Genomic DNA, 57,023 nt, shown 5'->3' with positions numbered 1-57,023 from the left:
GCGAGCAGACGTTCTGCCTGACCTGCATCGCGAATGCTTTGCGCATGCATGATCGGCAGCTTCACCACCGACTTGATGCCCGCCGCGAGATGCACGAACGGCTCGGGCGGCAGCGCCATCGGCGGCATGCAGTTGGCGAGCGTGTTGTGCGTGTCGGCGCCCGAACCGATCACGCCGACGTAATCGATAAGGCCGCTTTCGGACATCGCCTGCGCGATCTCTTTCAGGTTTTCGTGCGAGAGACCGTCTTCATGGAACTCGTCGCCGCACATGCGCAGGCCGACGCAGAAATCCGCGCCCACTGCTTCTCGCACGGCCTTCAGCACTTCCGTACCGAAGCGCAGACGATTTTCGAGCGAGCCGCCCCATTCGTCCGTGCGGAAGTTGGTGCGCGGGCTCCAGAACTGATCGATCAGATGCTGATGCGCCGCCGAGATCTCGATGCCGTCCATGCCCGCATCCTTCACGCGCTTCGCAGCGGCGGCGAAGTCCTGGATGATGCGCTTGATTTCTTCCACTTCGATGATCTTCGCATTGCCGCGATGCACCGGCTCGCGCACGCCCGACGGCGACATCAGATGCGGCCAGTGCTCGCCGTGCCATGCGGAACGGCGGCCCATGTGCGTCGCCTGGATCATGATGAACGCGCCATGACGATGCATCGCTTCGGCGAGACGCGAGAGCGGATCGATGACCTTGTCGGTTGCGAGATTCACCGACTTCCACCAGCCTTGCGGGCTGTCGATCGAAACGGGACTCGAACCGCCGCACACGGCAAGGCCGACGCCGCCCTTCGCCTTCTCCTCGTAATAGCGGATATAGCGGTCGCCGGGCAGGCCGCCCGGTTCGGCATAGACCTCCGCGTGCGCGGTGCTGACGATGCGGTTGCGCAACGTGAGCTTGTTCAGCTGAAGAGGCTTGAAAAGGTTCGGGTAACGCATTGCGGTCGACCTCGGAGTTGAGCTTTGCTTACAGCGGCGACACTTCGAATACGCAATGCGCATGGCCTTCCGCCGCACATTGCGTTTCGATCGATTTCGAGCGCGGGCCCTTCTTCGCGCTGTCGGGAGCGGTGTCGTTCACCCAGTCCATCGCACCGGCGAACCATCCCGCGAACATGTAGCAGAGCTTGCCCTCTTTGCCCGGCTGCGCGAGCACGAACGACGAGTTATGCAGATGGATGCGCGCATGCGATGTCGCCGGATCGGCTTCGACGATGGTGAACAAACCCCAGCCGCGCTGCGACAGACGCTTCAGGTAGTGCTCGAAGCACGCCATGCCGCTGATGCCGTGCTTCTCGGCTTCCTTGTCGCACCAGTGATACGCGGACTTGTAGCCGGCCTTGTAGAGAATCTCGGCATACGTGTCGCGTCCGAGCGCTTCTTCCACGGCGACGTGATTGTTCGTGAAGAAGTGACGCGGCACGTAGAGCATCGGCAGCGCGTCGGTGGTCCAGACGCCGGTTTGCGGATCGACATCGATAGGCAGTTGCGGTTGCATCGCGGGGTTCCTGTGTAGGTGTCGTTATGTCGTTGATGGTCAGACGTTCCAGACTTCGCCGAAGAAGCGCATCCAGTTTTCGCCCATCACTTTCTTGATGCGCGATTCGCTCCAGTTGGCTTTTTCCATCGCGGCGGTGAGGTTCGGGAATTCGCCGATCGTGCGAATGCCTTCCGGATTCACGACCTTGCCGAAGTTCGTCAGACGGCGATAACGGCCCTTGTCGTGCGTGATCCAGTCGAAGAATTCGGTGCTATAGCCTTGCGTGAAGTCCGTGCCGATACCGACGTTGTCTTCGCCGATCACATCGATCGTGTATTCGATTGCTTCGAGGTAATCGTCGACGGTCGCATCCGGACCCTTCTTGAGGAACGGCGAGAACATCGTGACGCCAACGAAGCCGCCCGCATCGACGATCTCGCGCAGTTGATCGTCGCTCTTGTTGCGCGGATGATCCTTGAGACCCGACGGGCAGCAGTGCGAATACGTCACCGGCTTCTTCGAGCAGGCGATGGCATCGGAAGACGTCTTCGCGCCGACGTGCGACAGATCGACCATGATGCCGACGCGGTTCATCTCGTGAATCACTTCCTTGCCATAACCCGACAGACCGCCGTCCGGTTCATAGCAACCCGTGCCGACCAGGTTCTGCGTGTTGTAGCAAAGCTGGACCACGTTCACGCCCAGCTCCTTGAACACTTCGATATACCCGAGGTTATCCTCGAACGCGTACGAGTTCTGAAAGCCGAAGATGATGCCGGTCTTGTTTTCCTTCTTCGCGCGCAGGATGTCGCCGGTCGTGCGCACGAGCGTGAGGATCTCGCTGTATTCGCGGATCTGCTGCTTCATTTCCGCGATGTTGTCGATGGTTTTCTGGAAGTCTTCCCATACCGAGACGGTGCAGTTCACGGCGGTGACGCCGCCCTTTCTCATGTCTTCGAACACGGAGCGCTCGAACTTCGAGATGTTCAGTCCGTCGATGATGATGCTGTCGTTGTGAAGGGTGCTCATCTTCATGTGCTCCGTGTTGCGGGTAGTGGGGTCGAGCGACTCAGTGCTCTCGGCGCTTTCGTCGTTGCGTCTATTCTTGACTTTCGCCCTCCCGGTCAATTTACGAATTTAGACGTGTTCTTTGCCTTTTCCGACATGCGCGTCTGTTTTCGACAAGTGGCGAATTCCGTTTCGGTGTAGCGCGATTTTTTATGTGTTCTGCTGCACTGCGCCGGAACGATCGTGCGCTAGCGCAGTGCGCGCCTTGTCGCGCATGGCCCCGCGTCGGTGCGCGCGTGCAGCGGAGCATGCGCGGTGCCCCTCATCGCTCAGGGTTTAGCCTGATGGCATGGTAGTTGCACTCGAAACCAAAATTAGAAAAGTGGCAAAGCGCCGCGCAATGACGGCGCCAATCAATAGATTCCAAGGAATCAGTTCTCACATGTCCTCCGATCGCACGGCGTCGCTGTCGCACTTCGCGTTCATGCCGCTCCCCAACTTCACGATGATCGCGTTCACCAATGCGATCGAAGTCCTGCGCATGGCGAATTACCTGACGGGGCAGCCGTTGTATCGCTGGTCGATCGTGAGTCCGGACGGCGGGCCGGTGACGGCGAGCAACGGACTGGCCGTCGATACGGGTCCGGTGGACTGCGTGGGACAGCCCGACATCGTGTTCGTGGTCGGCGGCATCGACGTGCAGCGCGCAACCACGCCCGCGCATCTTTCCGCCTTGCGCCGCTTCGCGCGCACGGGCAGCGTGCTCGGCTCGCTTTGCACCGGCACCTACGCGCTGGCGCGCGCGGGCCTGCTCGCCGGCTATGCGTGCGCGATTCACTGGGAGAACATGTCGGCGCTCAAGGAGGAGTTTCCCGACACGCGCTTTCTGAAAGAGCTATTCGTGATCGATCGCGATCGCGTGACGTGCACGGGCGGCGTCGCGCCGCTCGACATGATGCTGAATCTGATCGCGGCGCGCGTGGGCACGGCGCGGGTCACGCAGATCGCGGAGCAGTTCATCGTCGAACATGTGCGCGATACGAGCGCGCAGCAGCGTATGCCACTGGTCGCGCGTCTCGGGTCGGCGAACAAGTCGCTCTTCGAAGTGATCTCGCTGATGGAGAACAACATCGAAGAGCCTTTGTCGCGCGAGGAACTGGCGCGGCTCGCGGGCATGTCGCAACGGCAGTTGCAGCGCCTGTTCCGCGAACATCTCGGCATGACGCCGACGCATTACTACCTGACATTACGCCTGCGCCGCGCGCGGGAATTGCTGCTGCAAACCGATATGTCGATCATGCATATCACGATGGCGTGCGGCTTTCAGTCCGCGTGTCATTTCTCGAAGAGCTATCGCGATGCGTTCGGCACGGCGCCGACGCGCGAACGGCGCAAGCAGGTGCCGCCGTTGTCTGCCGTTCCCGCGATGGTGGCCTGAGGGTTCGGTTCAGATCGACATGTGAAGCCGCGTTTCGCAGACTTCGCATCCGCCGACTCGTTCGGTGCGGAACACGCCGTCCAGTGCGAAGCCGAGCGCCTTGTAAAAGCGCAGGCCGTGCGCGTTTTCTTCGAGCGCCCAGAGCGTCATTTCCCGGTAGCCTTCGCTCGCCGCGGCGTTGATCGCTTCGTCGATCAGCATTCGGCCCGCGCCTTGCCGCCAGTGTGCCGGGTCGATGTAGATGGCTTCGATTTCGGCATCGGTGGCGCCTTTGTCGTTGTCGCGTGAGACGCCCCATGCGATCCAGCCGAGGATGACGTCGTCGCGTTGCGCGAGCATCACGCGTGGCATACCGCGAGCGATCAGTTCCGACCATAGGGCGCGACGCTTCGGAATGGAAAGCGAATCGAGGTACGCGGCGGGAAAGATGGAACGATAGGCGGCCTGCCAGGCGCGGACGTGGATGCGCGCGATCTCCGCAGCATCGGGAGGGGCCGCCAGGCGGACGGAAAGCGCGGTTCGGAGATAATCGGCCTTCATGCGTCAAGTATGACGCGGTTTTTTGGTTTTTGGGTTTTTTGGTTTGCTTCCCTTTGTGTGCTTTCTGGTTTGTTGCCGGATCCCGGTTTCGTGTTGGTCTATTGGCACTGCCCCTGTGCGGGGCGGCAGTCACTTTCTTTGCTGCTGCAAAGAAAGTAACCAAAGAAAGCAGCTCCACACGCCCGCGGTCACACGCACGTTGGGTAGTTCTCTCGTCCACCGTGGCTCTCGCCTAAAGAGTGCCCTCATAGGCCCAACCGGGCTTGGATCGCGCACGGTCTGTCACATCGCGCCGCTCAACACACTGGTTCAGCACGAAATGGCTTCGGCCCGCTTCGCGGCCGATGGGTAATCGCAAGGCCAGCAAACCGACGGTTTCCCTAGCAGACCCCACGGCAGCGCGTAGCGCTGGGCCGGAACTCTTTCGCGCTGAACCAGCGCCTTAAATCGACTAGCTTGTCAGACCGTGCGCGATCCAAGCCCGATTAGTCCTTCGAGGGCACTCTTTAGGCGAGTGCCACGGTGGACGAGAGAACTACCCAAACTACGTGTGACCGCGGGCCTGAACGAGCTGCTTTCTTTGGTTACTTTCTTTGCAGCAGCAAAGAAAGTGACTGCCGCCCCGCACAGGGGCAGTGCTAATAGACCAAAACGAATACGGGATCCAGCAACAAAAAACCAAACCGCCCCCGCAGCAAGCACAACCCGCAGGGGCAAGCACAAAAAGCCCTTAAGCAGCCTTCAACAACCCATGCGGATCGATAACAAACTTCCTCGGCGCACCGCCATCAAACTTCCGATACCCCTCCGGCGCTTCATCGAGCGAAACGACGGTCACATTGACGATATCGGCAATCGGCAACCGATCCCACAAAATCGCCTGCATCAGATTGCGGTTGTACTTCATGACCGGCGTCTGCCCCGTGTGGAACGAGTGCGACTTCGCCCAACCCAGTCCGAACCGAATACTTAAACTGCCCTTCCGCGCCGCAGCATCGACCGCACCCGGATCGTCGGTCACGTAAAGGCCCGGAATCCCGATCGCGCCCGCAGCCTTCGTGATCTCCATCAGCGAATTCAGCACCGTCGCGGGCGCTTCGTGGCCCGCATCGCTGCCATGCCCATGCGCTTCGAAACCCACGCAATCGACCGCGCAATCCACTTCCGGCTTGCCGAGAATCTGCTCGATCTGCTCGCCGAGCGTCGCGTCATTCGACAGATTGATCGTCTCGAAGCCCATCGCACGCGCGTGCGCAAGCCGCTCCTCGTTCATGTCGCCGACGATCGTGCACGCCGCGCCCAGCAAACGCGCCGACGCCGCCGCCGCCATCCCCACCGGCCCCGCGCCCGCGATATACACCGTCGAGCCCGGCCCAACGCCCGCCATCACCGCGCCGTGATAACCCGTCGGAAGAATGTCGGATAGACAGGTGAGATCGCGGATCTTCGACATCGCCTGCGCCTTGTCGGGAAACTTCAGCAGATTGAAGTCGGCATACGGAACCAGCACGTATTCCGCCTGCCCGCCGATCCAGCCGCCCATGTCGACATAGCCATACGCGCCGCCCGCGCGCGACGGATTCACGTTCAGACACACGCCCGTGTGCTGCGCCTTGCAGGTCGGGCAGCGGCCGCACGCGACATTGAACGGCACCGAAACCAGATCGCCGATGGCAAGCGTCTCGACATCGCGCCCCACTTCGATCACTTCGCCCGTGATTTCGTGGCCGAGCACGAGGCCGACTTCGGCAGTCGTGCGGCCGCGCACCATGTGCTGGTCCGAGCCGCAGATGTTCGTGCTCACGACTCTCAGAATGACGCCGTGGCCGATGTCGCGCCCGCGTGGATCGACCATCTTCGGATAGTCGATGGATTGCACTTCGACCTTGCCCTGCCCCAGATACACGACGCCGCGATTGCTGCTCATTGATCGTCTCCTTGTTTCGTGGACGGCACGCGCGATACATCCGACCGATGACCGCGCCCGTGCAACGAGGGTAGCGCTGTCGCGAAGCCGCGACTGACACTCAATGCGACGCACGTTTGACTGAAACCGACATCGCGTTCATGCGCCGTTTTTATTGATTGACCGTTCAATATAAAAAAACTAGCATTCACGGACGTTCTTCCTCGCCCGACATCATGCCCAAGCTCGGAATGCGCGATATCCGCCGCGCGCAACTCATCGACGCCACGCTGCACACCATCGACCAGTCGGGGCTCGCGGGCGCGACGCTCGCCTCGGTCGCGCAGCGCGCGAGCACGTCGACGGGCATCGTCAGTCATTACTTCGGCGACAAGGACGGCCTGCTCGAAGCCACGATGCGCCATGTGCTGCGCTCGCTGTGGCAAGGCACGTCGCGCCGCCGCAAAGCCGCGAAGCCCGATCCGCGCTCGAAACTGCGCGCGGTCGTCGCGGCGAATTTCGATGTCGAACAGGTGAACGGGCCGGTCATGAAAACCTGGCTCGCGTTCTGGTCGGAAAGCATGCACAAGCCGGAATTGCGGCGTTTGCAGCGCGTCAACACGCGACGTCTGCATTCGAATCTGTGCGCGGATTTCGCGCGGGCGCTCACAAAGACCGCCGCGCGCCGCGCCGCGAGCGGTCTCGCCGCGTTAATCGACGGCCTGTGGCTGCGCGGCGCGCTCGCCGGCGAACCATTCGACACGAAAGGCGCGCTGCGGCTCGCTTACGAATACATCGACCTCGTGCTGGAAGCGCGCGGCTGATCACCCACATTCAAGGAAAGGAGCGCGACATGTCCGCATTCGGCGAGCAACGGCTTTACATCGGCGGCGAATACGTCGATGCAACCAGCGGCGAAACTTTCGACACGCTCGATCCCGCGACCGGCGAAACCCTCGCGCGCGTACAGCAGGCATCGCAGGCGGATATCGATCGCGCGGTGCGATCGGCGCGCGAAGGCCAGCGCGAATGGGCCGCAATGACCGCGATGCAACGCTCGCGCATCCTGCGGCGCGCCGTCGATCTGCTGCGCGCGCGCAACGACGAACTCGCCGCGATGGAAACGCGCGACACCGGCAAGCCGATCGCGGAGACGCGCGCCGTCGATATCGTCACGGGCGCGGACGTCATCGAGTATTACGCGGGGCTCGCGACGGCCATCGAAGGCGAGCAGATTCCGCTGCGCGAATCGTCGTTCGTTTATACGCGGCGCGAACCGCTCGGCGTGTGCGCGGGCATCGGCGCATGGAATTACCCGATTCAGATCGCCTGCTGGAAGTCGGCGCCCGCGCTCGCGGCCGGCAACGCGATGATCTTCAAGCCGAGCGAAATCACGCCGCTGACGGCATCGAAGCTCGCGGAAATCTATGTCGAAGCGGGCGTGCCCGCGGGCGTCTTCAACGTCGTGCAAGGCGACGGACGCGTCGGCGCGATGCTCGCGGAACACGCGGGCATCGAAAAGATATCGTTCACGGGCGGCGTCGAAACCGGCAAGAAAGTGATGGCGCGCGCGGGCGGATCGACGCTCAAGGAAGTGACGATGGAACTCGGCGGCAAGTCGCCGCTCATCGTCTTCGACGACGCCAACCTCGAACGCGCCGCCGATATCGCCATGAGCGCGAACTTCTTCAGCTCCGGCCAGGTGTGCACGAACGGCACGCGCGTGTTCGTGGAACGCGGCGTGATCGACAAGTTCGAAGCGCTCGTGCTGGAACGTGTGAAGCGCATTCGCATCGGCGCGCCCGATGATCCGCGCACCAACTTCGGCCCGCTCGCGAGCGCGGCGCAGTTGCAGAAAGTGCTCGGCTATATCGAGAGCGGCAAGCGCGAAGGCGCGCGGCTCGTCGCGGGCGGCGCGCGCATGACCGATGGCGCGTTCGCGCGCGGCCAGTATGTCGAGCCGACCGTGTTCGCCGATTGCCGCGACGACATGCGCATCGTGCGCGAGGAAATCTTCGGGCCGGTCATGAGCATCCTCGCGTTCGATGTCGAAGACGAAGTCATCGCGCGCGCCAACGATACGGACTACGGCCTCGCGGCGGGCGTCGTGACGGAGAACCTGTCGCGCGCGCATCGCGTGATTCATCGGCTCGAAGCGGGCATCTGCTGGATCAATACGTGGGGCGAGTCGCCGGCAGAAATGCCCGTGGGCGGCTACAAGCAATCGGGCGTCGGGCGCGAGAACGGCATCGTCACGTTGAACGCCTATACGCGCATCAAGTCCGTGCAGGTCGAGCTCGGTCCCTATCAGCCCGTGTTTTAAGGAGTCTGTCGATGAGCGCGAACGAATACGATTACATCATCGTCGGCGCGGGATCGGCGGGCAACGTGCTCGCGTCGCGTCTCACGGAAGACGAGGATGTGACGGTGTTGCTGCTCGAAGCGGGCGGGCCGGATTATCGCTTCGACTTTCGCACGCAGATGCCGGCGGCGCTGGCTTATCCGCTGCAAGGCCGCCGATACAACTGGGCGTATGAAACCGAGCCCGAGCCGCATATGAACAACCGTCGCATGGAGTGCGGGCGCGGCAAGGGGCTGGGCGGATCGTCGCTGATCAATGGCATGTGCTATATCCGCGGCAATGCGCTCGATTACGACAACTGGGCGTCGATGCCCGGTCTCGAGAACTGGAGCTATCTCGACTGTCTGCCGTATTTCCGCAAGGCCGAGACGCGCGATATCGGGCCGAACGCGTATCACGGCGGCGATGGTCCCGTGCACGTGACGACCAGCAAGCCCGGCAACAATCCGCTCTTCGCCGCGATGGTCGAAGCGGGCGTGCAGGCGGGTTATCCGCGCACGGAAGATCTCAACGGTTATCAGCAGGAAGGCTTCGGTCCGATGGATCGCACCGTGACCGCGAAGGGACGTCGCGCGAGCACGGCGCGCGGGTATCTGGATCGCGCGAAGCATCGTGCCGGGTTGACCATCGTGACGCATGCGATGACGGATCGCGTGTTGTTCTCGGGCAAGCGTGCTATCGGCGTCGCTTATCTGCATGGCGGGGAGCGCGTGACGGCGCATGTGCGGCGCGAGGTGCTCGTGTGCAGCGGCGCGATTGCATCGCCTCAGTTGTTGCAGCGCTCGGGCGTGGGGCGGTCTGACTGGCTGAAGGCGTTGGAGATTCCTGTCGTTCACGATCTGCCGGGCGTCGGTGAGAACTTGCAGGATCATCTCGAGATGTACATGCAGTACGAATGCAAGGAGCCGGTGTCCTTGTATCCGGCGTTGCAGTGGTGGAATCAGCCGGCGATCGGGCTGGAATGGATGCTGAACGGAACCGGTGTCGGCGCGAGCAATCAGTTCGAAGCGGGCGGCTTCATCCGCACGCGCGACGATGATCTGTGGCCGAACATCCAGTATCACTTTTTGCCGGTCGCGATCAATTACAACGGATCGAATCCGATCACGATGCACGGGTTTCAGGCGCATGTCGGATCGATGCGCTCGCCGAGCCGCGGGCGCGTGAAGCTCACGTCGCGCGATCCGAATGCGCATCCCGGCATTCTTTTCAATTACATGGCCGATCCGCTCGACTGGCGCGAATTCCGCGATGCGATCCGGATCACGCGGGAGATCATGCGGCAGCCTGCACTGGAACGGTATCGCGGGCGCGAGCTTCATCCATCCGATGATCTGCAAAGCGATGCCGAACTCGATGCATTCGTGAAAGCGAAGGCGGAGACGGCTTTTCATCCTTCGTGTTCGTGCAAGATGGGATTTGACGATATGGCCGTCGTCGATGGTGAAGGACGCGTGCACGGGATGGAAGGATTGCGCGTCGTGGATGCGTCGATCATGCCGCAGATCACCACGGGGAATCTCAATGCGCCGACGATCATGCTGGCCGAGAAGATCGCGGATCGGATTCGGGGGCGGGACGCGTTGGAGCGGGTGATGACGCCTTATTTTGTGGCGAAGGGGAAACGGGCGCGGGATGTTGGGGTGGTGCAGAGGGGCTTCGCGCGGGTTTAAGGGGGAAGCTCCGCGGGGGCGGAGGGAACGATCTGATCGTGCAGCAGCTGGGAATCGGCGAGGGGCTATCTCCGTGGGGGCGGAGGAAGCATGTCGCCCCAGTACGGCGGCGGCATGCCCGCGGGTCTATCTCCGCGCACGCGGAGGAACCCGTTTGCTTGGGCGATCGTGCGGCGTTGCGCAAGGTCTATCTCCGCGCACGCGGAGGAACCCGAGTGATCGACCCCGCCGCGTTCATTCGCGAGGGTCTATCTCCGCGCACGCGGAGGAACCTTGCGCCGCTCGGAGCGCACCGTGCGCGACTGGGGTCTATCTCCGCGCACGCGGAGGAACCTCTATTACCGTGCGCTCACGGGCCAGACGAAAGGGTCTATCTCCGCGCACGCGGAGGAACCGGCACGAACGGCGTGCCCCTGAAGCGGCTCAGAGGTCTATCTCCGCGCACGCGGAGGAACCTATCAGCGGGCCGTAGCAGCACAGTCGGACGAGGGTCTATCTCCGCGCACGCGGAGGAACCCCTTCGTCCGTGCCCATGTACTTCGAGAACTGGGGTCTATCTCCGCGCACGCGGAGGAACCTCGCCGATTGCGCGCACGGCTTTTTCGACATGGGGTCTATCTCCGCGCACGCGGAGGAACCTGATCGATCGCCTGCGCCATCATGAGCGCCGTGGGTCTATCTCCGCGCACTCGGAGGAACCGAGATCGATCAGCAGCCCCGCATCGGCGACGCGGGTCTATCTCCGCGCACGCGGAGGAACCCTTTTGAGAGATCGTCATATCTGCGGCCGCGGCGGTCTATCTCCGCGCACGCGGAGGAACCATCCCAAAGGAAAAACCCCCATCCCGATCCCATCCAAAAAAACAGATCTTCAAAGAACGAAACACCCCTACCCCGCCAACATCCGCCGCACGACATACATCCCATCCACCTCGACGAGCGCTCTCGGCGGCGCACCAAGATGCGCGATGCCGATGCCACCCACCGCATCGAGATCGCGCCACACCATCACGACGCTGCCGCGCGGCTCATGTCCATGCCAATCGGCAAGCACCGACCACGTTCGCTCGCGCACGCCCTTGCCCATACGCGGCGCCACATACACGCCCGCCGACACCTCCAGCATCACCGACGCCAGAAATCCCCGAAACCGGTCCGCGACGTCAGACGTCACCACCACGACCAGCGCCATCGTTGTCCTCCAGCTTTTCATCGAGACGCAGCACCTGCTTCACGCGATCGATCATCGCGGGAATGACCGCCTTCTTGCGAAACACGCGCGCCGCCTCGCGCCGCACCAGCCGGTCGATGCTCTGATCGCTCCGCCCGGCCTCCTTCGCCGCGGCGAACGCGATCGAAAGCGTGATGTCATCGCGAAAAAGATCGGCGATATCGAGAACGAACGCCTGCCCCGAATCCTCGTGGATGAACCCGAGCTGCGGTATCGCCGCGACCGCCTGCACAGCGATGGCGGCCGCCGCCTGCACGGCCGTCGCCGCATGGTTGATCGCCTGATTGGGCACATCGGCGGCCTCGGGATTCGCGCGGTCATAACGACGCCCGTCCCAGTCGATGCCGAACTGCTGCGCCCGCAGCCGATAGATCGTCTTGACGCGCGCGCCCTCAATGCCGCGCAGCGTGTCGAGATCGCGATGCGGCAGCACCTCGCCCAAACGCAACGCATACATGTGCCGCGCGACGCTCAAGCGCCTTCGCGGATTGCCCCACAACTCAGCCTGCCGGCGCGCGACGCTCGAACGGTCCGGCATCAGCGGCGGCGCAGTGTAGGTGCGCACGCCATCGACGCCCACTGCCGCGAGCAGCGTCCCGTGACGCGCAAGCAGACGCAGCGCGTCGTGCGTCACGCTGCTGCCGGGGCCGAGCAGAATCATCGATACCGATTGATGCGGAATCTGATCGACGTGCTGTCCGCTCGTGAAATGCAGACATCCGTCGATGACGTTCAACTCGCCGCGTTCGAGCCACACAAGTCCATGCCGATGCGCATGCGGAACGCGCGACGTGTCGAGCCCGAGCCGGCCCTTCAGCACGGCCTTCTCGCGCGACTCACGCCGCGCTCGATGCCGGCCTGAGCAGCAGCATTCCGAACCCGAACGCGCGATGACGCCCCACGCCGCGCATCAGCAATCGCGCGAACGCCGCCGTGTCCTCGACACGCACATGCCCGCTAAAAATGGCATCCGGACCGATGATCGTGCGCGGTTCGCGGCCTCCGCCACCTGGGCTTGCCGCCTGTGTCAGCCGCATGACGGGCGTGAGCTGAAAGCGCGTCATGCGCGCATCGATCAGTGTCGCGGCGCCGCTCGTCTCGAACTGCTCGGCGAGCCAGCGCGCATAGACGTCCTCGCGCGCGAGGTCTTTTTCATCGTCCCTGCGCGCTCCGGGTTCACGAAACGCATCCCGCTCGCTTCCGTGCTTGCGATCCTCCACTTTGAAACGACGCATGGGCCGCACGCGCACTTCAAAGCCGAGCACGCGGCCCGCGTCCCATTGCAGCGGAAACGCGCGCACGCCGAGGCCGGGACTTCGCGGCCCCGCGTCGAGGCCGAGCGCATCGGCGAGATCGGGCGCCGCGCACAGCGCAGCCGCCTCGCGCAATTCATCGGCCGAACTGCGCGTGTAGGCGAGCAGACCGGCGCGCGCATCGCGATAGTAGAAAGGCTTGGGCACACGCGCACCGAACACGCGATGAAGCGCCGCATGCAATGCATAGCCGAGATCGCCGCCCGCCGGCAGCCCGCCTTGCCGCGAAGCCCACAGCACGAACTTGCGCGGATCGGGCTGGCAGTGCATCAGATTGAACGTGGTCATGCAGATCGTTCCGGCAAATTCGATTGTTTCGGTGCGGACATCGCACGGATTGCGCTGCCTTCGAACACCCGACGCCATCCGCCGTGCACGCCGGTCTTCCAGTTGCGTTCGTCGCAGACGTCGAGCGATTGCGCGTGACGCAGCGCGCCTTGCCTTCAGGCAACTGAAAGCGGAGTTCGGACGCTTCGGACGCTGGCGCGCGTTCGAGGGCATCGAGCACGTCGTGGGCTTCGATCATGTCGACGAACACGCGCGTCGTCGGCAGACAAGGCTTTCGGCCGATAAAAAGCGGCCGCTTCGGCCGATCGAGCGCGCGCGCGATGTCGTCGAGCGTCGGCTCCTCGTCGGCGGGATCGAGCCGGATGGCGACGAGCGCATCGAGGTCCGCGTGATATTCCCGATGGCGCAAGTGCGGGCTCTTGTACGAATCCTCGCCGCCCTGACGCGTTTCCGGCTCGCCATGCGTCGTCCATGCTTCGTCGCGCCTGGCGAGTTGCGCCGTCTGAAAGTCGACGAGCCGCGTGCCGCTGGCATCGAGCCGCGTGCCCATCACGAGGCGCGCCTGCAAGCGATCGTGCGAAGCGAAGTCGCCGCGATCGTAACCGAGCGCATTGGCGATGAGGCCCGTCACCATCGACAAGGCCGGGAAGTCGCGGATCACGCCGTAGCTATCGATCGTTTCGCCGCCGAACGACACGAGCGGTGCGCGCAGGCGCATCAGCAGATGTCGCCGCATCTCACGCGCCCTCGACGATGCGATTCTGAACCCACTTGCCGAGTAGATCGAGCGACAGGCGCTGTGCGTTGGGCATCGGCGTTTCGTCGTCGAGCGCGAGATAGCGTCGATCGAGCGGCGCGCCGTACGCGGCATCGTGCTTTTCGATTTCCCGCGCGAGTTGTTTGATCGCCTGCTCGCGGATCGTCGCGCCCTTCAGTTTCAGCGCCGTTTCGAACGCGCCCGCGAGACTGCGCGGCTGCCAGTCGCCGGTTTCGACGAGCATCAGGCTCGCGTGGGCGAACGGCGCGGTCGATCCCCGTTTCGCGCCCGGACTGACGGTGGCGATCAGATGCAGCAGATTGTTGACGACCTGTCCCGCCAGATCGCGCCGCTCCGGGTGCGCGTCGAAGCACTCGCCGATGGCGATGCCTTCGAGATTCGCCACGAGTTGCGGCACGTCCACGACCACATAGCCGTAGTAGAGGCCGGACGCGAGTTCCGTGTCGAAGATACCCGCGGAACCGCGCTCGCCGGTCTCGCGCAAGAGATCGTCGACGACGGTGAAGTAGTCGTTCTCCACCTGCGCTTCATGAACCGTGAACGCGTGCGCGACGTACACGGCGGCATCGCGCGATGCGAGCACATCGGATGTGACCATGCGGCCGAAGAGCGCCGCCTCGAGTCCGCTGCCGTGCTTGAGCGCTTCGATGTTCGACTTCTCGTCCTTGAGAGACTTGGCGACCGCGGACGTCAAGGCCTTTTCGTCCTTGCATTCTTCCGCGAGCGTCGCGCAGCGTTGCACGAGGTAGTCGATTTCCGCTTTGCCGAGCAATACGGCCTGCCCGGTTTCCAGCGCATCCTTTCCCTTGAGGTTCTTTCCCCCCTTGTCGAGCAGGCCGGCGTCGCGCAAGGCTTCGGCTGCGGTTTGCGCAAGGTTCTCGGGCACGTTCTGCTTGATCAGCGCGTCGCGGATCATCGTGAGCGTGATGCGCGAGCGGATTGCCATCGGCACACCGAGACTCGCAAGCGAATGATGATCGTCCGCCGTGCGCCAGTGTCGCTTGAGACATTGCGACGAGATGCGCGTGCGGATGGCATCGCCCATCGGGAGGCGTTTGGCGAGGCCTGAATCGTCGCGATTGAGAAGCGCGGCGGAGTAGCTTTGCAGCGTGTGAATCTGGACGAAGCGCGGGTGCGGCATGTTCGGTTCCTTCCGTTTCTGTCTGAGTACGCGTGTTTATGAATGGCGATGGTCAAGGCTTTTTTGCGCTCTCGGGTCTGGCGCTCGTAAAGTCCTGCACGAACCGGATGCGCGACCGATCCGCCCAGCGCCTCGCCCTGGGATGTTCCGCGCTTTCATTGAGCACGAACGTGCCCAGTTCGGCCCAGTTCGGCTCGACCTTTCTGCTTTCCATCAGCCGAAGAACACGCTGCAAAAGCGGAAAGAACGCGTCACCACGTGCGTTGAGAAGCCGCGTGACGCGCGCATCGGAGACGCCCGCGCGCCGCAACTGGAAGCCGAATCGCGCGCTCACCTTGTCCGCGTCGTCCTTCTGCACGTGATGGCCAGTTAGCGCGATGCCGTTCACGATCACGGCCCATCGCTTCCAGCGCTCGATGCTCAATTGCTCGCAGTCCACCTTCGCGCGATGCAAGGCCCGCGTGAACGCCGCGATCTGCTGGACGGTCAGCGCATCCGCGTCCGGGTTGAGACGTTTGAGCGCGACATAATCCGCCTTCAGTGCACCTTCGCCGACTTTGCCGGCTTCGATGAAGCGGGCAAGCGCTTGCGCCTGATAAGCGGAGACGCGCCATGAGTCCCGTGCGACGCCTTCAATTTGAGCCATCTGAAACCTCTTCGAACGATTCGGATTGCGCGGCTTTGCGGGCTTCATTGCGCTGCTTCAGCACGCGAGCCATTCGCGGTGGCGCTTTCTCGGAACGCAAACCGACGTGGAAACGCGAAAGCGCCGCACCGCGCGCGCGATACACACGCTCGGCGCTGCGCGGTCCCGCGACGAACGCCTGCTCCAGCACCCCGGAGGCACGATCGGCGAGCGCGAGGAGCCATTGGTCGTGTTCTTCACTTTTGCGATCGTCAGCGTCGATCTCTCTGGCGAGATCGTCGAAGAAGCGCCGGTCTTCTCCTTGCTCGAAGGCTCTCGCAAAATGATTGGCCTTGTTCTTGGTGTCGTCACTTACGTTTTGATCGCCGTTGCCCAACAGCGCGCACAACGCGCTCCATAGCGTCTTGCGGACATCGGCGATTTCTCCGATACGCTCTTTTGCTGCTTCGGCGATTTCATCGCCTTTTTGCTTCAACATCAGGCGGCGCATCTTTGCTGTAATGGGAATGCGTCTTTCGTGATAGCCCTCGGTCTTTCCCTGACCACGCGTGATGCCTTGAGCAAGGATGAACACGCCTTCCTTGCCGTCGTCATCCAGCAGCGTGCGCGCGATCGTCGGCTCGTATTCACTTGAGAATGCGAGCGTGCTCGCGAGCTTGTAGTCGAAGCCTTTCGCCGTGATCGAAAGCGCTTTGCCTTCCGCAACGTTGATCGGTGTCCAGGCGTCGCCCGTCACGCCGCAGCGCTCCTTCGCGGCGATACGTACAACCTTGCTGCCCGTGGCGATCGCGCTTAGCGTTTCGCCTTGCGCCTGAATGCGCACGCGACGGCACACTTCGATATAAAAAGGATCGAGTTCGGAGAATGAAAGGCTGCTGGCGCCATCCCAAGGCTGAAGCCACACCAGCGCGACGCCGCTTTTTTTCTTCAATCCGAAAGTCTTGGCGATCTGGTCGCGATTGCGACGCAGAAGCTGTACATCGCGCGCCCAGCGCTTTCCCCATCTGCCATTCGGCACCACACCAACGCCCGGTCGACTGGCAAAGCCGCCGTTCATGCGCGATATGCCATAGTTGCCCGCGCCAAGAAAACCCTCTTGCGTCTGCAAACTGACGAGCGCATAGATCCAGTCCTCGGCCTCCGCGTGAACCATGCGTTGCGCCTTCAAATCGTGATTCCGCGATGTCACCAGCATGTCCAGCGCATCGGGCGTCGCGATCCGCTTCTTCCACGTCCGCGACGCTCCGCGTTCACACGGCGCCTGCATGAAGGCAGGCCGATCGTCCGGTGCGACGAGCGCGAACGCCGCGCCGTCGCTATCGTCGGGCGTCAGCGCAAGCAACGCGGCGTGCCATTCGGCAGCGGTTTCGAAGGGCGTCTCACGATTCGCCGCGTGAAGTGCGATGGCCGCCAGTTGCACGAGAAACGCATGCCACGGATGCCGTTGATGCGGACGCAGCGCGGGAAAGTCGCTCACTTCGTCAGCGTTGAAGGCGGCGAGCAGTTCCGGCAATGTCGCGTGCCGTTCCTGTCGAGTGCTGGTTCGATAGCGAATCAGCGCTTGATCGAGCAAGCTGAATTGGATATCCATGAAGTGGCCCTAGCTCGTGTGCGGACCGATCTTTTCGATCCCGAAACGGCTATATGAATAGCGCGCCGCGCCCAACGAAAACTCGAAGCCGCCGTCATGACGAACGATGGAAACCGGCTTCGCGTCCGCATCGAGTCCGTTCGGCAGCAAGTGAAAACGAATCGCGATCTCATGCACGTCCGTACCGAACGGCCCGCGTTCGGGTGGCTCGAATGCGACCAGACGGTCAGCCGCGCCAAGACGCGTGGCGATACGTTCTTCGCCGTCCGGAAATACGAGTTCGTCGAATCCCGCGTCGAACGGAAGCGCATGGAGTCGCGCGATGGATCGCTCAGCGCTGTCGCTACCCTCAAGTAGTTGCTCTAGCTGTTTCCACGCCGCACCGGACTCGTCTTGTATCGAACGCAAACAAGTGGGATGCGTCGCGCGTTCCACGAGCGCACGGTTTTCGAGCGGAATCACGCGACTGGGCTGCTCGCGGATCAGGCGACGCGTCGCTTCGATCATCCGCAAGTCGGGATAGACACCGCCGCCGTCCTTCAGCCGCCCGAGTCCGTTGCGCGGTACTTTGAGGCACGCTTCAAACGAACCGCCCTCAGGTATCAGAACCCACGCGCGCGCTTCCTGAAAGCCCTTCGGCCGCAGATCGTCATCTTCGCGCTTATGCCGATGCAAACGGCCAATGCGCTGCAACAGCACGTCCATCGGACAGATGTCAGTGATGAGCAAGTCCGCGTCGATGTCGAGGCTTTGCTCCAGCGTCTGCGTTCCGACGAGGATGCACGCCCCCTGCTTGGCATTGCGCACCTTGCCAAAGCGTTCTTCGACTTTCTTGTCGAGACGCGGCCGATCCTGCCGGCTGAAGCGGCTGTGATGCAGCGTTGGCACGCCATCGAGACCGAACAGCCACGCGCGATCGCCCGAAGCGTCGACCAAAGCTTCCACCGCTTTTTGCGTGGCGATCGCGGCCGGCACCGTATTGCGGACGATCAGCACGCGCGCCCCTTGATTCGCGGCGTCGCATGCGAGGCTGGCGATGCGCTCGTGGTCGTCGATTGCGTTGAGGGTCTGCCATTGCACGGTCTTCGATCTGCCCGAGGCAGGCAATTCTCGAACCGTTTCACCGTCCGTAAGCGCCGGGTACGGTGATCGCACAGCCTTATCGATATCCGGCGCCGCGATCGTCTCATCTCCGCTTGCAATGCGCTGATACCGCGCTCGCTGATTCGTGCCAAGCGTCGCCGACAAGAGCAGCGCATGGCCGCCCGTTGCGAGCTGCGCCCTCAGAAGTTGTTCCAGCAATTGCGACATGTAGGCGTCGGATGCATGGACTTCATCGACGACCAGCAAAGAGCGGCAAAGCGTTGCATGTCGCAGATGCGCATGACGCACTTTCAGCCCCGCGAGCAACGCCTGATCGATCGTGCCCACAGCGATCGTCGCCGCGAGAAAGCGCTTCGGCGATTCCGCGGCCCAGCGTTGATGTGCTTTCGTATCGTCGGGAGAATCGGACCACAAGAACTTGAAGTCCGGCAAGGCGGCTGACTTTACGTTGCCATCCGCGCTTTCATAGCCTGGCAACGCGCGCACGACCACCGGCGCATTCCGCGGCCAAAGGTTCGCGACGAACGTGCGGACGCGTTCATAAACCTGCGCTGCGGCCACGCGCGTAGGCAGCGCGAAATACAGCGAATCGACTTTGCCTGACTCGAAGAGCTTCGCAAAGCGCCACAGTGCAGCTTCCGTCTTGCCACTGCCGGTTTCCGATTCCAGTATGAGAAGCGGGCCGAGTCCTTCCTCTCCGAGCGCGCTTTGAGTAGCGTGTGGCGCCTTCACTCCGAATGCGGACTGGAAAGAGAATCCATCTCGAATCAACTGCGCGCGATGCGCTGAAGTATCAAGTCCTATGGCTCTCACAGCGTTCGATGCCCGGTCGCGCGCGTCTTGCAGCGTTCGCGCGGCGCCCGGTTTGCTGTATTCGAAAAAGTCTTCGTCGGAGCCAAGCCAGTCGGCCAATTGCACGAGGCCCGCGAACAAGTGAACGAACGCCGGCGTGGACGGCAACGGATCGCCGCCCGGTTCGAACGCCAAGGGAAAGTGCAGGCGCAAAGCATCGCCGATTTGTTTCAGCGTGTGCGCGGGACTGTAGAGTTCGCGACCAGAGGCATCGCGCACTGGGCGCCATATCAGCGGGTCGATTCCAGACCGATCAGCGACCGGACGACCGTGATGGCCCAAGCTTGCACGCAGCAAGTCATCCACTCCGCCGGCCCATTTCAACATCGCTTCGATGGGCAATCCTGCCAGCAGCCCATCGTCCAAGCTGAATGCAAAGACTGCCTCGGCACCGTGTCCCGCTTTCTGCGGCCATTCGCGCGGCGCGGGACCGTTCCATCGTTTCGCCTGAAAACCGCTGTTGGCCTTACCGAAGTCGTGCAGATAGGCGAGCACTGCTAGCCGCTCGATGTCCTGATCAGTCAAGGTTCGGCCGGCAGTGTAGGTCAGAGCGTCGTGAATGCGTCCGCACGCGGCAATTTGCCAGAAAGCACGCGGCCACATCCAGCATGTGATCGCCAAGCGGATGACAAGGCGAGTGCTCGTCTCCGGCGCGCGGCCGTTTGCCCCACGCGGTGAATGTGTCGGTTTCGCTTGCTTCGGTTTTCATGCGCTTTGGGATCGCGTGACGCTGCCTCGAAGCAGAGATATTGCGTCGCGATCAATAGGTTTGGATTCCTATTTTTGTTTGGCGGACCGGAGAGCTTCTATACGAATTTGCCGAATTTCAGGGGCGAATGCCTGACTCGTTGCGGTGCATCAGTGCGGAGCCGCATTGTTCGACAGCGGCCCGGCAGCTCGCGATACTCTTTCGCGTGCCAAATTCAAAACATCGATTTGGTCGTTTGTTCTTTTAAATCATGAATATAGTGGGTAGAGGTTCCTCCGCGTGCGCGGAGATAGACCTCGAACACGCGCGGCGGATACATCGACGAGAACGGTTCCTCCGCGTGCGCGGAGATAGACCCGGCGCGCAGACGATCACCCACATCGACGAACCGGTTCCTCCGCGTGCGCGGAGATAGACCTGCAGAGATCGCAGAGTGTCTGCGCTGGCTGGCGGTTCCTCCGCGTGCGCGGAGATAGACCCGAAAGCGCCTGCGAGGCTACCGACAAAAATAGGGTTCCTCCGCGTGCGCGGAGATAGACCTTTCGGCTCCTTGGCGATCGCGGCGTCGATCGCGGTTCCTCCGCGTGCGCGGAGATAGACCTTCGACGGCGTTCTTGTAGTTGTCGAGCGATTCGGTTCCTCCGCGTGCGCGGAGATAGACCCCAGAATAGGACGAACGATCATGAACCGCTCAAGGTTCCTCCGCGTGCGCGGAGATAGACCCGAGCCGCCCAGTTCGTTTCCGTTTCGGCTCAGGGTTCCTCCGCGTGCGCGGAGATAGACCCGTCGAAGAGTTCCAGCACTGGGGCCCGCTGACGGTTCCTCCGCGTGCGCGGAGATAGACCCTTGACGCTGCAATGAAAGACCCGAACGCGGCGGGTTCCTCCGCGTGCGCGGAGATAGACCCAAGAGACTCGCATCACCAAGCCGCCTTCGGGCGGTTCCTCCGCGTGCGCGGAGATAAACCCGCGCAAGACTACGCGGACAGCGTGCCCATGGTGGTTCCTCCGCGTGCGCGGAGATAGACCCAGGCGCTTGCCGTCATCGGCGATCTACCGATCGGTTCCTCCGCGTGCGCGGAGATAGACCTTCGCCTACTACCATCGGACGATGGAAACCAAAGGTTCCTCCGCGTGCGCAGAGATAGACCCGGGCGGGCGTTTTTCACGATCCGCGGCGAGCAGGTTCCTCCGCGTGCGCGGAGATAGACCCGGCGCTGGCTGCCGGTGCGCGTCGGGCAGTGCGGTTCCTCCGCGTGCGCGGAGATAGACCCGCGCAGCTTCTGGGAAAAAATTTCCGTGGGTTGGTTCCTCCGCGTGCGCGGAGGTAGACCCGGAATGTCGTAGCTCGTATTGAAGCCGATGTTGGTTCCTCCGCGTGCGCGGAGATAGACCGAAAAAGGGCTGATCGCGCGACGCGCGACGCCGGGTTCCTCCGCGTGCGCGGAGATAGACCCGACATCGCGCACATTCGGCGGGATCATTCGAAGGTTCCTCCGCGTGCGCGGAGATAGACCCGACCCACTCCGCTCATACACACGCCGCGGCCAGGTTCCTCCGCGTGCGCGGAGATAGACCTCTGAACAGCCGCGGCGAGACCGAGTTCAACCGGGTTCCTCCGCGTGCGCGGAGATAGACCCTGGATGATGCGTCCGGCGCGCACGGCGACGGGGGTTCCTCCGCATACGCGGAGACAGCCCCAAGGGCATACACGCGGGCAAGATCAGCGGCCCACCACCCTCACCCCACCCCCTCAAACCTCCCCCGCGCCGCCTTCACCACCCGCATCACCGCCTCCTCACTCAACCGCGCGGCGATCGCCTTCACATACTCATGATGCCGCGCTTCCAGCGGCGCATCGAGATACTGCGCGTGCAGATACCGGATCAACGCAATCCGCCGATGCTTCAACGCAATACTCCGATCCAGCAGCGCGAGCGCCGCGTCCGCATCGTGCTTCTTGCATGCACGCTCGGAAAGCTGCGCGGCAGCATCGCGCGACGCGTTCATCGCACGATCGCGTGTTGCGCCTCAGCCCGCAAACGCCACGCATCGAAATCCGCGCGACGCCAGTCGAGTTCGAGCCCAAGGCGCTTCGTGCCCTCGCGAATCTTCGGCTTGTGCAACGTCAACGTGAGCGCATCGAGCGCGGGCCATTCCTCGAACGATAGCGCCGCGATCTCCACCGCGAGCGTCTCGAGCAAACGCGTATGCGCCTTCGCTTCGAGAAACGCACTCACGCGATTGCACCACGCTTCGTAATCGATCAGACCATCGTCCGATTCATGCGGCATGCCGCGATAACGCAGGCTCGCATCGATGCACACCGGCTGCGGCCCTTCATGCTCATGCTCGTACAGGCCGACGCGCGTCTTCACGATCAACTCGTCGACGATCACGCGCCAGCCTTCGCCACCCGCCGCCAGCGGTTCGAAAGGCTTCATGAGAGCAACGGCGCGGCGGCGTCGAGCATCATCTTCACGAAGTAGTCCGCGAAACTGCGGCGCACGATCATCTCGAAGCGATCGCCGCCCAGCGGCACGAGCGTGAGCGATGCCTTGAAATAGTGGCTCTGCGCGCACTGTCCTTCGCCGAAAACCTTCGGATGCAGATCGAGCGGGCAGCCGCGCGAGAGCACTTCACGCGTCTTCGGGCCATCGATTTCGAGCACCGTATACCCGCTGCCGATATCCACCGCCGCCGAGAACTGACCGACGAACACCTCGCGCAGCTTCGCTTCGAGCGGCGCGGGACGCGATGCATCGTGCGCCGTATCGGAATAGACGAGCCATTCATCGGGGCCGAGCCACAGCATCGTGTAGCCGTTGCCGCGCGCGATGGTATTCGCCTTCTCCGGCGGCACGCAGCCGATCACGCTCTGCACCGCCTTCGCGAAAGCCGGATCGCGCGTGTCGCCACGCACGTTCACGAGCTCGAGGAACGGCCGCTCCGTCAGACGAAACGTCTTCGGCGAGCCGCTCTGATGCGCTTTCATCAACGCATCGGCGCCGACGAGCGGAGACTCCTGCCACACGCCTTGCCCGCTGATTGCGCGATCGACGACCGTCGAGGAACCTTTGATCTCATTCAACATGTTGACGTGCTCCTTCGCTGTCGTAGAACACCGAGCTGGTGATTTTTGCGTTGACCCGCTTGCCGTTCGCGAGCGGAATCATGACCGATTCGCCGATCTTCTCCAGACCGCCCTTCACGACGGCCAGCGCAATCGAGCGCTTCAGGATAGGGCTGTAATAGCTCGACGTGACGTGTCCGAGCATCGGCGCGGTATCGCCCTGGAACGGACCCGCGACGATCTGCGCGCCTTCCGGCAACACGAACGCAGGATCATCGGTCAGGAGTCCGACGAACTGCTTTCTTCCTTGTTTCGCCGTATCCGAACGCGTGAGCGAGCGCTTGCCGATGAAGTCCTTCGACTTCGCAACGAGGCCGCCCATGCCGAGATCGTAAGGCGTCATCGAGCCGTCCGTATCCTGGCCGACGATGATGTAGCCCTTCTCCGCGCGCAGCACGTGCATCGTTTCCGTGCCGTACGGCGTGATGTCGAACTCCGCGCCCGCGACCATCAGCGCTTCCCACACCGCGCGCCCGACGTTCGCCGGCACGTTCACTTCATACGCGAGCTCGCCCGAGAAGCTGATGCGCATCACGCGCGCCGCCGCGCCCGCCACCGTGCCATCGCGATAGCTCATGAACGGGAACGCCGCGTTCGCGAAGTCGATGTCGTGACACACCTTCTGCAGCACCTTGCGGCTGTTCGGTCCGACGACCGCGAACGTCGCCCAGTGATCCGTCACCGATGCGAGACGCACGCGCATGTCGGGCCATTCCGTTTGCAGCCAGCGTTCGAGCCACGTGAGCACGCGCGCCGCGCCGCCGGTGGTCGTCGTCATCATGTAGTGCTGTTCGCCGAGACGCACCGTGACGCCGTCGTCGAAGATCATGCCGTTCTCGTCGAGCATCAGGCCATAACGGCACTTGCCGACTTCGAGCTTGCTCCACGGATTCGTGTACATCCAGTTCAGCAGCTTCGCGGAATCCGGGCCTTGAATGTCGATCTTGCCGAGCGTCGATGCATCGAGAATGCCGACGCTCTGACGCACCGCGAGCGACTCGCGCGCGACTGCCGCGTGCATGTCCTCGCCCGCCTTCGGGTAGTACCAGGGACGCTTCCAGTTGCCAACGTCCTCGAACATCGCACCGTTCTCGACGTGCCATTCGTGGATCGCCGTCTTGCGCACCGGATCGAGGAACTCGCCCAGCTCGCGGCCCGCGAACGTGCCGAACGTGACAGGGGTGTAATTCGGGCGGAACGTCGTCGTGCCGGTCTCGGGAATCGTCTTGCCGAGCGCCTGCGCCAGAATCGCCATGCCGTTGATGTTGCCGAGCTTGCCCTGATCGGTGCCGAAGCCCATCGCCGTATAACGCTTCACGTGCTCGACGGATTCGAAGCCCTCGCGCGCCGCCAGATAGATGTCCGCCGCCGACACATCGTTCTGGAAGTCGACGAACTGCTTCGGACCGCGCGTCGACAGGTCCTTGCCGCCGACGATCCACAGCGGCAGCATCGGCGCTTCGACGATCTCAGCGACCTGCACCGGATTCGGCTTCACGACGATATGACCCGCCGCGCGCGCCGCTTCGACGCCCGCATCCGCGCCGAAGCGGATGCCGCGTGCCAGCGAGAACTCGCCCGCGCATGCGCCGACGCTGCTTTCCAGTTGCATCGCCTTGCCGGGCACGAAGCACGCTTTTTCGTCGTGCCAGTGCGCCTTGCCGCCCGATTGCGCGAAGAGGTGCAGCACGGGACTCCAGCCGCCCGACATCGCGACGAGATCGCATTGCAGTTCCGTCTGCTTCTGGCCGACCTTGCCTTGCGCATACGACGCCACTTCCACCGACGCCACGCGCAGCTTGCCGCGCGCAACGGTCACGACCGCGTTGTTCATCACGCGCACGCCATAGCGGCGCGCCGCGGCCGGCAACGTGCCCTTCGATTCGGCCGGACGCGGATCGACGACGGTCACTTCGGCGCCCGCCGCTTTCAGATCGAGCGCGCATTGATACGCGTCGTCGTTGTTCGTGAACACGACCGCATTGCGGCCCGGCAGCACGGCATAGCGATGCAGATACGTCGACACCGCCGACGCCAGCATGATGCCCGGCAGATCGTTGTTGCCGAAGACGATCGGACGCTCGTGCGCGCCGGTCGCGAGCACGACACGCTTCGCGCGCACTTTCCACATCAGTTCGCGCGTGCCGCTGCGCCGCGAAACCGGCAGATGTTCCGTGAGACGCTGCGTGATCGTGACGAGGTTGTGATCCTGATAACCGAACGCCGTGCTGCGCGACAGAATCTTCACGTCAGGCATCTTGCGCAACTCGGCCTCGACCTTCTGCACCCATTGCAGCGCGGGCTTGCCGTCGATTTCCGCGCGGCACGACAGGAGCGAGCCGCCGAGTTCACGCTGATCGTCGACGAGAATCACACGCGCACCCGACAAACCCGCCGCATGCGCCGCCGCGAGACCCGAAGGTCCACCGCCGACCACGAGCACGTCGCAATGCGCGAAGCATTTGTCGTAGCGATCGGCGTCGAGTTGCTTCGGCGCTTCGCCGAGACCCGCTGCATCGCGGATCACTTCTTCGTACTTCGGCCAGAACTTGCGCGGCCACATGAACGTCTTGTAGTAGAAGCCCGCGGGAATGAAGCGCGCGATCTTCTGGTTGACCGCCATGCGATCGTTCTCGATGTTCGGCTTCGCGTTCACGCTCTGCGCGACGAGCCCCTGATAAAGCTCGACTTCGGTCGCACGCGCATTCGGCACCGTGTATGCGCCGGTTTCGAGTTGCACGACTGCATTCGGCTCTTCGACACCCGCCGTGATGATCCCGCGCGGACGGTGATACTTCCAGCTGCGCGCAACGAAGCGCTCGCCGTTCGCGAGCAGCGCGGACGCGAGCGTATCGCCTTCGAAGCCCTGATACGTCTTGCCGTTGAACGTGAAGGTGACGGGAATCGCGCGATTGATGCGCCCGCCCATGCCGAGTCGGTCTTTCTGGCTCATTTCGACGTGCCTCCGTTGTTGTCCATCACAGCCAGCGGACGGTCGAACGTCTCGTAGCCCTGAATCTCGTATGAAACCGTATCGCGCTGCGCCTTGAACCAGCGGCGGCAGCCTTGCGCATGATTCCATTGCTCGCGATGCACGCCGCGCGGATTCTTCCGCATGAAAAGGTAATCGCCCCATTCCTTATCGGAGAGCTTTTCGGTGTCGAGCGGGCGCGCGATATCCGCTTCGCCGCCGCAGGAAAATTCGGTTTCGGCGCGCGGCCCGCACCAGGGGCATTCGATCAGCAACATGTTTTTCGCTCCTAATGCGATTAGTGGGCCACGGCAGCCGCGCCGTGCTCGTCGATGAGATGACCGGTATAGAAGCGATCCAGCGAGAACGGCGCATTCACCGGATGCGGCTCGTCCTTCGCGATCGTGTGCGCATAGGCCCAGCCCGATCCCGGCGTCGCCTTGAAGCCGCCCGTGCCCCAGCCGCAATTGAAGTAGAGACCCTTCACGTCGGTCTTGGAGATGATCGGGCACGCATCCGGCGAGACATCGACGATGCCGCCCCACTGACGATTCATGCGCACGCGCGAGAACACCGGGAACATCTCGACGATCGCCTCCAGCGTGCCTTCGATGATGTGAAAACTGCCGCGCTGACCGAAGCCCGTGTATTGATCGACGCCCGCGCCGATCACGAGATCGCCCTTGTCGGACTGGCTGATGTACGCGTGCACCGCGTTCGACATCACCACCGTGTTCACGACCGGCTTGATCGGCTCCGACACGAGCGCCTGCAGCGGATGGCTTTCGAGCGGCAGCCGCACGCCGGCCATGTCGGCGAGCGTCGTCGTGTTGCCTGCTGCGACGACCGCGACCTTCTTCGCCTTGATGAAACCCTTCGTCGTATCGACGCCCGTCACCTGACTGCCATCGCGGCGAATGCCCACGACCTGGCAGTTCTGGATGATGTCGACGCCCGCACGGTCCGCGCCGCGCGCGAAGCCCCACGCGACCGCATCGTGACGCGCCACGCCGCCGCGACGTTGAATCGACGCACCGAGCACCGGATAGCGGCTGTTCAGATTGATGGTCGGCTCGATTTCCTTGATCTGCTGCGGCGTGAGGAACTCGGCATCGACGCCATTGAGGCGGTTCGCATTCACGCGACGCTCGGTGTCGCGCACGTCCTGCAGCGTGTGCGCGAGATTCATCACGCCGCGCTGCGAGAACATCACGTTGTAGTTGAGGTCTTGCGAGAGGCCTTCCCACAGCTTCATCGCTTTCTCGTACAACGCCGCGGATTCATCCCACAGATAGTTCGAGCGCACGATGGTCGTATTGCGCGCGGTATTGCCGCCGCCGATCCATCCCTTCTCGAGAATCGCGACATTCGTGATGCCGTGCTCTTTCGCGAGATAGTAGGCCGTCGCGAGACCATGACCGCCGCCGCCGACGATCACCACGTCGTACTCGCGCTTGGGCTCGGGACTGCGCCACTGGCGCTCCCAGTTCTCGTGATACGACATGCCGTTGCGCAGCAGGCTGAATATCGAGTAGCGGGTCATGGGTGTTTCCTTTGGTGCAGGGATTGTGCGTTTGGGCTAATCAGCATTCGATGACGTTCACGGCGAGGCCACCGCGCGACGTCTCCTTGTATTTCGTCTTCATGTCGGCGCCGGTTTCGCGCATCGTCTTGATGACCGAATCGAGCGACACGTAGTGCTTGCCGTCGCCCTTCATCGCCATGCGCGCCGCGTTGATCGCCTTGATCGCGCCCATCGCGTTGCGCTCGATGCACGGAATCTGCACGAGGCCGCCGACCGGGTCGCAGGTCATGCCGAGGTTGTGTTCCATGCCGATTTCTGCGGCGTTCTCGACTTGCGCCGGCGTGCCGCCCATGACGGCGGCGAGCGCGGCGGCGGCCATCGAGCAGGCGACGCCGACTTCGCCCTGACAGCCGACTTCCGCGCCCGAGATCGACGCCGTTTCCTTGTAGATGATGCCGATGGCCGCAGCCGTCAGAAGGAAGCGCACGATGCCTTCGTCGTTCGAGCCGTGCATGAACTTCACGTAGTAATGGAGCACGGCGGGAATCACGCCGGCCGCGCCGTTGGTCGGCGCGGTGACCACGCGGCCGCCCGCCGCGTTCTCTTCATTGACGGCCATCGCGTAGAGATTGACCCAGTCGAGCATCGACAAGGGATCGCGCAACGACTCTTCCGAACGCGAACGCAACGAGGAGGACAAATCGGCGGCGCGGCGCTTCACGTGCATCGGACCGGGCAGCTCGCCGCGCTCCTTGCAGCCGCGCTCGACGCATGCAGCCATCACGCGCCATACCGCGAGCAAGCCTTCGCGCACTTCGGCTTCGGTGCGATTCGCGCATTCGTTCTGCATCGTCAGTTCGGCGATAGACAGACCTGTCTCCTGACAGACGCGCATGAGATCGTCGCCGGTGCGAAACGGATGCGGCACCGTGTTGCCCGCGCGCAGACCGTTGACGCGATCGCCTTCGCGATTCACGACGAAGCCGCCGCCGACCGAGTAATACTCCTTCTCGACGAGCAACTGGCCGTTTTCATCGAATGCCTGAAAGCGCATGCCGTTCGGATGCACGATGCTCGAACCCGGCGCGCCCGGCATCAGCTTGCGATAGAAGCCGATATGCTCGCGCTCCTCGAACACGACGTCGTGCTTGCCGAGCAGCTTCAACCGTTTCGTCGCGCGGATTTCCGCGAGGCGCGGCGCGATCGCGTCCGGATCAATGAGATCGGGCAGATTGCCTTCGAGACCGAGCAGCACGGCCTTGTCGGTGCCGTGACCCTTGCCCGTCGCGCCGAGCGAGCCGAACAACTCCGCGCGCACGCGGGTAACGAAGGCGAGCAGATTGGCGTCTTCGATATGCGACGCGAAACGGCACGCCGCGATCATCGGCCCGACGGTGTGCGAACTCGACGGTCCGATGCCGATCTTGAACAGATCGAAAACGCTGACGTTCATTGGCGTGTCCCTGAGGTTGGCGGAAGACTTCGGTATGGCGCTCATTGCACCAAACCCAGAAAAGACTCGATAGAACAAAAACGCCATCGAAATGGGATCGCGGCGTCAGCGCCGTTTTTCGCGTGCCGGCGGCGTCGCATTCCGCACAATTTCCGGCGCGGCGACGCAAGTCCGCGTCGCGGTGCTCGCCTCGGCGCGCGTAACAGAGCATTTCGTGCGCGGCGCGTTTTTGCGCATCTTCGTTGCACTTTCCCCGCTTTTGAGACTGGTCCGAAGCGTCACGCGGACGGGCATCGGTATATTCCCTAGGTCCTCAGGTGAGCCACGCCGCCAGGCATCGGATCACTCGTCTTTTCCGCCTTTTCACGCTTTTTCGGTTTGCATCGATGGAATCTCACGCTCTACCCGACCAGTTCTTCAAATCCTGGGTTCTCGCTTTTGTCATCGGCGTGGTCGTCGTCGGCGCGCTTCAGGTCGTCGATCTCCTAGGCGTCGATCACGTGCTCACGCGTCAGGCGCCCGTCTGGGCCGCGCTGATGCTGCTCTGCTCGATCGATCCCGTGTTGCGCTACTTCGGCGTATTGAAAGCCGAAATCGAGCAGCGCTGGGGCGACTACACGATCGCGAGCGTGCTCGGCCGCGCGACGGGCGCGCTCGCCGGCGGCGCTTTCGCGTGGGCCTTCGCCGTGCTCGGCGGCTGACGCACGTCGCTTCCCTTCGCTGCCGTTCACGCGGCCGGCGTCACGCGACGCCGGCCGCGTTCTATTTCTGACGCACGCCCGAGGCTCGCGGCCGAGTGTTATGCTCGGCGGATAACGTCCAGCCGCATGTCTCCCGCATGAATGCCGCAGAATCTCTTCCGCCGTCTTCCGTCGACGGTCAATCGAAATCGCGCATCCGCTTCGGCATCATCCTGTTGCCGAACTTCACGCTGACCGCGTTCTCCGGTTTCGTCGATCTATTACGCCTGTCCGCCGACGAAGGCGATTTCAGCCGTCCCGTGCGCTGCTCGTGGAGCGTGATCGGCGAGACGCTCGCGCCGGTGCGCGCGAGCTGCGGCATCCAGATCACGCCGTGGGCAACCTACGATCAGGCCGAACCGTTCGATTACGTCGTCGTGGTCGGCGGCCTGCTGCATTCCGGTCCGGCCACGAGTGAGGCGACGCTGCAGTTCATCCGGCGTGCGGCGGCATCGAATGCGACGCTCGTCGGCATGTGCACGGGCGTGTTCTCGCTGATGCGCGCGGGCGTGCTCGAAGGGCATCGCATCTGCGTCAGCTGGTTTCACTACTGGGATTTCGTCGAGCGATTCCCGCACGCGGACGAGCAATCGCTCGTCGCGGACCGGCTGTTTGTCATCGACAGAAGACGCATTACGTGCTCGGGCGGGCGTGCATCGATCGATGTCGCCGCCGCGATTCTCTTGCGTCACTTCGAAACCGCGACGGTGCAAAAAGCGCTGCGCATCCTGCTCGTCGATGACATGCAAAAGGGCAATGCGCCGCAGCCGCATCCGCCGGGACTCGCGCCCGCGACGCATCCAAAGGTGAAACGTGCGATCCTGCTGATGGAGCAGCACGTCGGCCGTTCGCTCACGCTCGATGAACTCGCGCACAAGCTCGATCTGTCGACGCGGCAACTGGAGCGGCTCTTCAAGGCGGAGACGGGCAAGGCGCCGCAGGCGTACGCGAAGCAGGTGCGGCTGCGCACGGCGGCGTGGCTTTTGACGAGCTCCGACAAGACGGTCGCGGATATCGCGTCGAGTTGCGGCTTTTCCGATGCCTCGCATCTCGGACGCGAATTCCGCAAGCAATTCGGCCTGCCGCCGATGATGTATCGCGAGCAGGGCGGCGCGCCGGATGCGCCGGAAGCCAATCAGGCGATGGACTACGACGAGACTTTCCCGGGCCGCGCGCAGGCAATCTGACAGCATCGATATTCGTTTTCCGCGGCTCATCAAACCAAGGAGGAACGGCATGGAGACTCACGGATACTCGCAGGAAGAATGGAAGGTGCGCTGCGATCTGGCGGCGCTTTATCGCGTGATCGGGCATTTCCGCTGGACCGACATGATCTTCACGCACATCAGCGCGCGCGTGCCAGGCAAGGACCATCACTTCCTGATCAACCGCTATGGCGTGCTTTTCGACGAGATGCGCGCGTCGGATCTGGTGAAGATCGATCACGAGGGACGTCCCGTGGATTCGAGCGCGCGCGACGATCCCGAGCGGTATCGCGTGAATCCGGCGGGCTTCACGATCCACTCCGCCGTTCATATGGCGCGGCCCGATGTGTTTTGCGTCGTGCATACGCATACGGCGGCGGGCGCGGCGGTATCGGCGCAGAAGCAGGGCTTATTGCCGATCAGTCAGCATGCGTTGAAGTATTACGGGCATCTTGCGTATCACGACTATGAAGGGATCGCGCTGGATCTCGCCGAGCGTGATCGTCTCGTCAACGATCTCGGGTCGCATAACGCGATGATTTTGAAGAACCACGGCTTGCTGACGTGCGGACAGTCGATTCCGGAGGCGTTTCAGGAGATGTATTTTCTTGAGCGCGCCTGCGAGATTCAGATTCGCGCGCTGGCGGGGAACGCGGAATTGAATCTGCCGTCGCAGAAGGTGTGCGAGTTGACGGCGGAGCAATATCGTCGCGATGAAGCCGATGGGATCATGGCGCTGCAGTGGGAAGCGGCGTTGAGGATGATCGAAGGCGCGAAGCCCGATTATCGGAGCTGACGCGCCTTCTTTGCATCATCGCCCTTAGTTGCCGGCGACGTACGCCTTCACCGCCGGCAACCCATCCTTCCCGTCGAACGTCTTCACGCCCGCCAGCCATTTATCGAGCACGGCCGGATTCGCCTTGAGCCATTCGCGCGCCGCCTTGTTCGCATCCGTCTTGTTCATGATCGGCAGCATCACGTGGTTCTCGATATCCGTCGTGAACTGCAGGTTCGACACGAGCTTCGCCACGTTCGGGCAGCGCGTGTCGTAATCCGTCGGCGTGACGGTCAGCACTTTCGCTTCGCCGTAGTTCGGCCCGAACACATCGTCGCCGCCCGAGAGATAGTCGATCTTCATCTGCACGTTCATCGGATGCGGCTCCCAGCCGAGGAACACGATCGGCTTCTTCTCGCGAATCGCGCGATTCACTTCGACGAGCATGCCCGCCTCGCTCGATTCCACGAGCTTGAACTTGCCGAGCCCGTACATGTTGTTGTCGATCATCTTCTTGATGAGCGCGTTGCCGTCGTTGCCCGGCTCGATGCCGTAGATCTTGCCGTCGAGCTTGTCGTAGTTCTTCGCGATGTCGTTGAAGTTCTTGATGCCCGCCTGATACGCATAATCCGGCACCGCGAGCGTGTACTTCGCGCCCGTCAGATTCGGCGTCGGCAGGACTTTTACTTGATTGGCTTTCCTGAACGAATCGATCATCGGGTCCATCGTCGGCGACCAGTAGCCGAGGAACACGTCGATCTGCTTGCTCTTCACGCCCGCGAACGTGATGGGCACGGAGGCGATCGTCTTCGTCGGGTTGTAGCCCAGTCCCTGAAGAACGGTCGATGCAAGTCCGGTGGTCGCGGCGATATCCGTCCAGCCGACATCCGCGAAACGCACGTTCCTGCACGCGGCGGGTTCAGCGGCGTGCGCTCCCGATAAACCAGTGACCAAAGCTGCCGCGATCCACAAGCGTTTCATTTCTCTCTCCCGGGTTCTTTTTTGAAGGCACGAATCGACCCGCGCACGAGGCTCGTGAAAGCCCGCGCGGACCGAAGAAACCAAAACGAACTAAGTCAGGCCGATAATCGCCGCTCGACGCTCGGCGCATGCCCGAATTGCGCGCGATACGCCTTGCTGAAGTGACACGGCGAATGGAAACCGCAGACGCTCGTCACGCGCGCGATCGATGCATCGGTGTTGCGCAGCAACTCGCGCGCGCGGCGCAATCGCAGCGTCAGGTAGTAATGCGTCGGCGACACGTTGAGAAACATCTTGAACATGCGCTGCAGATGCCGCTGCGACAGATGCACGAGCCGCGCAAGCTCTTCGAGCGAAAGCGGCTCTTCGATGTTCGCCTCCATCAGCCGCACCACTTCGACGAGTTCCGCACGCGAGAAGCCGACGCGCGCATCGACGGGAATGTGCTGATAATCCGTCGATCCGCGAATACGCTCGACGATGAACTGCTCCGACACCTGCGCCGCATGCGCCTGCCCGAGCCGCATGCCGACGAGATTGAGCATCAGATCGAGCGGCGCCGTGCCGCCCGTGCAGGTCATGCGGTCGCGATCGACCACGAAGAGTTCGTCGGCGAAGCGCACATGCGGAAAGCGCTTGTTGACCGGCGACATGTCTTCCCAGTGCAGCGTGCAGCGGTAACCATCCAGCAGCTTCGCGGCGAGCAGCGCATACGGCCCGGTGCAGATGCCGCCGAGCGGAATGCCCGCTTCATGCGCGCGTTGCAAGAGCCCGATCACCTTGTCGTCGACATAGTCGGCGACGTGCCAGCCCGCGCACACGATCAGCACGTCGGGCATGCCCGCTTCGTCGAGCGTCACCGTCGGCTTCACGGTGATGCCGTTGCTCGCACGCGCGGGCTCGCCGTCCGGCGTGATGATCGACCATCGGTAGTGCTGCGCGCGGCCGACGTAATTGGCCATGCGCAGCACCTCGACCGCGCTCGTGAACGCGATCATCGAGAAGTTCGGCAGCGTGAGAAAGCCGAAGTGCGCGAGACTGGACAACGGTGATTCGGTAACCGCCGGGACGATCGCGTCGCGCTTCATTCACTCGCCTCTCAGCTTTGTTGCGCCGCCGGTTCGCGGCGGACTTTCATCACGCTCTTCAGGCCAGCGAACAGCGGGGCGCGCGCCATGCCGGGCGAACGTCCGAAGCTTTCGGTGATGCGGTCAAGAATGATCGCGAGCAACACCACCGACAAGCCGCTCTCGAAGCCCAGACCGATATCCAGACGCTGAATCGATGCAAGCACGTCGTTGCCGAGACCGCCTGCGCCGACCATCGACGCGATGATCACCATCGACAAGGCCATCATGATCGTCTGGTTCACGCCGGTCATGATCGACGGCAGCGCGTTCGGAATCTGCACCTTGTAGAGCAACTGGAACGACGTACAGCCGAATGCCTGGCCCGCTTCCACGATCTCGCGATTCACCTGCTTGATGCCGAGTGCCGTGAGGCGCACGGCCGGCGGCATCGCGAAGATGACAGTCGCGAGAATCCCCGGGACGCGGCCGAGGCCGAAGAGCATCGCCGCCGGAATCAGGTAGACGAAGGCGGGCATCGTCTGCATCAGGTCGAGCACGGGGCGCACGGCCATTTCGACGTACTTGCTCTTCGACGTCCAGATGCCGAGCGGAATGCCGAGCAGGAGGCTGATGAGCGTCGACGACAGCGTGAGGCCGAGCGTGATGACCATCTGATCCCAGAAGTTCGTCGCGTAGATCAGCAACAGCGATGCGAGGACGAACACCGCGAAACGCCAGCCGACACGCCACAAACCGATGCCGACGAAGATCGCCATCAGCGCCCACATCGGGATCGCCTGCAGGCCGTGTTCGATGGCCGCCGCGAATGTTTCGATGACCTTGCCGATGGAATCGAAGGTCTTCGCATCGTGATCGAGGAGATAGTGGACGCCGTGGTCCACCCAACTGCCAAGCGGAATGATTTCAGACATGAGAACCTCGATGGTGCGTAAGAACCTTCAGGACATTGGTCTTGTTGATCGAACCGCAGTACGAGCCGTCCGCTTCGACGACGGGCAGCGGCGCGGGACTTGCGACCACGCGATTCACGACTTCATCGAGCGCGACATGCCGCTCGATGCATTCGATCGGGTTGATGCGCGACGCGGCGTTGCCGTTCGCATCGCGTCCGACGAAGCCACGGATGCGGCGCTGGGCGTCGAGCACGAACGCGTAGTCGGCGCTGCCGTTGAGCGTGGCCGCGACGCTCGATGCGTCGATCTGCGGCGAGTGCTTGATGAGCGGCACGACGTCCGTCTGCATCAGATCGCCGGCCGTCAGATAGCGGCTCGTGTCGATGCCTTCGAAGAAGGCCTCCACGTAGTCGTCGGCGGGATTCGTGATGATTTCCTGCGGCGTGCCGATCTGCACCACGCGGCCGCCTTCCATGATCGCGATGCGCGTGCCGATGCGCATCGCTTCTTCGAGATCGTGCGACACGAAGAGAATCGTGCGGCGCTGCTCGCGTTGCAGATCGAGCAGCACGTTCTGCATTTCCTTGCGCTTGAGCGGATCGAGCGCGGAGAACGCCTCGTCCATGATCATCAGCGAGGGATTCACCGCGAGCGCACGCGCGAGACCCACGCGCTGCTGCATGCCGCCCGACAGTTGCGCCGGCAGCTTCTGCGCGAACGGCGCGAGGCCGACTTGTTCGAGCACGGTCATCGCGCGGGCTTCGCGCTCTTTCTTGCCGACGCCCGCGACCTCGAGGCCGAATGCGGCGTTGGAAAGAACCGTGCGCTGCGGCATGAGTGCGAAAGACTGGAACACCATGCTCATGTCCTTGCGCCGCAGGGACGTGAGCTCGGAACGCGGCACGGCGGCCACGTCGCGGCCGTCGATCAGCACCTTGCCCGCGGTCGGCTCGACCAGCCGGTTGATGAGCCGGATCAGCGTGGATTTTCCCGAGCCGGACAGGCCCATGAGCACGAAGATCTCACCTTCCTTGACGTCAAAGGAGACGTTATGGACGCCGACAATCTGTCCGGTGCGCTTGAAGACTTCTTCCTTCGTCGCGCCGCCGGCCAGCATGTCCAACGCCTGTTTGGGACTGTTGCCGAAAACCTTGCACAGTCCTTCGACTACTACCTTGGGGGAATTCATCGAATATCTCCTGGCGTGTGCGGACGTGCGTCCGCGCTGTGCATACATAGTTGCCAGAAAAAAGTCACATCAGCCGACTATTTGCGACAACCACATGTGGAAATACGACACTGGAATAAGCGCAAAAGTGCCGATGCAGGAGCGAAGCCTTGCTGGATAAGGGTTTGCGGGATGCGAGGAGAACGATCTTGGGATTTTCGGCGTGTCGCGCAAGAACAAGTCGCGAGGCCGTTTTGCGATGCAGGCGGCTTGCGAAGCGCGCGTCAGCAAGATGAAAGCAGATGCGGAAAAACGATGCGTTCGGTTTTCAGGGCCGAAGCGGAGGAGAACTGCTAGAAAAACTACATGAAGCGAAAGAAAGGGCGGGCGGGCCGTACGGTGTGTGCCGTCGTGTGTTGCTGGTGTTGTGTTCCCCGCGCCGCCATTAGCTACGCATTACAGACGGATGCCGAAAGCCGTGCCGCGTGCCTTGCGCTGGCGCTCGGATTCACGGAAACGCGCTTGATATGAGTAGTCTTTGTCCATCGGCAGGTGAGCCGATTCGAACATCGAAGCAAATTTCTGAAGCAGGGCGAAGAGGTAGCTCATGACTGACTCCGGTAAGTGATAGAGGGTTTTCCCTTAGAGCGAATTATAGGGTTGTCCCCTACCAATTTCTAGTGCAATGCAACATTTCGTGCGTAGAAATTTGGTAGTTTTTCTACATTCTTACCGATTTTCCGCCGCCGGAAAAGGGGGACGGGCCGCAGAAGCCCACGCGACGGACCTCCGGCGTGTAGACGAGCGAAAGCGCGACACGCCGCCGCAGCGCGGGGTGTCGCGGGAAAGTGACAGCGGGGGATCAGTGCGCCGTGGAGCCGGCGCGATGGTGCGCATGACGCGCGTGCTTTTTCGGCGCGGAATCGGGCGTGGCGGCGCTGATGGGCTGCATCGGCGAGGCATCGTCCGATGCGCCCGGCATATCGGGCGTGCGGCGCAGGCTGACGTTAGCGGAATCGGTGTCGAAGAGCGACGCGAGCGTCGCCTGCTGGTTGAGCATCAGTTGCTCGGTGCGATCCTGCTGCAGCTTGCTGTCGTGGCTCATGCGCAGCAGCACGGCCGTTTGCGCGATGCCCGTCGCCACCGTGACGAGCATCACGCCGACGATGATCGTCAGCATCGTCTTCATGCGGCGCGCGTGGGCGGCGGTCGACGTCCGTTGCTCGGCGAGCACCGCGTAGAGCGCATCGACGGTGTCCGCGAACGCCGTGGCGCGGGCGCGGTCGAGTTCAGGCGCGGCGATTTCGCGAATGCCCGGCGCGGCGAGCGGCGCGGCTTCGTTGCGCTCCCCGCGCGCCGTTCGATCGCGTGCGATCAGCGCGGAGGCGAGCGCCGCCAGCGACTGCGCGGCGCTCTCCGGCGCAACCGACGTGCTGATGCTCGCCGATCGCGTCGCGACTGCGGCCATCGCACTGGCTTTTGCTGCGGATTTGTTCTCGAGCGGCGGCGGCACGGCGACGGAAGGCAATTCGTCCTCGAACAAGCCCTGCACCGGCGCAACCGATGCCACGCTCGCACGCGCCGCGCGCTTCGTCGCGGCGGATTCGGACCCGTTGCCGCACTGCGGCGTGGTCGGGCCATTCGATTGCACCGCCGCGAGAAACACGTCCGGCAACTCGAAACCTTCGAAGGTGCCCTGGCGGATATCGGTGTTCAGCGCCTGAAGATGCGCGCGCTCGGCGTCTTCGGCGAAAAGATCGAGCGTTTCGCCGGCGCGCGCGCCTTCGCTCAACTGGGCGAGACGCTGCGCCGAACGCGCGGCGCGGGCAAGTTTCTTTTCGGTGTCCGCGCTGGTTTGCGTCGCTTGCAACTCATGCGTTTGCGTCGCGCGCCGGCGGCGGGACGGTGCATCGGAATCTCTCTTTACTGCGGAATCTGGCATAGGTTCGAAATGCGGCAGCCTTCAGGATCGGCGGGCAAAGCACACCGGCGCTTCGGCGATTGTTTTCGAGAGGCCGCATTGTCGCATGGCCGCGTGCGCAAACCAGCATCCTGTCGTCATCCTGAGGACGATTTCAGCTTGCATCGTCCTCGCGAAACTCGCGCACGACGTCGAGTTGCCGCAAACGATCACAAATCGCGCGATATTCCACCGCCGATGCGCGCGACAGTTCGACACGAACCTCGTCGAGCTCGGGCGAATCGTCGCTCTGCTGGACGATGAACTGCTTCACACGCACGCTGCCGGGCCCGAGCGCTTCGTGCAGCGCGTGAAAGCTCAGCGCGCCGCGATCGACGAGCAGCGTCAGTTGACGGCGCTGCTTCACGGAGATGAAGCGCCGTTCGAGCGGCTTGATGCCCGCCAGAATGACGAGGATGATCGCCGTCGCCGCGATCGACGCCGTGTAGAGGCCGCCGCCGACCGCAAGCCCGATCGCCGCGACCGACCAGAGGCTCGCGGCCGTCGTCAGGCCGCGCACGATCTCGCCGCGCAGCAGGATCGAGCCCGCGCCGAGAAAGCCGATGCCCGACACGACCTGCGCCGCGACCCGCGACGGATCGAGCACGACGTGGTCGTATTTCAGCGCATCCTCGAAACCGTACGCCGACACGATCATGATGAGCGCCGAGCCCACGCACACGAGCATGTGCGTGCGCAGTCCCGCCGCCCACGAGAGCCGCTCGCGCTCGAAGCCGATCACGCTGCCGAGCGCCGCGGCCATGATGAGCCGCGAAACGAGTTCGAGATTTCCCAGCATGTTCTTGTCCTCCTTGCAGTCAGAAGCCCGAAGACGCGGCGTCACGGGCCGGTTTTGCTATCCTTTCTCGTTGCGTGCGCCGCGTTCGGCCGCGCGTTTCCCGGACCCATAAGAGTCTTCGTATGCAGGATCAGCAACCAAACGCATCGTCGGCCGTGCCATCGACGAACCCGGAATCCGCCGCGCCGTTGCGCGCGCATTACGCGAACATCGTGCTGCCCATCTGGCGCGGGCCGGGGTTCAATGCGGCGCTCGGCCTCGCGTACGAAGCCGTCGCGCCGGGCGATCACGCGCCGCTGCCGCCGAAGCGCTATCGCGCGATGGCCTGCGCGCGCCAGCTCTTCGTATTCTCGGAAGCGGGCGATCTCGCGCACGCCGCAACGCTCTTCGAATCGCTACGGCACTATTTTCAGGACAAGCGCAACGGCGGATGGTTCTACAGCGTGGATGCAAGCGGCGCGCCACTCGAGCGTCAAAAGGATCTCTACACGCATGCGTTCGTCGTTTTCGCGTGCGCGCATTACGCGAAAAAGAGCGGTTCGGCCGATGCCTTCGCGCTGCTCGATGAAACGTCGCGGCTCGTCGAAGCGCGTTTTTCGAGCGGCGGCGATCTGTTGAACGCGGCGCTTGCCGAAGATTTCGGCGCGACCATCGAAACGCCGCTGCAAAATCCGCTGATGCATCTCGCCGAAGCGTGGCTCGCCGCGCGCGAAGCCACCGGCGACCCAGCCTACGACCGCCGCCTGACGCACCTCGCGCAGTCCGTCGCGGATGCGTTCGTGCACGCGCCGAGCGGTTCGATCGCCGAATTGCCGATGGGCACGCCGGGCAACCGGCTGGAGCCGGGTCATCAGTTCGAGTGGTATTTTCTGGCGCTGGGCAGCGGACACGCCGCGTTCGAGGCGGCGGGGCTGAACGACGGGCTCGTGCGCGCGTTCGACTTCGCGCAGCGGCACGGCGTGGATGCGGAAACGGGCGGCGTGCATGCCGCCATCGACGAAACCGGCCGCGTGATCGACGGCACGCAGCGCATCTGGGCGCAGACCGAATATCTGCGCGCGCTGGCCACGCGCGGCGACGCCGTCGGCGCGCAGATCGAGCGTTTTCGCGCGCGCTTCCTGCACGACACCGGCTGGGTGGAATGCCGCTCGGCGACGGGTGAAATCAGCCGCGCCGAGATGCCGTCGACGACGCCGTATCACCTCGCGACGTCGTACGCGGCGTTGCCGGCTTAAGCAAGCTCAGGCGAGCTGAAACACCGACACCGCCGCCTTCAGTTGCCGCGTCTGCTCGTGCAGCGACGACGCGGCAGCAGCGGCCTGCTCGACGAGCGCCGCGTTCTGCTGCGTCATCTCGTCCATCTGCGTGACGGCCTGATTCACCTGTTCGATTCCGACGCTCTGCTCCAGCGACGACGCGCTGATCTCCGCCATCATCTGCGTGACGCGTGAAATCGACGCCGACACTTCGCGCATCGCCGCGCCCGCGCGCTCGACGAGCACCGAACCGTCGCTGACCTGCGCGACCGACTCGCCGATCAGTTCCTTGATTTCCTTCGCCGATTGCGCCGAACGCTGCGCGAGGCCGCGCACTTCGCCCGCCACGACCGCGAAGCCGCGGCCCTGTTCGCCCGCGCGCGCCGCCTCGACGGCCGCGTTGAGCGCGAGGATATTGGTCTGGAACGCGATGCCGTCGATGACCGAGATGATCTCCGCGATCTTGTCCGAGCTCGACGCAATGCCGCGCATCTTCTCGACGACATCGTCGACCACGCTCGAACCGCGCGACGTCGCGTTGAGCGCTTCGCCCGCGAGCGTGTTGGCCTCGCGCGCGTGCTCGGCGTTCTGGCGCACCGTGGCGGTCAGCTCTTCCATGCTCGACGCGGTTTCTTCGAGCGAGGCCGCCTGATTTTCCGTGCGCGCGGACAGATCGGCGTTGCCGCTCGCGATTTCATCGGCGCCGAAGTTGATCGAATCCGACGTCTCGCGCACCGTTTTCACCGTGCTCGCGACGCTTGCCTGCATCGTCGCGAGACCCGCGAACAGACGGCCGATTTCATTCGTGCCGCGATCTTCGATGCGCTCGTCGAGACGACCGTTCGAAATGCGCTCGAAGTGGCGGCCCGCCTCTTCCAGCGGTTCGATCACGCCACGGCGCAGCGCGACGTGCACCAGCGCGATGCCCGCGACGACGACCACGAGAATCACGATGCCCACCGCGCGGAACCACGCGTAGCGCGTGTCGATTGACGCGAGATAGCCGCGGCCCGCTTCATCGCCGAAATCGACGAACTTCTGCTGTTCCGCGAGATAGCGATCCTGAAAACCTTGCGTCGGCTGGTCGAGGAACGCCTGGATGTTGCCGGCGTCGAGATACTGGACGAGCTCGCTCAGCGCCTTCGCATACTCGGCGTATTTCGCCTGCAGCGCGGCCATGCGTGCCGTGTTTTCCTCGCCGGTCTTGGGCGCATTCAGGAACGCCGTGAACGACTTGTCCGCCGCCGCGATCTGTTCGCGCGCATGCTGGACGATTTCCGTCGGCTCCGTGCCGCCGCGCACCATGCGCGTGCCGGCGCGCGAAAGGTTGATGCGCGCATCCATCAGATGCTGCGTGGTCTTGTTGACCGCGTTGACCTGCTTGAGCGCGATGTCGGATAGGCTGCCGACATCGTCATGGGTGCGTGACAGGGACCAGAAACCCAGCCCTTCGGTCACGAGTTGAAAAAGACAGAACACCACGAGAACTGCGAGCAAACCCGATGAAACCTTGATCTTTCCGAACATCACTTGCACCCACGCTTTCGAAATTAGGCCCGCCATGCGGGGACTGTGCGGGTTTACGGCAGTCGGACGATAAAGCTTGAATCGTTTGCCGCACAGGTTTGTCTACGCGAATGGAGGAACGCGTCACGCCGGCGAAACGTCGCGGGAGGGCGCGCAGGCCGCCCCGAAACGCACCATTGCACAATTTTTGCGTGAGTTCCTTGCAGTGCGCGCGATCGCTTCCTATTGTCTTTGCAGGACGGCACCGAACCCACCCAAGGAGTGTCCGAATGGCCGAAATTGTCGATATCGCGCGCGGTGCGCTGAATGCGCAACCGTTCAGCGCCTTGCTCGGAACCAAACTGATGCAGGTCGATTCAGCGAGTCTCACGCTGTGTCTGACGATCAGGGATGAGCTGAGGCAACAACACGGCTTCGTGCACGGCGGGGTGGTCAGTTATCTCGTCGACAACGCGCTGACGTTCGCGGGGGCGCTCAGGCTCGGGCCGAAGGTCGTCACAGGCGAGTACAAGATCAACTATCTGCGCCCGGCCGTTTCAGGCACGCTGATGGCGCGTGCGCGCGTCGTCCATGCGGGCATGACGCAGGCGACCTGCCAGTGCGACGTATTCGTCACCGATGGCGGCGCCGAGCGGCTCGTCGCGGTCGCGCAGGGCACGATCACACGCATCGGCGAGGGCGTCGCCACCGAACCCGTCTTTCACGCCTGAATTCTTCTCAATCCCGTCGTCCGAAACAAAAAACCTCGCCGCGGCGAGGTTTTTTGCTTTTGCCGCGGCTCGATTACTGCGCCGCGACGGTCTTCTGCGTCTGCTCGCCGAGACCCTGAATGCCGAGCTTCATCGTCTGGCCGGCCTTCAGGTACACCGCGTTCGGCTTCACGCCCATGCCGACGCCCGGCGGCGTGCCCGTGGAAATGACATCGCCCGGCTGCAGGCTCATCACCTTCGACAGATACGCGACCAGTTGCGCGACCGTGAAGACCATCGTCTTCGTGTTGCCGTTCTGGTAGCGCTTGCCGTCGACTTCGAGCCACAGATCGAGCTTCTGCGGATCGGCGACTTCGTCCTTCGTGACGAGCCACGGGCCGATCGGGCCGAACGTGTCGAAGCCCTTGCCCTTGTCCCATTGCGTGCCGTGTTCGAGCTGCCATTCGCGCTCGGAGACGTCGTTGATCACGCAGTAGCCGGCGACGTAATCGAGCGCGTTGGCTTCATCGACATATTTCGCTTCCTTGCCGATCACCACGCCCAGCTCGACTTCCCAGTCGGTCTTCACCGAGTTGCGCGGAATTTCGACGTCGTCGTTCGGGCCGCAGATCGCGCTCGTCCACTTGCCGAAGATGACCGGCTCGGTCGGCACCGGAAGATTCGATTCGGCGGCGTGATCCGCATAGTTCAGCCCGATGCACACGAACTTGCCGACGCGGCCCACGCACGGCCCGATGCGCGGATTGCCGTCGACGACCGGCAGCGACGCCGGATCGGTCGCGCGCAGTTTCGCCAGGCCCGCTTCGGTCAGCGTCGCGCCGGCGATGTCATCGACGACCTTCGAGAGGTCGCGAATCTGGCCCTCGGCGTCCAGCAGACCCGGTTTTTCCTGACCCTTGGGGCCGTAACGAAGCAGCTTCATCTGGTGTGATCCTCCTGGTTCCGAAAAACGTGAGCGGTCGGTCAGTTCGACCAGCCGCCATCGATGATATGAATCTGTCCCGTCGTAAACGACGATTCGTTCGAGCCGAGATACAGCGCGAGCGCCGCGATCTCTTCGGCGCGGCCGACGCGTCCCATCGGCTGACGGGCGACGAACGCGGCCTGCACCTGATCGACGCTCGCGCCCTGCGCCTTCGCCTGCTCCGCGATGCGGTCCTTCAGCGACGGCGATTCCACCGTGCCCGGACAGATCGCGTTGCAGCGCACGCCGCGCGTCACGAAATCGGCGGCGACGGACTTGGTCAGCCCGATCACGGCCGCCTTCGACGCACCATACACGAAGCGGTTCGGCACGCCCTTCACGCTCGACGCCGCCGACGACATGTTGATGATCGATCCGCCGCCATTCTCCAGCATCTTCGGCAGAAACGCGCGAATCGTACGGTACATCGCCTTGGCGTTCAGGTCGAAGGCGAAGTCCCAGTCTTCCTCGCTCGCGTCGAGAATCGAGCCGGCATGCACGAAACCCGCGCAGTTGAAGAGCACGTCGATCGCGCCGATCTCGTCGGCGAGCGCGTTGATCGCCTGCGCGTCGCGCACGTCGAGCCTGCGCACGTCGAACGGCTTGCCTTCGAGCGATTCCGTGCGGATGTCGGTCGCGATCACGCGCGCGCCCTCTGCCGCGAACAGCTCGGCCGTCGCGAGCCCGATGCCTTGTCCCGCCGCCGTGATCAGCGCGGTCTTGCCTGCCAGTCTTTGTACCATCTACTGCTCCAGTCGGAAGTGTTTTTGAGACATGCCCGGTATATCAGCCGTTTCAGAGGCGATAGAACGCGCGGGCGTTTGCGCCGAAAATCGCGTCCTGCTGCACTTTTTCGAGATGCGACGTGAGGTTTCGCGCCGTGCCGTGCCACGCGGCATAACTGCCGTTCATGTCGAGCACGGGCCAGTCGCTGCCCCACATCAGCCGCTCCGCTCCGAATTGTTCGAGCAGATGCGCGACGTAGGGTTTCAGCGTTTCGTCGCTCCAGTTCGGGTTCGCTTCGGTCGCGAGGCCGGACAATTTGCAATGCAGCTTTTGCGGCAGTTTCGCGAGTTGCGCGATGCCATCGGCCCACGGTTGCCAGCCCGCGTCGATGCCATCGCGGATCGGCGGTTTCGCGCCATGATCGATCACGATGCGCAACTTCGGATATCGCTCGACGAACGCAATCAGCGAGGGCACATGCCGCGCGAAGATCAGCGCATCGAAGGCGAAATCGAGGTCGATCAGGCGCTCGATCGCGTCCTTGCGCGGCGCGTGCTCGATCCATGTGTCGTCGGGCAGGTCCTGCAACATCGGGCGCACGGCCTTGAACTTCGGCTCGCGCGCGAATTCGTCGATGATCGTCGTCGCATCCGGCGAATCGAGCGGCACCCAGCCGACGACGCCCGCGATCGAATCGTCACTGCGCGCGAGATCGAGCAGATAGCGCGTTTCATCGACCGTCGGCGCAGCCTGAACGACGACCGTTTTCTGCACGCCGGCTGCCTTGCGCAGCGGCGCGAGATCGCCGGGACCGAACACGCGGTACAGCGGCTTCATGTCCGGCGTGAGCCAGCCGTAGTCGCCGCGCGCGGGGTCCCAATAGTGCTGATGCGCGTCGATAGTCATCGCGGCACCGGCGCATTCGGATGCAGCAGACCTTCGGCGCGCAACGCGTCCCATAGCGCGGCAGGAACCGGCGTCGCGAACGACGCCGCGTTCTCGCGCACTTCATCCGGCGTGCGCGCGCCCATCAGCACCGTGGCCACAACTTTATGCGCATAAGGAAACTGGATGGCCGCCGTCGAGAGCGCCACGCCGTGCGCGCGACACACGCGCTCCAGCTTCCCGACACGTTCGACGATGTCCTTCGGTGCATCGCCGTAATTGAACTTGAGATCGCCGTGGGCGTCGGCGTCGAGGCCGCGCGCGAGAATGCCCGAGTTGAACGCGCCGCCGAGCAGAATGCTGACGCCGCGCTTCTCGCATTCGGGCAATAAATCATCGAGCGTGTTTTGTTCGAGCAGCGTGTAGCGGCCGGCGAGCAACGCGCAATCGATGTCGAATTCGGCCATCGCTTCCATCACGGCCGCGCCTTCGTTCACGCCAAGGCCGACCGCTTTCACGCCGCGCGTCTGTTTCAACTCGTCGAGCGCGCGAAAGCCGCCTTCATCGGTCAGTTGCTTCCAGTAATGCGCGTTCTGCTCGCCATGCGTGACGCGGCCGATATCGTGAATCAGCACGACATCGATATCGACCATGCCGAGCCGCATCTGGCTGTCTTCGAACGAGCGGATGATGCCGTCGTAGGTGTAGTCGTAGATCGCCTGGAACGGCAGCGGCGCGGCCCAGCCTTCGCTGCCGTCGTAGGGTGTCGTGCGCGGAACGAAACGGCGGCCGACTTTCGTCGATAGCGCGAATTCGCCGCGCGGATAACGTCGCAACGCATCGCCGAGCCGATGCTCCGCCTTCGTGTGGCCGTAGTGCGGCGCGGTATCGAAGAAGCGGATGCCGGCTTGCCACGCGGCATCGACGGTCGCGCGCGCCTCGTCTTCCGGCAACTCGTGATACAGGCCGCCGAGCGGCGCGGTACCGAGCGACAGCGCGGTCACGTCCAGCGACGTCCGGCCGATTTTGCGTCGACGTGACACTGCCTCTTGCGTTTCTGCGGTCATCTGCAAACCCCGAATGATTTTGAGATGGCGAAACTCAAGCCGCCACAGTAACGCGTCGCGCGGCGCTCGGCAAACACGCGGGGCCGACCGGCTCGAAGGTTTTGTAAGTCAGGATGAATTCCTGATGCCCGAGCGCCTCCGACTTCGACGCCGCGCCCGCCGCCACCGCGAGGGTCACGTCGACAATCTCGCGGCCCACGTCGTCGAGCGTCGCGCGGCCTTCGAGGATGCGGCCCGCGTCGACGTCCATGTCGCCGGACAGATTGCGATACGTCGAAGGATTCGCGCAGACCTTGATCACGGGCGAGATCGCCGATCCGACCACCGAGCCGCGCCCCGTCGTGAAGAGAATGACGTGGCAGCCGCACGCGATCAGCTCGCCGATTTCCGCGTTGTCGCTGATATTCGGAAAGCCGAAGCGCGGCTCGCCGTCGGGCACGACATCGAGCAGATAGAGGCCGCCTGTCGGCGGCACGTCGCCCGGTTTGATGATGCCGACGATCGGCGACGCCCCGCTCTTCGAATACGCGCCGAGCGATTTTTCCTCCTGCGTCGTCAGCCCGCCGTCCGCGTTGCCGACCGAGAACGAACCGTGGCCCATCGTCGTGTAATAGCGCGCGGCCTTTTGCACGCATTCGACGATTGCATCGCCCAGTTCGGGCCGCGCCGCGCGCCGCTTCATATGGAATTCGCAGCCGACGAGCTCGCCCGTTTCCTCGAAAATGCAGGACGCGCCCTGGTCGATGAACGCATCGAACGCGCGGCCCACTGCCGGATTCGCCGTGATTCCGCTCGTGCCGTCCGAGCCGCCGCAAATCGTGCCGACGATGAGTTCGTCGAGCGCCATCGGCACTTTCTTTTGCGCGGCGAGCGTCGCGCGCGCCTCGCGCACCCAGTCGAGGCCGTTCTGGATCGTGCTGCGCGTGCCGCCCTTTTCCTGGATCGTCAGCACGGCGGCGGGACGGCCGCTCGCGCGCACGACATCGGCGAGATAGTGCTTGTTCATGCTCTCGCAGCCGAGCGACACGAACAGCACCGCGCCGACGTTCGGATGCGTGCAGATGCGCTCCAGCATCTTTTCGGCGTAGCTGTTCGGATAGCAGCCCGGAAAGCCGATCAGATGCACGGGCGATTCGGCTTGCGGATCGAAGGAATCGAATGCATCGAACGACGGACGGAAGTGCGTGACGATCTCGCGCGCGACGTGATGCGCGCATTCCACGAGATACGCCACCGCGACGACATTGCGGATGCCCTTCTTGCCATCGGCGCGGAGATAGCCTTGCAGTGCGGGACTGTTCATGAGTGTTCTTCAGTGCTGTACGTAAGCGTGCCCGGCATCGTGCGTATACGTCGGGATGTAGTCGCTTTCCAGATTGTGCGTATGCAGATGCTCGCCACGCGCGACATCGACGCTCACATGGCCGATGATCGCGCCGTAGCGCAGCACCTTTTCGTCCTTCGACAACGCGCGCCGCGCGATCTTGTGCGCCAGCTCGATGGTCGTCGCGAGCATGACCGGCTCGCCTTCGATCATCAGCGTTTCGCCGGCGGGCAGGCGCGCGGCGGCGATCAGGCAGTTGTCTTCCGGACTCAGCAGAATGAGGCGCGGATCGGTTTCGTGTTGCATCTTTATCGTCCTAGTTTTGCGCTTCGCCACCCGCGAGCCGCGCCACCATCAGCGAGCCGAGGATGATCGCGCCGTAGATCGCCTGAATCCAGAACGACGGAACCTGCGCAAGTGTCAGCAGGTTTTGCACGACACCCAACAGCAAAACGCCTGACAGTGCGCCGAGCATCGTGCCCTTGCCGCCGTCGAGCGAGATGCCGCCGATGACCGCCGCGGCGAACACCGTGAAAATCATGCCATTGCCCTGGTTCGCGTTGATCGCGCCGACATAGCCTGTAACAATCAATCCGCCGATCGACGCGAGCACGCTGCCCAGAACGAACACGCCCCACGTGATGCGCTCGACGCGAATGCCCGCCGCGCGCGCCGCTTCCGGATTGCCGCCGATCGCATACAGCGCGCGGCCGAGGCGGTGATAGCGCAGCATGAACGCGGCGACCGCGAACGCCGCCGCCGCGAGCCAGACGGAAATCGGCAGGCCGAGCACGAGCGTGGTCGCGAGCGTGAAGAACGACGGCGGCATGTCGAACAGCGTGCCGCCCTTGGTCGCGCCGACGAGCATTCCGCGCAGCACGATCAGCATCGCGAGCGTCACGATGAACGCGTTCAGCCGCAGCCGTACGACCAGAAAGCCGTTGATGAAACCGATGGCCGCGCCGACGACGACGATCGCGGCCAGTCCCGCCGCCGCGGGCCATTCGAGCCCGAAGCCCGCCGATGCCGCCGGCATCACGAGCATGGCGCCGACGGCGGGCGCGATGCCGACCGTCGATTCGAGCGACAAATCGAACTTGCCGGTCAGCACGATCAGCGATTCGGCGAGCACGACGAGCGCGAGCGCCGCCGATGCGCCGAGAATGCTGATCAGATTCGCCTGCGTCAGAAAGCTCGGACTGACGAATGCGCCGATCGCGAGCAGCAGCGCGAGCGCGGGCAATAGCGCGAGATCGCGAAAACGGGCGAGTTCGATGCGCGGGCGCGGGCGTTGCATCGGCACGCCGGTCATCGCGGCGCTGGAAACGTCATGCTTCATGGAGACTCACTCCTTCGACGGATGCGATGAGTTCGTGGTCCTGCCATCCGGCAGGGAATTCGGCGACGATCGCGCCACGGAACATCACGAGAACGCGGTCGCAGGTGCGCAGATCGTCGAGCTCGCCGGACACCACGAGCACCGCCTTGCCTTCCTCGCGCACGCGTTCGACGACGCCGAGCAGCGCTTCCTTCGATTTCACGTCGACGCCCGCGGTCGGATTGATGAGCACGAGCACGTTCGGATCGGTTGCGAGCGCGCGCGCCATCACGACCTTTTGCTGATTGCCGCCCGACAGACCTGACACTTCGTGCTCCGGCCCAAGTGTCTTGATGCCGAGCGCGGCGATCATGCGACGTCCGAACGCGTTTTTCTTCGCCGGCGTCGCGATTCCGAAGCGGCCAAGTGTTCGCGCGATGGTCATCGATGCGTTTTCCGCGACGGATTGCGACAGCACCAATCCCTCGCGATGCCGGTCCTTCGGCACGCAGCCGACGCCGTTCGCGAGCGCGGCAGGCACGTCGCCGGCCGGAAGCACGCGGCCATCGACCGCGATCGTGCCGCCGCGTTGCGCCTTCAATCCAGCGATGGCTTCCGCGACGCTCGTGCGGCCGCTCGTCGTCGCGCCCGTCAGGCCGATGACTTCGCCGCGCCGCACGTTGAAGCTGATGCCGGCGTAGTCGTCGCCGGAAAGTGCCGACACGGAAAGCGCAACTGCGGCATCGGCGGGCAATGGCGCGCGCGTCGCTGCATCCGCGACGGCAAGACCGCCCTGCTCGCCCGTCATCGCTTCGATCAGCTTGTCGCGCGGCAACGCCGACACCGGCGCGCTGACGATATGCCGCGCATCGCGCAGCACGGTCACCGCCTGACAGATTTCGTACACTTCCTGCAAGTGATGGGAAATGAACAGGAAAGTGACGCCTTCTGTCTGCAACTCTTCGATACGCCTGAACAGACGCTTGATCTCCTCGCCGTCCAACTGTGCAGTCGGCTCGTCGAGGATGATGAAGCGCGCGCCGTACGACAGCGCCCGCGCGATCTCGACGAGCTGCCGCGCCTCGACGGTCAGATCGCCGGCGCGCGCGTCCTCGCGCACGTCGATCTTCCAGTGATCGAGCAGCGCGCGGGCATCGCGCCGCATCGTGCGCCAGTCGATCACGCCGCCGCGTCGATGCTGCCGGTTGATGAACAGGTTCTCGGCCACCGACAGCTCGCGGATGATCGTCGAATGCTGATAGACGCAGGCGACGCGCTCGCGCCACGCGTCGCGATCCGCGAGCGGCGGCGCGGCTTGCCCGCCGAAGCGGATTTCGCCGCCGTCGGGCTTGCGCAAGCCGGTGATCATCGAGACGAGCGTCGATTTGCCGGCGCCGTTGCGCCCGACGAGCGCGTGCGATTCGCCGGGCAGCACGCGCATCGTGACGTCGGCGAGCGCGGCGGTCGAACCGTAGCGCTTCGTCAGGCCGATCGCTTCAACGACGGGCGCGCTCATTTGGTCGTATTGCCCCAGAGGGACTTGTCGTCGACGTTGGCCTTCGTCACGAGCGGAGCGGGCAACTGATCTTCGAGAATGCCGGGCGCGCGCTGCACGATCGTGCTGCCGTGATCCGTCGGACCGGGCTTGAACGTCTGTCCGGCAAGCGCCGCCTTGATATAGAAGAGGCCGTATTTCGCGTACAGATCGGCGGGCTGGGAAATGGTCGCGTCGATTTCGCCGCGGCGGATCGCATCGTATTCCTGCGGAATCCCGTCATTGCTCACGATCACGATGTGCTTCGGATCGCCCGCCTTCACGAGCAGTTGCTTGCGGCGCAAGGTCTGCAGCGTCGGCGAGAGATAGACGCCGCCCGCCTGCATGTAGATCGCCTTCACATCCGGATTCGCGGTCAGCAGGCTGTCGAGCGCGGTCGCGGCGGCGTCGCCTTTCCACGCGGCCGGGATCTCCAGCAGCGTCAGCGACGGAAATTTCTTCAGACACTCGCGAAACGCCTCGGAGCGGTCGCGGCCGTTCACCGACGCCAGATCGCCCATGATCTGCACGACCTTGCCCGACTTCACGTGCTCGCCGATGTACTCGCACGACTTCGTGCCGTACGCGCGGTTGTCGGCGCGCACGACCATCGCGACCTTGCCCTGCGTCGGCGCGACGTCCACCGCGACGACCGGCACGCTCTTCGCCGACGACGCATCGAGCGCGCGGCTGATCGCCGCCGAATCCAGCGGCCCGACCACGATGCCCTTCGCGCCGAGATTCAGCAGGTTGTTCATGTCGGTGATCTGCTGCGCGGGATCGCCGTTCGAGTTGACGGGCGCAAGGATGTCGAGGCCCATCTCCTTCGCGTACTTCGGCAAGTAGTTGTTGTACGACTGCCAGAACGGCGATGTCAGCAGCGGCAGCCCGAGTCCGACTTTGCCGCTTTCCGCGGCATGAGCGAGTCCGATGGTGCCGATGGTGCCGGCCGCGGCCAAAGCGACGGCGATCTTGCGGGTGAATTTCATGCGTTTCGTCTCCTGATGCGTGCTGTTCTTCGTGACTGCAACGTGGGGTGCTGCGGGAAACTGTCGATGCATCAATTCATCAGTGAACGTATTATTCATATACGCACAAATCGAAGTCAAGAACGACGCGTCGCCAGATCGATCGGTAATTTCCCTAGCCGGTTTTTCGTCGATGGCATCGGCGTTCGCTGACGAAAGGCTTAAACTCGGCGCGAATTCATGAACCGACCCAGACTGCACATGGACGTGGAAGACAACGACGCCGACCGCTACCGCGCGCCCGCGCTCGACAAAGGGCTCGATATTCTCGAATTGCTGTCGGAGCAGAAATCGGGGCTCACGCGCGCCGAAATCACGAAAATGCTCGGGCGCAACGCGAGCGAGATGTACCGGATGCTGGAGCGGCTCGTCGCACGGCAGTACGTCGTGCGCTCGCCCGAAGGCGACCGCTATTCGTTGAGCCTGAAGTTGTATGCGCTTGCGCATCGGCATCCGCCGATGAACCGGCTCATCGCCGAAGCGCTTCCGGTGATGCAGCGTTTCGCCGATGCGGCCGAGCAATCCGTGCATCTCGCCGTCTACGATCGCGGCAATTTGCTGGTCATCGCGCAGGTGGACGGTCCGGGCACGTGGGGCATTTCGGTGCGGCTTGGTTCGCGCGTCGGCTTGATCGATACCGGCTCGGGGCGCGTCATGCTCGCTTTTCAGACCGATGAGCAGCGCGAGCACATGCTCGCCGAACATACGAGGGTCAAGGGCGAGATCGCGCTGGATCGCACGGTGCTCGATGCCGATTACCGGCAGATTCGCGAACTCGGCTATTCGAAGAAGGACAGCCAGCAGACCTTCGGCGTGACCGACGTGACGTATCCGCTGCTCGGGCCGTCGGGCCAGGCGATCGCGGCCCTCACCTGTCCGTATATGCGACGCATCGATGAATACGTCGCGCCGTCGATCGACGACGTAACGGACTTGCTGAAAGATGCCGCCGCGTCGCTTTCGATGATGCACGACTGAACGACGCACGCCGCGCGCGTTAGAATGGCGACCCTCTCAAAAAGGCGGCGCGCCGTAATGACGTGCCGCCGTATTCAATCCGACGCATTCCCGATGGCGAAACTCCTTTCCGACTCCGAATTCCTCCGCTTCAGCGACCTTCAGCAGAAACAGGCGAACTTCACGATCACAACCGCTGAAGCCGATGAGCTTCGCGAAATCGTCGCGCGCGCGCAGAAGAAGCGCGACGATCGCTCAGCCGCGATGCAGGCGATCGAAACGTATATCGCGCAATTCGACATCACGCCCGACGAGCTTTTTTCTGCCGAGCAGATCGGCGATGCGGCGCGCACCTTCGGCCTGATTCCCGCCGCCAAGAAGGAACGCACGCTGCCGCCGCAACTGACGCACAACGGCAAGCCGTATCAGTGGACGTCGCGCGCGCTGCCCGATGACATCCGCGTGCCGCTCTTCGACGCGTTCACGTCGGGGCAATCGGTGAAGCCGTTCATCGCGACATTGAAGGACACGTCGCGCTGCGCGTTGACGATCGCGCGCCTCGAAAAGGAAACCGGAAGTACGTACGCCGAAGCATTGCTCGAAGAGCTGTCGCTCTCGCGCGCTCAGATCGACGACGCGCTCGTCAAACTCGCGGCCTAATCTGCGCGCGGCGGTGACGGCGCATCGCACAGCCGCATCCTGAAACCGACGACGCCCGGGTCGTCGGTCTTCGTCAATTCGAAACCGCTGTTGCGCGCGAGCGCGATCATGCCGGCGTTCTCGCGCAGCGCTTCGCCGACCATCCAGCGCGTGCCGCGCTGTTTCGCATAGTCGATGATGCGCGACAGCAGCAGCGACCCCAATCCCCTGCCCTTCATGTCCGAGCGCGCGGCAACGGCGAATTCGGCGGTTTCGTTGTCCGGATCGGCGATTGCGCGCGCGACACCGAGTGTCTCTCCCGTTCCTTCGCCGTTGGCCCGCGTGACGATCAGCGCCATTTCGCGGTCGTAATCGATCTGCGTCATGCGCGCGAGTTGCGAATGATCGAAGCTGCGAACAGCGCCGAAAAAACGCAGTCGCAAATCTTCGGCGGTATTGGCGGCGACGAACGCCGCGTGCGCTTCTTCGTCCTCGGGGCGAATCGGTCGAACGGTGACGCGCATCCCGCGCCAGTCGAGCGTTTCTTCGAGGCAACGCGGATACGGCACGATCGCCAGCGGCTTGCGATGCGCGCCCAACGTGAGTTGCGGTTCGTGAACGGCGACCGAATCGCGCGTCACACGCAGCGTGAGCCGCAGCGCGACAATTTCTTCGATATAGCAAACCAGTTGCGACAGCGCGGTCAGCGCATTGAGCAGCGTCTCCGCGGGCAACTCGCGCGATCGCGGCGAGCGCATGACGAGGTCGCGCGAAAGCACGGGATTGAGCGGCGGCAATGCGAAGTCGTGAAGTGCATCCGCGAGTCCGAGCGCGCCTTCGGCCTTGAACTCGAACACCGGACCGAACACGCGATGGTTGAGCAGCCGCGTTTGAATCTCGACGGCATCGCTAGTGAGTGAATCCGGCGGTCCGGGTTTCACCGAAATGCCGAAGCGAGCGAATACGCGCGCCGCACGTTCGCCGTTCAATTCGGCGACGCCGCTCGCGAGGGCAGTGCGAATCTCACATTGCGCGGCATCGATGTCTTCGGGGATATCGGCGGGCAGGCCATCGGGCGTTTGCATCAACAGCTCGCGGCCGTGCCGGAAATCGACGAGACGCGCGAACCCGCGTGCCAGCCGATTCGGCGTCGTATGCACGGGAATGCCGTTGGCGTGAAGTTCGTCGCGCGTGGCCGAATCGACGCAGCCGAAAAAGCACGCCAGCAATCCGCGATACGCGTGACGCCGCTCGGCAATCAGCGTGCGCGCGACTTCCGCGACGGGCGCGCTATGCGTCGGCGCATGCACGACGAACACGGTGCCGGTCTCGCGATGCGACGAAAGCGCTTCGAGCGCCGCGCCGAAATCGGCGGGCGTGGCGTCGTCGCCGAGAAGGAGAGGATTGCCCGCGCGTGCACGGGGCAGCGCCGCGGCTACGGCGTCGCGCGCGGCGGTTGGCCATTGCGCGAGATCATCGCCGGCGGCGCCGAACGCGTCTTGAGCAAGCGCCCCGACGCCGCGATCGCTCGTGATCACGGTGGCGACATCGCTCGCCGCGACACGACCAATGCCGAGCGTCTCGATTTCGTCGAGCAGATCGTCGAGTGAATCGACACGCACGAGTCCGGCACGGCGAAAGGCCGCGCCGTAGAGCCGGTCGAACGGATCATCACGGCCTGTGCGGAGAACGAGTACCGGTTTGTTGCGCGCAGCGGCGCGCGCGGCGGACATGAACTTGCGCGCCGATCGAACCGTTTCGATGGCGAGCAGGATCGCGCGCGTCGACGCATCGCTCGCGAGGAAATCGAGGATATCGCCTGAGTCGACATCGGCTTCATCGCCGAGCGCGACGATGCGCGAGAAGCCGAGGCCTCGCGCGCGCGCCCAGCCGAGCACGCCGTTCGTCAACGCGTTCGATCCCGACACCCACGCGACGCCGCCCGATTTGACACTGCATGCGGGTGCGCCGAGACATGCGCCGATCGCAGGTGTGACTACGCCGAGACTGGCGGGTCCGATTATTCGCACGAGAAAAGGCCGTGCGGCAGCAAGCGTGCGCGCGGTCCATTCGTCCTGATCTGCGGCGGACGACGACGGCTTATCCAGCGATGCCGATGAACCTCCACGTTGAGTCGCTTCGCCGACGATCACGACGGCTTTTGTTCCGCGTCGGCCCAGGCGCTCGACGAGGTCCGGCCACGTGTGCGGTTGAGTGCACAGCACGGCGACGTTCGGCGCTTCCGGCAACGCGTCGACGTCCCGAAACACAGGCTCACCACCCAGCGAGCCGTGTTTCGGATTGACCGGCCAAAGAGAACCGGTGAATCCAGCGCATCGCGCGCGCGCCCAAACCATCTCGCCGATGCTGCCCGCACGTGAAGAAGCGCCTACAACGGCGATCGACCTCGGCGCGAACAGGGTGTCCAGGTTGCGAACGGTCATGAAGGCTCCGGCACATGCGGCAGTGAGGTTCAAGCGCTTAGGATAGGCGATTTTGTTTTGGGCGTGATGACGGGGCCGCGGGTCGGTGCGATCGGCGAGGCTTTATGCGCACAAAGCCTCGGCAGTGATCGTGTCATCGGCAAGCTGCGGCCGGGCGACTTTATGCGCATAAAGTCAGAGGCCCGGGACAGCACATCGGCGGCTACTTTATGCGCATAAAGCCTTGTCCGGATGGCTAACAGGATCAATTATTGTGAATTTCGCTGGAAAAATAACTTTGCCAATGTAAAATTCAACGGACTTCAAAATTCGGAGCAAAACGTGGCGGCGGAAATCATAGCGATCACGCAGCAGAAGGGCGGCGTCGGAAAAAGCACGATAGCGATGCACTTGGGTGCGGCCTTTCACGAGAAGAAAAAGCGTGTGCTCGTAGTCGACGCCGACGGTCAGAACACGCTGATCCATTGGTCGAGCGCCGCATCGGACGGTGCAAGTGGTATCCCGTTTCCTGTCGTCAATCTCTCGGAGGCGGGCGGGCAGATCCATCGCGAGATCAAGAAGTTCGTCAACGACTACGACATCATCGTTGTGGACTGCCCGCCGTCGATCACTGAAAAGGTGTCCGGTGTCGTGCTGCTCGCAGCGAGCGTCGCTGTGATCCCGACCTCGTCGTCGCCAGCCGACTATTGGTCAAGCGTCGGCCTCGTCAAACTCGTTCAGCAAGCTCAAGTGATGAACGAAGACCTGCGCGCCGTCTTCCTCCTCAACAAAACCGAAGAAAAGCGCATGCTCACGCGTGAGCTCAAGGTCGCGCTCGAAGAACTCGGCTTCCCTTTGCTCAAAACGCAGATCCCCACGCGCGAGTGCTACAAGCAGGCAATGGCGCTCGGACTGACCGTGCTTCAAATGAGCGATCGCGGCTCGCGGCTCGCGGCGGCGGAAATTCGCGCGGTGGCCGACGAGATTCTCGGCATGCTCCCCTGACTTTATGCGCATAAAGGACCCTGAATGAAACCGTCCCAGTTCGCCAAGGGCTTCAAGGCTCGCCCGGATTCCACGAGCAGCGAGAAGCGCACTGCGCTCGACCGCCTCAATGCGATCGATGGCATCGTCGATATTCAACACGTTGGACAGGCCGCGGCAAATGGCCGATCGAGCGCCTTCGTCGCCGATGAGCCTGCCGACGTCAACGCCGGGCCGGAATCGGACGAGTTCCGGGCGTGGAGGCGTGCGAATCGCTACACGACGGGACAAGTGATCGAGTTGCCGCTCAGATCGATCAAGCCCAGCCCGTTCAACCCGCGACACTTCTATCTCAAGACCTCGATCGCGGAGTTGGCCGTCAATCTCGCGAAGCAAGGCCAACAGCAGGCGATCCACGTCATTCCCGACTATGAGAATCCGGGGACGTTCTTCGTGAGCGATGGCGGGCGGCGCGTGCGAGCGCTGAAAGAAGCGAACAAGGAATCGGTGAAGGCGGTGGTCGTCGATCTGCCGATCGGCATCCAGAGCTACAAGCTGGGCTACGACCTGAACGTTCAGCGCGACTCACAGACCGTTTTCGATAACGCCGTCGTCTGGCGACGATTCCTCGACGAGCAGCATTTCCAGAGCCAGCGCGAACTGGCGGACCATCTGGGTTTAGACGAATCGACGATCGCTGTCGCCTTGTCCATCGCCAAGCTGCCCGAAAACGTCATGCACGAGATGGTCGCGCGGCCGGACCGATTCGGCTCCAACATGGCCTATCAGATCGCGCGCTATCACACGGCCCGCGGCAGCGACGCCACGCTTCGTCTCATCAACAAGATCACATCGGATGATCTGAGCACACGACAGGTCGCCGATATCGTCAAAGGCCGCGCGAGCGCTCAGGACGCACCGAAAAC

General features: G+C 63.3%; 51 protein-coding genes, 2 pseudogenes and 2 CRISPR repeat arrays (2 of these 55 cut by a window edge). Of the genes and pseudogenes, 13 read left to right on the top strand and 40 right to left on the bottom strand.

Annotated elements, in window-relative coordinates; genetic code table 11:
- The 3 genes in view from AWB76_RS26780 to AWB76_RS26770 are tightly spaced (at most 39 nt apart) and all read right to left on the bottom strand, a layout consistent with a single transcriptional unit that may run on beyond the window.
- Positions 1–941 carry the start of an NADH:flavin oxidoreductase gene (locus AWB76_RS26780; protein WP_061163144.1) on the bottom strand. Its footprint begins 1,123 nt before the window's first position, so 941 of the gene's 2,064 nt are visible here — the first part of the coding sequence; the start codon lies at positions 939–941; the stop codon falls past the left edge of the window.
- A gap of 28 nt (positions 942–969) precedes the next feature.
- Complete coding sequence (locus AWB76_RS26775; RefSeq protein ID WP_061163143.1) at positions 970–1,500, bottom strand: DUF5943 domain-containing protein; 531 nt, start codon at positions 1,498–1,500, stop codon at positions 970–972.
- A gap of 39 nt (positions 1,501–1,539) precedes the next feature.
- A complete protein-coding gene (locus AWB76_RS26770) occupies positions 1,540–2,511 on the bottom strand; it encodes a dipeptidase (protein ID WP_061163159.1) in 972 nt (323 codons plus the stop codon).
- 421 nt (positions 2,512–2,932) lie between these two features.
- Here AWB76_RS26770 and AWB76_RS26765 point away from each other — a divergent pair, with 421 nt between their 5' ends.
- Complete coding sequence (locus AWB76_RS26765; RefSeq protein WP_061163142.1) at positions 2,933–3,928, top strand: GlxA family transcriptional regulator; 996 nt, start codon at positions 2,933–2,935, stop codon at positions 3,926–3,928.
- 9 nt (positions 3,929–3,937) lie between these two features.
- Here AWB76_RS26765 and AWB76_RS26760 read toward each other — a convergent pair whose 3' ends face one another.
- The gene (locus AWB76_RS26760; protein ID WP_061163141.1) at positions 3,938–4,468 is read right to left on the bottom strand and encodes a GNAT family N-acetyltransferase; all 531 of its coding nucleotides are present in this window, start codon (positions 4,466–4,468) and stop codon (positions 3,938–3,940) included.
- Positions 4,469–5,198: 730 nt separating this feature from the next.
- Positions 5,199–6,395, bottom strand: coding sequence for a formaldehyde dehydrogenase, glutathione-independent (gene fdhA, locus AWB76_RS26755; protein WP_061163140.1), 1,197 nt, complete (start codon positions 6,393–6,395; stop codon positions 5,199–5,201).
- A 215-nt stretch (positions 6,396–6,610) separates the two neighbouring features.
- Here fdhA and betI point away from each other — a divergent pair, with 215 nt between their 5' ends.
- The 3 genes from betI to betA are packed head-to-tail and all read left to right on the top strand — an operon-like array spanning position 6,611 to position 10,409.
- Positions 6,611–7,198: a transcriptional regulator BetI gene (betI, locus tag AWB76_RS26750; RefSeq protein WP_061163139.1), complete on the top strand. Its 588-nt coding sequence runs from the start codon at positions 6,611–6,613 to the stop codon at positions 7,196–7,198.
- A gap of 29 nt (positions 7,199–7,227) precedes the next feature.
- On the top strand, positions 7,228–8,697 hold the full coding sequence (betB, locus tag AWB76_RS26745; protein ID WP_061163138.1) for a betaine-aldehyde dehydrogenase: 1,470 nt from the start codon (positions 7,228–7,230) through the stop codon (positions 8,695–8,697).
- Positions 8,698–8,708: 11 nt separating this feature from the next.
- Positions 8,709–10,409 (top strand): choline dehydrogenase, encoded by a 1,701-nt coding sequence (betA, locus tag AWB76_RS26740; protein WP_061163137.1) that lies wholly within the window; start codon positions 8,709–8,711, stop codon positions 10,407–10,409.
- A gap of 123 nt (positions 10,410–10,532) precedes the next feature.
- Positions 10,533–11,231: direct repeats of the CRISPR family, unit length 28 nt; unit sequence GGTCTATCTCCGCGCACGCGGAGGAACC.
- Between the two features lie 67 nt (positions 11,232–11,298).
- On the opposite strand, the gene cas2e is transcribed toward betA, so the two are convergent.
- The 17 genes and pseudogenes from cas2e to AWB76_RS26665 form a co-directional block, all read right to left on the bottom strand.
- A complete protein-coding gene (cas2e, locus tag AWB76_RS26735) occupies positions 11,299–11,601 on the bottom strand; it encodes a type I-E CRISPR-associated endoribonuclease Cas2e (RefSeq protein WP_061163136.1) in 303 nt (100 codons plus the stop codon).
- On the bottom strand, positions 11,573–12,460 hold the full coding sequence (gene cas1e / locus AWB76_RS26730) for a type I-E CRISPR-associated endonuclease Cas1e (RefSeq protein ID WP_061163135.1): 888 nt from the start codon (positions 12,458–12,460) through the stop codon (positions 11,573–11,575). Before cas1e ends, cas2e begins: the two co-directional genes overlap by 29 nt.
- 16 nt (positions 12,461–12,476) lie before the next feature.
- Complete coding sequence (cas6e, locus tag AWB76_RS26725; protein ID WP_061163134.1) at positions 12,477–13,241, bottom strand: type I-E CRISPR-associated protein Cas6/Cse3/CasE; 765 nt, start codon at positions 13,239–13,241, stop codon at positions 12,477–12,479.
- Between the two features lie 208 nt (positions 13,242–13,449).
- Positions 13,450–13,959 (bottom strand): annotated as a pseudogene (cas5e, locus tag AWB76_RS26720) (type I-E CRISPR-associated protein Cas5/CasD); the annotation flags it as partial.
- A 19-nt stretch (positions 13,960–13,978) separates the two neighbouring features.
- Complete coding sequence (cas7e, locus tag AWB76_RS26715) at positions 13,979–15,160, bottom strand: type I-E CRISPR-associated protein Cas7/Cse4/CasC (RefSeq protein ID WP_061163133.1); 1,182 nt, start codon at positions 15,158–15,160, stop codon at positions 13,979–13,981.
- A gap of 52 nt (positions 15,161–15,212) precedes the next feature.
- A complete protein-coding gene (gene casB, locus AWB76_RS26710; protein WP_061163132.1) occupies positions 15,213–15,806 on the bottom strand; it encodes a type I-E CRISPR-associated protein Cse2/CasB in 594 nt (197 codons plus the stop codon).
- Positions 15,793–17,397, bottom strand: a complete 1,605-nt coding sequence (gene casA / locus AWB76_RS26705; protein ID WP_061163131.1) for a type I-E CRISPR-associated protein Cse1/CasA — start codon at positions 17,395–17,397, stop codon at positions 15,793–15,795. Before casA ends, casB begins: the two co-directional genes overlap by 14 nt.
- A 9-nt stretch (positions 17,398–17,406) precedes the next feature.
- The gene (gene cas3, locus AWB76_RS26700) at positions 17,407–19,233 is read right to left on the bottom strand and encodes a CRISPR-associated helicase Cas3' (RefSeq protein ID WP_244173459.1); all 1,827 of its coding nucleotides are present in this window, start codon (positions 19,231–19,233) and stop codon (positions 17,407–17,409) included.
- Positions 19,234–19,437: 204 nt separating this feature from the next.
- Positions 19,438–19,956 (bottom strand): annotated as a pseudogene (locus AWB76_RS42320) (HD domain-containing protein); the annotation flags it as partial.
- Positions 19,871–20,062: an HD domain-containing protein gene (locus AWB76_RS43105; RefSeq protein WP_279616456.1), complete on the bottom strand. Its 192-nt coding sequence runs from the start codon at positions 20,060–20,062 to the stop codon at positions 19,871–19,873. The pseudogene AWB76_RS42320 and the gene AWB76_RS43105, both read right to left, overlap by 86 nt.
- A 268-nt stretch (positions 20,063–20,330) precedes the next feature.
- Positions 20,331–21,761: direct repeats of the CRISPR family, unit length 28 nt; unit sequence GGTTCCTCCGCGTGCGCGGAGATAGACC.
- Between the two features lie 40 nt (positions 21,762–21,801).
- Complete coding sequence (locus tag AWB76_RS26695) at positions 21,802–22,071, bottom strand: hypothetical protein (protein ID WP_061163130.1); 270 nt, start codon at positions 22,069–22,071, stop codon at positions 21,802–21,804.
- The gene (locus AWB76_RS26690) at positions 22,068–22,505 is read right to left on the bottom strand and encodes a dihydroneopterin aldolase (protein ID WP_061163129.1); all 438 of its coding nucleotides are present in this window, start codon (positions 22,503–22,505) and stop codon (positions 22,068–22,070) included. Before AWB76_RS26690 ends, AWB76_RS26695 begins: the two co-directional genes overlap by 4 nt.
- The gene (locus AWB76_RS26685; protein ID WP_061163128.1) at positions 22,502–23,155 is read right to left on the bottom strand and encodes a sarcosine oxidase subunit gamma; all 654 of its coding nucleotides are present in this window, start codon (positions 23,153–23,155) and stop codon (positions 22,502–22,504) included. The genes AWB76_RS26690 and AWB76_RS26685 overlap by 4 nt, the downstream gene beginning before the upstream one ends.
- Positions 23,145–26,147, bottom strand: coding sequence for a sarcosine oxidase subunit alpha family protein (locus AWB76_RS26680; protein ID WP_061163127.1), 3,003 nt, complete (start codon positions 26,145–26,147; stop codon positions 23,145–23,147). Before AWB76_RS26680 ends, AWB76_RS26685 begins: the two co-directional genes overlap by 11 nt.
- Entirely contained in the window at positions 26,144–26,443 is a 300-nt protein-coding gene (locus tag AWB76_RS26675) for a sarcosine oxidase subunit delta (protein ID WP_061163126.1), read from the bottom strand. The genes AWB76_RS26680 and AWB76_RS26675 overlap by 4 nt, the downstream gene beginning before the upstream one ends.
- Positions 26,444–26,463: 20 nt before the next feature.
- The gene (locus AWB76_RS26670; RefSeq protein WP_061163125.1) at positions 26,464–27,708 is read right to left on the bottom strand and encodes a sarcosine oxidase subunit beta family protein; all 1,245 of its coding nucleotides are present in this window, start codon (positions 27,706–27,708) and stop codon (positions 26,464–26,466) included.
- A 40-nt stretch (positions 27,709–27,748) separates the two neighbouring features.
- Complete coding sequence (locus tag AWB76_RS26665) at positions 27,749–29,143, bottom strand: L-serine ammonia-lyase (protein WP_061163124.1); 1,395 nt, start codon at positions 29,141–29,143, stop codon at positions 27,749–27,751.
- Positions 29,144–29,529: 386 nt separating this feature from the next.
- Between AWB76_RS26665 and AWB76_RS26660 the strand changes: the two genes are divergently transcribed.
- The 3 genes from AWB76_RS26660 to AWB76_RS26650 all read left to right on the top strand — a co-directional run bounded on the left by AWB76_RS26660 (position 29,530) and on the right by AWB76_RS26650 (position 31,884).
- A complete protein-coding gene (locus AWB76_RS26660; protein ID WP_061163123.1) occupies positions 29,530–29,844 on the top strand; it encodes a hypothetical protein in 315 nt (104 codons plus the stop codon).
- Positions 29,845–29,981: 137 nt separating this feature from the next.
- Positions 29,982–31,070, top strand: a complete 1,089-nt coding sequence (locus AWB76_RS26655) for a GlxA family transcriptional regulator (RefSeq protein WP_061163122.1) — start codon at positions 29,982–29,984, stop codon at positions 31,068–31,070.
- A gap of 49 nt (positions 31,071–31,119) precedes the next feature.
- Positions 31,120–31,884 (top strand): class II aldolase/adducin family protein, encoded by a 765-nt coding sequence (locus AWB76_RS26650; RefSeq protein ID WP_061163121.1) that lies wholly within the window; start codon positions 31,120–31,122, stop codon positions 31,882–31,884.
- Between the two features lie 24 nt (positions 31,885–31,908).
- Here AWB76_RS26650 and AWB76_RS26645 read toward each other — a convergent pair whose 3' ends face one another.
- The 7 genes from AWB76_RS26645 to AWB76_RS26620 form a co-directional block, all read right to left on the bottom strand.
- Entirely contained in the window at positions 31,909–32,844 is a 936-nt protein-coding gene (locus AWB76_RS26645; RefSeq protein ID WP_061163120.1) for a choline ABC transporter substrate-binding protein, read from the bottom strand.
- Positions 32,845–32,939: 95 nt separating this feature from the next.
- Complete coding sequence (locus tag AWB76_RS26640) at positions 32,940–33,932, bottom strand: GlxA family transcriptional regulator (protein WP_061163119.1); 993 nt, start codon at positions 33,930–33,932, stop codon at positions 32,940–32,942.
- A gap of 11 nt (positions 33,933–33,943) precedes the next feature.
- Positions 33,944–34,846, bottom strand: a complete 903-nt coding sequence (gene choW, locus AWB76_RS26635; RefSeq protein WP_061163118.1) for a choline ABC transporter permease subunit — start codon at positions 34,844–34,846, stop codon at positions 33,944–33,946.
- Entirely contained in the window at positions 34,839–36,017 is a 1,179-nt protein-coding gene (locus tag AWB76_RS26630) for a quaternary amine ABC transporter ATP-binding protein (protein WP_061163117.1), read from the bottom strand. Before AWB76_RS26630 ends, choW begins: the two co-directional genes overlap by 8 nt.
- Before the next feature lie 435 nt (positions 36,018–36,452).
- A complete protein-coding gene (locus AWB76_RS41705) occupies positions 36,453–36,605 on the bottom strand; it encodes a hypothetical protein (protein ID WP_167357790.1) in 153 nt (50 codons plus the stop codon).
- A gap of 253 nt (positions 36,606–36,858) precedes the next feature.
- Positions 36,859–37,866 (bottom strand): hypothetical protein, encoded by a 1,008-nt coding sequence (locus AWB76_RS26625; RefSeq protein ID WP_061163158.1) that lies wholly within the window; start codon positions 37,864–37,866, stop codon positions 36,859–36,861.
- A 205-nt stretch (positions 37,867–38,071) separates the two neighbouring features.
- Positions 38,072–38,755: an MgtC/SapB family protein gene (locus tag AWB76_RS26620; protein WP_061163116.1), complete on the bottom strand. Its 684-nt coding sequence runs from the start codon at positions 38,753–38,755 to the stop codon at positions 38,072–38,074.
- Positions 38,756–38,877: 122 nt separating this feature from the next.
- On the opposite strand from AWB76_RS26620, the gene AWB76_RS26615 reads away from it, so the two are divergent.
- On the top strand, positions 38,878–39,990 hold the full coding sequence (locus AWB76_RS26615; RefSeq protein ID WP_061163115.1) for an AGE family epimerase/isomerase: 1,113 nt from the start codon (positions 38,878–38,880) through the stop codon (positions 39,988–39,990).
- Positions 39,991–39,996: 6 nt separating this feature from the next.
- Here the strand turns inward: AWB76_RS26615 and AWB76_RS26610 are convergent, their stop codons facing one another.
- The gene (locus tag AWB76_RS26610) at positions 39,997–41,538 is read right to left on the bottom strand and encodes a methyl-accepting chemotaxis protein (RefSeq protein ID WP_061163157.1); all 1,542 of its coding nucleotides are present in this window, start codon (positions 41,536–41,538) and stop codon (positions 39,997–39,999) included.
- A 269-nt stretch (positions 41,539–41,807) separates the two neighbouring features.
- Here AWB76_RS26610 and AWB76_RS26605 point away from each other — a divergent pair, with 269 nt between their 5' ends.
- Entirely contained in the window at positions 41,808–42,248 is a 441-nt protein-coding gene (locus AWB76_RS26605) for a PaaI family thioesterase (protein WP_061163114.1), read from the top strand.
- Between the two features lie 73 nt (positions 42,249–42,321).
- On the opposite strand, the gene AWB76_RS26600 is transcribed toward AWB76_RS26605, so the two are convergent.
- Genes AWB76_RS26600 through AWB76_RS26560 form a run of 9 tightly spaced genes read right to left on the bottom strand, consistent with a single transcriptional unit; the run spans position 42,322 to position 51,055 of the window.
- Positions 42,322–43,170: an ureidoglycolate lyase gene (locus AWB76_RS26600; protein ID WP_061163113.1), complete on the bottom strand. Its 849-nt coding sequence runs from the start codon at positions 43,168–43,170 to the stop codon at positions 42,322–42,324.
- A gap of 41 nt (positions 43,171–43,211) precedes the next feature.
- The gene (locus tag AWB76_RS26595; protein WP_061163112.1) at positions 43,212–43,955 is read right to left on the bottom strand and encodes an SDR family oxidoreductase; all 744 of its coding nucleotides are present in this window, start codon (positions 43,953–43,955) and stop codon (positions 43,212–43,214) included.
- Positions 43,956–44,007: 52 nt separating this feature from the next.
- Positions 44,008–44,844, bottom strand: coding sequence for an amidohydrolase family protein (locus AWB76_RS26590; protein WP_061163111.1), 837 nt, complete (start codon positions 44,842–44,844; stop codon positions 44,008–44,010).
- Positions 44,841–45,890: an aldo/keto reductase gene (locus tag AWB76_RS26585; RefSeq protein WP_061163110.1), complete on the bottom strand. Its 1,050-nt coding sequence runs from the start codon at positions 45,888–45,890 to the stop codon at positions 44,841–44,843. Before AWB76_RS26585 ends, AWB76_RS26590 begins: the two co-directional genes overlap by 4 nt.
- Before the next feature lie 34 nt (positions 45,891–45,924).
- Positions 45,925–47,193, bottom strand: a complete 1,269-nt coding sequence (locus AWB76_RS26580) for a UxaA family hydrolase (protein WP_061163109.1) — start codon at positions 47,191–47,193, stop codon at positions 45,925–45,927.
- A 9-nt stretch (positions 47,194–47,202) separates the two neighbouring features.
- Positions 47,203–47,520 (bottom strand): UxaA family hydrolase, encoded by a 318-nt coding sequence (locus AWB76_RS26575; RefSeq protein WP_061163108.1) that lies wholly within the window; start codon positions 47,518–47,520, stop codon positions 47,203–47,205.
- Between the two features lie 10 nt (positions 47,521–47,530).
- Positions 47,531–48,526: an ABC transporter permease gene (locus AWB76_RS26570; RefSeq protein WP_374729952.1), complete on the bottom strand. Its 996-nt coding sequence runs from the start codon at positions 48,524–48,526 to the stop codon at positions 47,531–47,533.
- Between the two features lie 16 nt (positions 48,527–48,542).
- The gene (locus AWB76_RS26565; RefSeq protein ID WP_061163106.1) at positions 48,543–50,048 is read right to left on the bottom strand and encodes a sugar ABC transporter ATP-binding protein; all 1,506 of its coding nucleotides are present in this window, start codon (positions 50,046–50,048) and stop codon (positions 48,543–48,545) included.
- Entirely contained in the window at positions 50,045–51,055 is a 1,011-nt protein-coding gene (locus AWB76_RS26560) for a sugar ABC transporter substrate-binding protein (RefSeq protein ID WP_061163156.1), read from the bottom strand. The genes AWB76_RS26565 and AWB76_RS26560 overlap by 4 nt, the downstream gene beginning before the upstream one ends.
- A 240-nt stretch (positions 51,056–51,295) precedes the next feature.
- On the opposite strand from AWB76_RS26560, the gene AWB76_RS26555 reads away from it, so the two are divergent.
- Both AWB76_RS26555 and AWB76_RS26550 read left to right on the top strand, forming a co-directional pair.
- A complete protein-coding gene (locus AWB76_RS26555; protein WP_061163105.1) occupies positions 51,296–52,072 on the top strand; it encodes an IclR family transcriptional regulator in 777 nt (258 codons plus the stop codon).
- A 93-nt stretch (positions 52,073–52,165) separates the two neighbouring features.
- The gene (locus AWB76_RS26550) at positions 52,166–52,711 is read left to right on the top strand and encodes a hypothetical protein (protein WP_061163104.1); all 546 of its coding nucleotides are present in this window, start codon (positions 52,166–52,168) and stop codon (positions 52,709–52,711) included.
- On the opposite strand, the gene AWB76_RS26545 is transcribed toward AWB76_RS26550, so the two are convergent.
- On the bottom strand, positions 52,708–55,134 hold the full coding sequence (locus AWB76_RS26545; RefSeq protein WP_061163103.1) for a bifunctional acetate--CoA ligase family protein/GNAT family N-acetyltransferase: 2,427 nt from the start codon (positions 55,132–55,134) through the stop codon (positions 52,708–52,710). The genes AWB76_RS26550 and AWB76_RS26545 overlap by 4 nt on opposite strands.
- 321 nt (positions 55,135–55,455) lie before the next feature.
- On the opposite strand from AWB76_RS26545, the gene parA reads away from it, so the two are divergent.
- Complete coding sequence (gene parA, locus AWB76_RS26540; protein ID WP_061163102.1) at positions 55,456–56,118, top strand: ParA family partition ATPase; 663 nt, start codon at positions 55,456–55,458, stop codon at positions 56,116–56,118.
- Positions 56,119–56,142: 24 nt separating this feature from the next.
- Positions 56,143–57,023, top strand: the 5' portion of a protein-coding gene (locus tag AWB76_RS26535) for a ParB/RepB/Spo0J family partition protein (RefSeq protein ID WP_061163101.1). 184 nt of this gene lie beyond the right edge of the window; 881 of the gene's 1,065 nt are visible here — the first part of the coding sequence; it begins with the start codon at positions 56,143–56,145; the stop codon falls past the right edge of the window.

The organism is Caballeronia temeraria (assembly GCF_001544795.2).
Classification (GTDB): domain Bacteria; phylum Pseudomonadota; class Gammaproteobacteria; order Burkholderiales; family Burkholderiaceae; genus Caballeronia; species Caballeronia temeraria.
This window is presented reverse-complemented; position numbering and strand designations above follow the sequence as displayed.

Excerpts from the sequence above, each read along its gene's own strand:
- AWB76_RS26775 (WP_061163143.1), bottom strand. The coding sequence starts at position 1,500 with ATGCAACCGCAACTGCCTATCGATGTCGATCCGCAAACCGGCGTCTGG.
- AWB76_RS26770 (WP_061163159.1), bottom strand. The coding sequence starts at position 2,511 with ATGAGCACCCTTCACAACGACAGCATCATCATCGACGGACTGAACATC.
- AWB76_RS26765 (WP_061163142.1), top strand. The coding sequence starts at position 2,933 with ATGTCCTCCGATCGCACGGCGTCGCTGTCGCACTTCGCGTTCATGCCG.
- AWB76_RS26760 (WP_061163141.1), bottom strand. The coding sequence starts at position 4,468 with ATGAAGGCCGATTATCTCCGAACCGCGCTTTCCGTCCGCCTGGCGGCC.
- fdhA (WP_061163140.1), bottom strand. The coding sequence starts at position 6,395 with ATGAGCAGCAATCGCGGCGTCGTGTATCTGGGGCAGGGCAAGGTCGAA.
- betI (WP_061163139.1), top strand. The coding sequence starts at position 6,611 with ATGCCCAAGCTCGGAATGCGCGATATCCGCCGCGCGCAACTCATCGAC.
- betB (WP_061163138.1), top strand. The coding sequence starts at position 7,228 with ATGTCCGCATTCGGCGAGCAACGGCTTTACATCGGCGGCGAATACGTC.
- betA (WP_061163137.1), top strand. The coding sequence starts at position 8,709 with ATGAGCGCGAACGAATACGATTACATCATCGTCGGCGCGGGATCGGCG.
- cas2e (WP_061163136.1), bottom strand. The coding sequence starts at position 11,601 with ATGGCGCTGGTCGTGGTGGTGACGTCTGACGTCGCGGACCGGTTTCGG.
- cas6e (WP_061163134.1), bottom strand. The coding sequence starts at position 13,241 with ATGACCACGTTCAATCTGATGCACTGCCAGCCCGATCCGCGCAAGTTC.
- cas7e (WP_061163133.1), bottom strand. The coding sequence starts at position 15,160 with ATGCCGCACCCGCGCTTCGTCCAGATTCACACGCTGCAAAGCTACTCC.
- casB (WP_061163132.1), bottom strand. The coding sequence starts at position 15,806 with ATGGCTCAAATTGAAGGCGTCGCACGGGACTCATGGCGCGTCTCCGCT.
- casA (WP_061163131.1), bottom strand. The coding sequence starts at position 17,397 with ATGGATATCCAATTCAGCTTGCTCGATCAAGCGCTGATTCGCTATCGA.
- AWB76_RS43105 (WP_279616456.1), bottom strand. The coding sequence starts at position 20,062 with ATGAAAACCGAAGCAAGCGAAACCGACACATTCACCGCGTGGGGCAAA.
- AWB76_RS26695 (WP_061163130.1), bottom strand. The coding sequence starts at position 22,071 with ATGAACGCGTCGCGCGATGCTGCCGCGCAGCTTTCCGAGCGTGCATGC.
- AWB76_RS26690 (WP_061163129.1), bottom strand. The coding sequence starts at position 22,505 with ATGAAGCCTTTCGAACCGCTGGCGGCGGGTGGCGAAGGCTGGCGCGTG.
- AWB76_RS26685 (WP_061163128.1), bottom strand. The coding sequence starts at position 23,155 with ATGTTGAATGAGATCAAAGGTTCCTCGACGGTCGTCGATCGCGCAATC.
- AWB76_RS26680 (WP_061163127.1), bottom strand. The coding sequence starts at position 26,147 with ATGAGCCAGAAAGACCGACTCGGCATGGGCGGGCGCATCAATCGCGCG.
- AWB76_RS26675 (WP_061163126.1), bottom strand. The coding sequence starts at position 26,443 with ATGTTGCTGATCGAATGCCCCTGGTGCGGGCCGCGCGCCGAAACCGAA.
- AWB76_RS26670 (WP_061163125.1), bottom strand. The coding sequence starts at position 27,708 with ATGACCCGCTACTCGATATTCAGCCTGCTGCGCAACGGCATGTCGTAT.
- AWB76_RS26665 (WP_061163124.1), bottom strand. The coding sequence starts at position 29,143 with ATGAACGTCAGCGTTTTCGATCTGTTCAAGATCGGCATCGGACCGTCG.
- AWB76_RS26660 (WP_061163123.1), top strand. The coding sequence starts at position 29,530 with ATGGAATCTCACGCTCTACCCGACCAGTTCTTCAAATCCTGGGTTCTC.
- AWB76_RS26655 (WP_061163122.1), top strand. The coding sequence starts at position 29,982 with ATGAATGCCGCAGAATCTCTTCCGCCGTCTTCCGTCGACGGTCAATCG.
- AWB76_RS26650 (WP_061163121.1), top strand. The coding sequence starts at position 31,120 with ATGGAGACTCACGGATACTCGCAGGAAGAATGGAAGGTGCGCTGCGAT.
- AWB76_RS26645 (WP_061163120.1), bottom strand. The coding sequence starts at position 32,844 with ATGAAACGCTTGTGGATCGCGGCAGCTTTGGTCACTGGTTTATCGGGA.
- AWB76_RS26640 (WP_061163119.1), bottom strand. The coding sequence starts at position 33,932 with ATGAAGCGCGACGCGATCGTCCCGGCGGTTACCGAATCACCGTTGTCC.
- choW (WP_061163118.1), bottom strand. The coding sequence starts at position 34,846 with ATGTCTGAAATCATTCCGCTTGGCAGTTGGGTGGACCACGGCGTCCAC.
- AWB76_RS26630 (WP_061163117.1), bottom strand. The coding sequence starts at position 36,017 with ATGAATTCCCCCAAGGTAGTAGTCGAAGGACTGTGCAAGGTTTTCGGC.
- AWB76_RS41705 (WP_167357790.1), bottom strand. The coding sequence starts at position 36,605 with ATGAGCTACCTCTTCGCCCTGCTTCAGAAATTTGCTTCGATGTTCGAA.
- AWB76_RS26620 (WP_061163116.1), bottom strand. The coding sequence starts at position 38,755 with ATGCTGGGAAATCTCGAACTCGTTTCGCGGCTCATCATGGCCGCGGCG.
- AWB76_RS26615 (WP_061163115.1), top strand. The coding sequence starts at position 38,878 with ATGCAGGATCAGCAACCAAACGCATCGTCGGCCGTGCCATCGACGAAC.
- AWB76_RS26610 (WP_061163157.1), bottom strand. The coding sequence starts at position 41,538 with ATGTTCGGAAAGATCAAGGTTTCATCGGGTTTGCTCGCAGTTCTCGTG.
- AWB76_RS26605 (WP_061163114.1), top strand. The coding sequence starts at position 41,808 with ATGGCCGAAATTGTCGATATCGCGCGCGGTGCGCTGAATGCGCAACCG.
- AWB76_RS26600 (WP_061163113.1), bottom strand. The coding sequence starts at position 43,170 with ATGAAGCTGCTTCGTTACGGCCCCAAGGGTCAGGAAAAACCGGGTCTG.
- AWB76_RS26595 (WP_061163112.1), bottom strand. The coding sequence starts at position 43,955 with ATGGTACAAAGACTGGCAGGCAAGACCGCGCTGATCACGGCGGCGGGA.
- AWB76_RS26590 (WP_061163111.1), bottom strand. The coding sequence starts at position 44,844 with ATGACTATCGACGCGCATCAGCACTATTGGGACCCCGCGCGCGGCGAC.
- AWB76_RS26585 (WP_061163110.1), bottom strand. The coding sequence starts at position 45,890 with ATGACCGCAGAAACGCAAGAGGCAGTGTCACGTCGACGCAAAATCGGC.
- AWB76_RS26580 (WP_061163109.1), bottom strand. The coding sequence starts at position 47,193 with ATGAACAGTCCCGCACTGCAAGGCTATCTCCGCGCCGATGGCAAGAAG.
- AWB76_RS26575 (WP_061163108.1), bottom strand. The coding sequence starts at position 47,520 with ATGCAACACGAAACCGATCCGCGCCTCATTCTGCTGAGTCCGGAAGAC.
- AWB76_RS26570 (WP_374729952.1), bottom strand. The coding sequence starts at position 48,526 with ATGACCGGCGTGCCGATGCAACGCCCGCGCCCGCGCATCGAACTCGCC.
- AWB76_RS26565 (WP_061163106.1), bottom strand. The coding sequence starts at position 50,048 with ATGAGCGCGCCCGTCGTTGAAGCGATCGGCCTGACGAAGCGCTACGGT.
- AWB76_RS26560 (WP_061163156.1), bottom strand. The coding sequence starts at position 51,055 with ATGAAATTCACCCGCAAGATCGCCGTCGCTTTGGCCGCGGCCGGCACC.
- AWB76_RS26555 (WP_061163105.1), top strand. The coding sequence starts at position 51,296 with ATGGACGTGGAAGACAACGACGCCGACCGCTACCGCGCGCCCGCGCTC.
- AWB76_RS26550 (WP_061163104.1), top strand. The coding sequence starts at position 52,166 with ATGGCGAAACTCCTTTCCGACTCCGAATTCCTCCGCTTCAGCGACCTT.
- AWB76_RS26545 (WP_061163103.1), bottom strand. The coding sequence starts at position 55,134 with ATGACCGTTCGCAACCTGGACACCCTGTTCGCGCCGAGGTCGATCGCC.